At 68.6% G+C, this 43582-nt stretch carries 44 protein-coding genes; 19 read left to right on the forward strand and 25 right to left on the reverse strand.

From position 1 onward, the window contains the following. Positions 1 to 164: 164 nt before the first annotated feature. From AC5P9C_RS19040 to AC5P9C_RS19060, 5 genes are all read right to left on the reverse strand, one after another. Positions 165 to 992, reverse strand: coding sequence for a class I SAM-dependent methyltransferase (locus AC5P9C_RS19040; protein ID WP_495205243.1), 828 nt, complete (start codon positions 990 to 992; stop codon positions 165 to 167). 85 nt (positions 993 to 1077) lie between these two features. Then, complete coding sequence (dusB, locus tag AC5P9C_RS19045; protein ID WP_064239609.1) at positions 1078 to 2073, reverse strand: tRNA dihydrouridine synthase DusB; 996 nt, start codon at positions 2071 to 2073, stop codon at positions 1078 to 1080. Between the two features lie 147 nt (positions 2074 to 2220). After that, on the reverse strand, positions 2221 to 2652 hold the full coding sequence (locus AC5P9C_RS19050) for a hypothetical protein (RefSeq protein WP_343543335.1): 432 nt from the start codon (positions 2650 to 2652) through the stop codon (positions 2221 to 2223). A gap of 148 nt (positions 2653 to 2800) precedes the next feature. Further along, a complete protein-coding gene (locus AC5P9C_RS19055; protein WP_049466532.1) occupies positions 2801 to 3766 on the reverse strand; it encodes a ribokinase in 966 nt (321 codons plus the stop codon). 25 nt (positions 3767 to 3791) lie between these two features. After that, entirely contained in the window at positions 3792 to 5090 is a 1299-nt protein-coding gene (locus AC5P9C_RS19060; protein ID WP_049466534.1) for a NupC/NupG family nucleoside CNT transporter, read from the reverse strand. Between the two features lie 193 nt (positions 5091 to 5283). On the opposite strand from AC5P9C_RS19060, the gene AC5P9C_RS19065 reads away from it, so the two are divergent. From AC5P9C_RS19065 to AC5P9C_RS19085, 5 genes are all read left to right on the forward strand, one after another. Further along, a complete protein-coding gene (locus tag AC5P9C_RS19065; RefSeq protein WP_414615325.1) occupies positions 5284 to 6255 on the forward strand; it encodes an aldo/keto reductase in 972 nt (323 codons plus the stop codon). Between the two features lie 283 nt (positions 6256 to 6538). Further along, a complete protein-coding gene (gene hemP / locus AC5P9C_RS19070) occupies positions 6539 to 6733 on the forward strand; it encodes a hemin uptake protein HemP (protein ID WP_005412278.1) in 195 nt (64 codons plus the stop codon). A gap of 154 nt (positions 6734 to 6887) precedes the next feature. After that, positions 6888 to 9080, forward strand: a complete 2193-nt coding sequence (locus AC5P9C_RS19075) for a TonB-dependent hemoglobin/transferrin/lactoferrin family receptor (protein WP_277818811.1) — start codon at positions 6888 to 6890, stop codon at positions 9078 to 9080. A 4-nt stretch (positions 9081 to 9084) separates the two neighbouring features. Then, entirely contained in the window at positions 9085 to 9684 is a 600-nt protein-coding gene (locus AC5P9C_RS19080) for a ChuX/HutX family heme-like substrate-binding protein (RefSeq protein WP_057494311.1), read from the forward strand. A gap of 73 nt (positions 9685 to 9757) precedes the next feature. Further along, entirely contained in the window at positions 9758 to 10693 is a 936-nt protein-coding gene (locus tag AC5P9C_RS19085) for a DUF6607 family protein (protein WP_343541939.1), read from the forward strand. A 102-nt stretch (positions 10694 to 10795) separates the two neighbouring features. Here AC5P9C_RS19085 and AC5P9C_RS19090 read toward each other — a convergent pair whose 3' ends face one another. Further along, positions 10796 to 13306, reverse strand: coding sequence for an ABC transporter permease (locus AC5P9C_RS19090; RefSeq protein WP_343541937.1), 2511 nt, complete (start codon positions 13304 to 13306; stop codon positions 10796 to 10798). Next, positions 13303 to 13950: an ABC transporter ATP-binding protein gene (locus AC5P9C_RS19095; protein WP_343541935.1), complete on the reverse strand. Its 648-nt coding sequence runs from the start codon at positions 13948 to 13950 to the stop codon at positions 13303 to 13305. The genes AC5P9C_RS19090 and AC5P9C_RS19095 overlap by 4 nt, the downstream gene beginning before the upstream one ends. Positions 13951 to 14025: 75 nt before the next feature. Between AC5P9C_RS19095 and AC5P9C_RS19100 the strand changes: the two genes are divergently transcribed. From AC5P9C_RS19100 to AC5P9C_RS19110, 3 genes are all read left to right on the forward strand, one after another. Continuing rightward, entirely contained in the window at positions 14026 to 14667 is a 642-nt protein-coding gene (locus AC5P9C_RS19100; RefSeq protein ID WP_343541933.1) for an arylesterase, read from the forward strand. Positions 14668 to 14754: 87 nt separating this feature from the next. Next, positions 14755 to 15468 carry a response regulator transcription factor gene (locus AC5P9C_RS19105; protein WP_002811889.1) on the forward strand — a complete coding sequence of 238 codons (714 nt, stop codon included), beginning with the start codon at positions 14755 to 14757 and terminating at the stop codon, positions 15466 to 15468. A gap of 153 nt (positions 15469 to 15621) precedes the next feature. Next, positions 15622 to 16893 carry a sensor histidine kinase gene (locus AC5P9C_RS19110; protein WP_053462197.1) on the forward strand — a complete coding sequence of 424 codons (1272 nt, stop codon included), beginning with the start codon at positions 15622 to 15624 and terminating at the stop codon, positions 16891 to 16893. A 93-nt stretch (positions 16894 to 16986) separates the two neighbouring features. Here AC5P9C_RS19110 and AC5P9C_RS19115 read toward each other — a convergent pair whose 3' ends face one another. Continuing rightward, the gene (locus AC5P9C_RS19115) at positions 16987 to 17688 is read right to left on the reverse strand and encodes an SGNH/GDSL hydrolase family protein (protein ID WP_049466550.1); all 702 of its coding nucleotides are present in this window, start codon (positions 17686 to 17688) and stop codon (positions 16987 to 16989) included. A 213-nt stretch (positions 17689 to 17901) separates the two neighbouring features. Between AC5P9C_RS19115 and AC5P9C_RS19120 the strand changes: the two genes are divergently transcribed. The 9 genes from AC5P9C_RS19120 to AC5P9C_RS19160 all read left to right on the forward strand — a co-directional run bounded on the left by AC5P9C_RS19120 (position 17902) and on the right by AC5P9C_RS19160 (position 25265). After that, the gene (locus AC5P9C_RS19120) at positions 17902 to 18297 is read left to right on the forward strand and encodes a diacylglycerol kinase (RefSeq protein WP_064237688.1); all 396 of its coding nucleotides are present in this window, start codon (positions 17902 to 17904) and stop codon (positions 18295 to 18297) included. 33 nt (positions 18298 to 18330) lie between these two features. Next, positions 18331 to 19080, forward strand: coding sequence for a TerC family protein (locus AC5P9C_RS19125; protein ID WP_005408127.1), 750 nt, complete (start codon positions 18331 to 18333; stop codon positions 19078 to 19080). 229 nt (positions 19081 to 19309) lie between these two features. Next, positions 19310 to 20470: an MFS transporter gene (locus AC5P9C_RS19130; protein WP_053462198.1), complete on the forward strand. Its 1161-nt coding sequence runs from the start codon at positions 19310 to 19312 to the stop codon at positions 20468 to 20470. A 565-nt stretch (positions 20471 to 21035) separates the two neighbouring features. Beyond that, complete coding sequence (locus AC5P9C_RS19135; protein WP_088475953.1) at positions 21036 to 21653, forward strand: LemA family protein; 618 nt, start codon at positions 21036 to 21038, stop codon at positions 21651 to 21653. Between the two features lie 3 nt (positions 21654 to 21656). After that, the gene (locus tag AC5P9C_RS19140; protein ID WP_495205244.1) at positions 21657 to 22544 is read left to right on the forward strand and encodes a TPM domain-containing protein; all 888 of its coding nucleotides are present in this window, start codon (positions 21657 to 21659) and stop codon (positions 22542 to 22544) included. After that, positions 22544 to 23038, forward strand: coding sequence for a TPM domain-containing protein (locus AC5P9C_RS19145; protein WP_049470590.1), 495 nt, complete (start codon positions 22544 to 22546; stop codon positions 23036 to 23038). Before AC5P9C_RS19140 ends, AC5P9C_RS19145 begins: the two co-directional genes overlap by 1 nt. Before the next feature lie 51 nt (positions 23039 to 23089). Then, complete coding sequence (gene lgt / locus AC5P9C_RS19150; RefSeq protein WP_053506405.1) at positions 23090 to 23977, forward strand: prolipoprotein diacylglyceryl transferase; 888 nt, start codon at positions 23090 to 23092, stop codon at positions 23975 to 23977. Then, positions 23974 to 24768 carry a thymidylate synthase gene (locus AC5P9C_RS19155; RefSeq protein WP_064237690.1) on the forward strand — a complete coding sequence of 265 codons (795 nt, stop codon included), beginning with the start codon at positions 23974 to 23976 and terminating at the stop codon, positions 24766 to 24768. The genes lgt and AC5P9C_RS19155 overlap by 4 nt, the downstream gene beginning before the upstream one ends. A 5-nt stretch (positions 24769 to 24773) precedes the next feature. Beyond that, the gene (locus AC5P9C_RS19160; RefSeq protein WP_065428197.1) at positions 24774 to 25265 is read left to right on the forward strand and encodes a dihydrofolate reductase; all 492 of its coding nucleotides are present in this window, start codon (positions 24774 to 24776) and stop codon (positions 25263 to 25265) included. A 112-nt stretch (positions 25266 to 25377) separates the two neighbouring features. On the opposite strand, the gene AC5P9C_RS19165 is transcribed toward AC5P9C_RS19160, so the two are convergent. From AC5P9C_RS19165 to AC5P9C_RS19210, 10 genes are all read right to left on the reverse strand, one after another. After that, entirely contained in the window at positions 25378 to 26037 is a 660-nt protein-coding gene (locus tag AC5P9C_RS19165) for a DUF1287 domain-containing protein (protein WP_074725599.1), read from the reverse strand. Next, positions 26034 to 27050, reverse strand: a complete 1017-nt coding sequence (locus AC5P9C_RS19170) for a symmetrical bis(5'-nucleosyl)-tetraphosphatase (RefSeq protein ID WP_074725600.1) — start codon at positions 27048 to 27050, stop codon at positions 26034 to 26036. The genes AC5P9C_RS19165 and AC5P9C_RS19170 overlap by 4 nt, the downstream gene beginning before the upstream one ends. Positions 27051 to 27065: 15 nt before the next feature. After that, on the reverse strand, positions 27066 to 27449 hold the full coding sequence (gene apaG / locus AC5P9C_RS19175; protein ID WP_008268668.1) for a Co2+/Mg2+ efflux facilitator ApaG/CorD: 384 nt from the start codon (positions 27447 to 27449) through the stop codon (positions 27066 to 27068). Between the two features lie 13 nt (positions 27450 to 27462). Next, positions 27463 to 28266 (reverse strand): 16S rRNA (adenine(1518)-N(6)/adenine(1519)-N(6))-dimethyltransferase RsmA, encoded by an 804-nt coding sequence (gene rsmA / locus AC5P9C_RS19180; RefSeq protein ID WP_049470573.1) that lies wholly within the window; start codon positions 28264 to 28266, stop codon positions 27463 to 27465. Further along, positions 28263 to 29243, reverse strand: a complete 981-nt coding sequence (gene pdxA / locus AC5P9C_RS19185) for a 4-hydroxythreonine-4-phosphate dehydrogenase PdxA (RefSeq protein ID WP_103282781.1) — start codon at positions 29241 to 29243, stop codon at positions 28263 to 28265. Before pdxA ends, rsmA begins: the two co-directional genes overlap by 4 nt. Before the next feature lie 3 nt (positions 29244 to 29246). Continuing rightward, the gene (locus tag AC5P9C_RS19190) at positions 29247 to 30590 is read right to left on the reverse strand and encodes a peptidylprolyl isomerase (RefSeq protein ID WP_182068355.1); all 1344 of its coding nucleotides are present in this window, start codon (positions 30588 to 30590) and stop codon (positions 29247 to 29249) included. After that, positions 30587 to 33067, reverse strand: a complete 2481-nt coding sequence (gene lptD / locus AC5P9C_RS19195; protein ID WP_080355593.1) for an LPS-assembly protein LptD — start codon at positions 33065 to 33067, stop codon at positions 30587 to 30589. Before lptD ends, AC5P9C_RS19190 begins: the two co-directional genes overlap by 4 nt. 89 nt (positions 33068 to 33156) lie before the next feature. Continuing rightward, positions 33157 to 34095 (reverse strand): histone deacetylase family protein, encoded by a 939-nt coding sequence (locus AC5P9C_RS19200; protein ID WP_049470560.1) that lies wholly within the window; start codon positions 34093 to 34095, stop codon positions 33157 to 33159. Between the two features lie 9 nt (positions 34096 to 34104). Then, positions 34105 to 34659, reverse strand: a complete 555-nt coding sequence (locus AC5P9C_RS19205) for a cob(I)yrinic acid a,c-diamide adenosyltransferase (RefSeq protein ID WP_343543504.1) — start codon at positions 34657 to 34659, stop codon at positions 34105 to 34107. 8 nt (positions 34660 to 34667) lie between these two features. Beyond that, positions 34668 to 35252, reverse strand: coding sequence for a hypothetical protein (locus AC5P9C_RS19210; protein WP_049470553.1), 585 nt, complete (start codon positions 35250 to 35252; stop codon positions 34668 to 34670). A gap of 109 nt (positions 35253 to 35361) precedes the next feature. On the opposite strand from AC5P9C_RS19210, the gene ubiH reads away from it, so the two are divergent. Both ubiH and AC5P9C_RS19220 read left to right on the forward strand, forming a co-directional pair. Then, positions 35362 to 36570 carry a 2-octaprenyl-6-methoxyphenyl hydroxylase gene (gene ubiH, locus AC5P9C_RS19215; protein ID WP_414615343.1) on the forward strand — a complete coding sequence of 403 codons (1209 nt, stop codon included), beginning with the start codon at positions 35362 to 35364 and terminating at the stop codon, positions 36568 to 36570. After that, positions 36567 to 37748: a UbiH/UbiF family hydroxylase gene (locus tag AC5P9C_RS19220; RefSeq protein ID WP_053462213.1), complete on the forward strand. Its 1182-nt coding sequence runs from the start codon at positions 36567 to 36569 to the stop codon at positions 37746 to 37748. The genes ubiH and AC5P9C_RS19220 overlap by 4 nt, the downstream gene beginning before the upstream one ends. Before the next feature lie 69 nt (positions 37749 to 37817). Here the strand turns inward: AC5P9C_RS19220 and AC5P9C_RS19225 are convergent, their stop codons facing one another. The 7 genes from AC5P9C_RS19225 to AC5P9C_RS19255 form a co-directional block, all read right to left on the reverse strand. After that, on the reverse strand, positions 37818 to 38216 hold the full coding sequence (locus AC5P9C_RS19225; RefSeq protein WP_343543550.1) for an EF-hand domain-containing protein: 399 nt from the start codon (positions 38214 to 38216) through the stop codon (positions 37818 to 37820). 65 nt (positions 38217 to 38281) lie between these two features. Further along, positions 38282 to 39349: a 23S rRNA (cytidine(2498)-2'-O)-methyltransferase RlmM gene (gene rlmM, locus AC5P9C_RS19230; RefSeq protein ID WP_262231832.1), complete on the reverse strand. Its 1068-nt coding sequence runs from the start codon at positions 39347 to 39349 to the stop codon at positions 38282 to 38284. Beyond that, the gene (locus AC5P9C_RS19235) at positions 39333 to 39893 is read right to left on the reverse strand and encodes a nucleoside deaminase (RefSeq protein ID WP_019661129.1); all 561 of its coding nucleotides are present in this window, start codon (positions 39891 to 39893) and stop codon (positions 39333 to 39335) included. Before AC5P9C_RS19235 ends, rlmM begins: the two co-directional genes overlap by 17 nt. A 96-nt stretch (positions 39894 to 39989) precedes the next feature. Next, the gene (locus tag AC5P9C_RS19240; protein WP_343543776.1) at positions 39990 to 40709 is read right to left on the reverse strand and encodes a DUF6348 family protein; all 720 of its coding nucleotides are present in this window, start codon (positions 40707 to 40709) and stop codon (positions 39990 to 39992) included. A gap of 50 nt (positions 40710 to 40759) precedes the next feature. Further along, on the reverse strand, positions 40760 to 41413 hold the full coding sequence (locus tag AC5P9C_RS19245) for a hypothetical protein (protein WP_103282776.1): 654 nt from the start codon (positions 41411 to 41413) through the stop codon (positions 40760 to 40762). A 43-nt stretch (positions 41414 to 41456) separates the two neighbouring features. Then, positions 41457 to 43205, reverse strand: a complete 1749-nt coding sequence (locus AC5P9C_RS19250) for a glutamine--tRNA ligase/YqeY domain fusion protein (RefSeq protein WP_414615359.1) — start codon at positions 43203 to 43205, stop codon at positions 41457 to 41459. A 95-nt stretch (positions 43206 to 43300) separates the two neighbouring features. Beyond that, a partial coding sequence (locus AC5P9C_RS19255; RefSeq protein ID WP_495205245.1) for a hypothetical protein occupies positions 43301 to 43582 on the reverse strand: 282 nt, incomplete at its 5' end.

A 43582-nucleotide genomic window follows, 5' to 3' on the forward strand; every position in this document is an offset into this window, starting at 1 on the left:
GCGGTTCAGGGAGAATCCGGCGTGGGGACCCAAGCTACTTCTCGGTCGCAAGACCTGGATCCACACGGTCGCCCACGCCGGGCTCTCGGCACCCAAGGTGCCAGATCGGCAAGAGATAAGATCCACGCCATGCGTGGATGCGGGAGCATTAGTGCCGCGTCGGCTCAATACACCGTGGCGCGGCCCTGCACGAACGAATAGAAGAACACCGCATTGGGGTCGTTCTGCACCAGGCGGAACTCGCGGCGCATGCCTTCCACGGTTTCCTCGTCCACCGAGCCGGCCTGCAGCAGCTGGTCGGCCGCCGACAGCAGCAGTTGTTCCCAGAACGCGATCATCGTCTTGCGACGGGCCGGTTCGCGGTTGTCCAGGTGGATGGTCTTGATCTCGGTGTGCACGTCGCGGAAGCCACCGGCCAGCAGCAGGTTGCCCAGCTTGGCACCGACGAACGGGTCGCCGCCGCGGTCGTACTGGAAGTCGTTGAAGGCCATCCAGTAGCGCCAGATGTGCGGCGAGTACGGGTCGAGCAGGAACGAGGCATTCATCACCTCGGTGATGTAGACCGGCGAACCCGGTGCCAGCACGCGGCGCACTTCGCTCAGCACCCGCGCTGGTGAAGGCACGTGTTCCAGCACCCAGCACAGGAACGCCGCGTCGAAGCTGCGTGCCTCGAACGGCAGCTCGCCGGCGTCGGCCTGCTGCAGGGTGTAGCGGTCGCTGCACCACGGCGTGCGCGCCAGGTTCTCGCGCGCGGTGGCCAGCTGCGTTTCGCTCAGGTCCACGCCGGTCACGTGCAGCTCGGGGAAGCGGCGCAGCAGGATCTCGGTCTGCGCACCGACGCCACTGCCGACTTCCAGCAGGCGCCGCGCGCCGCCGTAGTCGATCTGGCCGAAGATGCTCGATTCCAGCAGCCGGGCCTGGGTCATCAGGCGCTGCTGTTCGGTGCCGGAAAAGCCGTGCAGGTAAGTCGGGGAGGAAATCGGCGGGGTCATGGGGCGGGCTCTTGTAGCGTCGAGCATGCTCGACGGCTCTGGAAATTCAGTCGGGCAAGCTCGACTCGACGGCGTGGCAGTACGCTCAGGCAGCAGATGACAACGCCGGTTCCCCGGCGATCAGGCGGTCGAAGTATTCGGTGGTCAGCGCGATCTGGCTCTGCGGGTCTTCGGCGCGGTTGACCACTGCGCGGAAGGCGGCATTCTCCGGCCGGTCCTTGGCATACCAGCCCAGGTGCTTGCGTGCGATGCGCACGCCCTGCGGCTCGCCGTAGAACGCGTGCAGGGCATGCAGGTGGCCGAGCAGGATGTCGCGCACTTCCGCCAACGACGGCGGTGGCAGTTCCTCGCCGGTGGCCAGGTAGTGCGCAACTTCGCGGAAGATCCATGGCCGGCCCTGCGCGGAGCGGCCGATCATCACGGCATCCACCCCGGTCTGCTGCAGCACGTAGGCCGCCTTCTGCGGCGAATCGATATCGCCGTTGGCGATCACCGGAATGCGCAGCGCGGCCTTGATCTCGCCGATGGTGCCGTACTCGGCCTGGCCGGTGTAATGCTGGTCGCGGGTGCGGCCATGCACGGCCAGCGCGGCGATGCCGCTGTCCTCGGCGATGCGCGCGATCAGCGGGCCATTGCGATGGTCGCAGTCCCAGCCGGTGCGGATCTTCAGCGTGACCGGCACGTCCACCGCATTGACTACGGCGTCGAGGATGCGCGCCACCAGCTGCTCGTCGCGCATCAGCGCCGAACCGGCCCAGGCGTTGCACACCTTCTTCGCCGGGCAGCCCATGTTGATGTCGATGATCTGCGCGCCATGGTCCACGTTGTAGCGCGCGGCGTCGGCCAGCTGCTGCGGCTCGGTGCCGGCGATCTGCACGCTGATCGGCGCCGGCTCGCCGTCATGGTCCATGCGGTGGATCGACTTGCGCGTGGTCCAGAAGCGCGGGTCGCTGATGGTCATTTCCGAGGCGGCCAGCCCCGCGCCCAGCCGTTTGCACAGCAGGCGGAAGGGCTTGTCGGTGACGCCGGCCATGGGCGCCAGCACGACGTTGGGGGCGATGGTGTACGGGCCGATCTGCATGCGCCCATTGTAGGGCGCAAGCGGCGGCCCGACCGTGCCGGGCGCGGTCCGGTTCAGGCCGATCGGCACCGACCTCATGCCGTACCGGCATCAGCAGATGCTTGACGGTTGCTTCCGTCGCCCCAAGGGCCGCGCGATGGTGGGCGGCTAACCCAGGCGCTGCCAGGCCTGGTGGGCGCCCAGGGCGAAGGCCAGGCCCAGGCCCAGGCAGGCCAGCGAGCTGACCACCCAGAAGCGCACGCCGTTGTAGCCGGGGCGGAACAGTGCCAGGCCGAAGCCCATCGTGGCGCGCAGCAGCAGCAAGGCACCGATGGCGGGCAGAACCCAGCGGCTGGCCGGCAGCGGCGAATGCCAGCCCGCGGCGGCCAGTGCGTACAGCGTCCAGGCCACCAGCATGGCAGTAATGCCGGCGGTCATCAGCGGCGGCCACCAGTGCCCGGCGTGTGCCAGCCGGACCACGCGCGGGCCGGCGCCGAAGTACCTGTACCACGCGGCGCCGAAGGCGATGCAGCCGATGTGCAGCAGGGCCGCGATGGCACTGCCGGCGGCCGCGACCAGCAACCAGGGGAATCCGTCCATGTCCTGCCCGTGCAAGGAAGCTGCGCCGATGGTGGGCGCAGGCCAGGGGGCCGGCAATGCGACCGGCGGTCGCAGGAGCGGGGGATGGGCAAAAGAAAGGCCCGGGTGCCTGCGCCCCCGGGCCGTCACATCCACGCGTGGGGTGGATCTACTTGGCTTCGGAATCGGCCGGGGTGAAGCGCGGCATCGCTGCAGCGGCGCCTTCCTTCTCGGTCGAACGACCGGCGAACTGGTTGGCGAAGCGTACGTGGCGGGCGAACGGTGCATCGGCCACCTGTGCCAGCGACGCAGCCAGCGCACCGTTGAAGGCATCACCGGCACCGGTGGTGTCGATGGCCTGCACCTGTTCGGCACCGACGCGGTAGTACGGCTGGGTGTCGCCGCGCAGGTTCTCGTCGGCGTGCGAGACGAACACGCCCACCGAACCCAGCGTCACCACCACGGTACCGTTGCCGACCAGCTTGCGGCACAGCGCGTGCAGGCTGGCGCCATCCAGCGCGGCGACGTCGTTGGCATCCACGCGCTCACCGACATGGCGGCCGAGCAGGGCGGCGAACTCGGTCTCGTTCGGGGTGATCACATCGGCCAGCTTGAGCAGGCCGATGGTCGAGGGCGCATCGGCCGGCGCGGTGTTGAGCACGGTGGTGACACCGGCCTCGCGGGCCGTGGCCAGCGCCGCTTCGATGGTCTGCACCGGCGATTCCAGCTGCACCAGCACCACCTTGGCACCGGTCAGCAGGGCCTGCTGCTGTTGCAGGAAATCGGTGCCCAGCGCGGCGTTGGCGCCCGGTCCGATCACGATCGTGTTGCGGCCACGCGCATCCACGTAGATGCCGGCGGTGCCGGTCGGCTCGCTGCTGGCCTCGGCGATCAGCGCGAAGCCATCCTGCGCAGCCAGTTCACGCGCAGTGGCGCCACCGGCGTCATCGCCCAAGGCGCACACGAAGTGCGTCTGGGCACCGGCGCGGCAGGCCGCCACGGCCTGGTTGAAGCCCTTGCCCCCGGGGCCGGTGCTGTAGCGGCCGGCAATGGTCGCACCCGGTGCCGGCAGCGACTCGCACCGCCACACGTGATCGACATTGAAGGAACCGACGACAACGACACTGCTGCTCATAGGAAATCTTTTCTCAACCAGGGGTTCAACTGAAGTGCGTGAGCACGCCGGCGATGGTCGCCGTCATGAAGGTGGCAATGGTACCGCCCAGCACCGCGCGCAGGCCGAACTTGGCCAGGTCGTGGCGACGTTCCGGGGCCAGGCCGCCGATGCCGCCGATCTGGATCGCGATCGAGCTGAAGTTGGCAAAGCCGCACAGTGCATAGGTGGCAATCAGGCGACCTTCGGCGGACAGGCTCACGCCGGGGATCTGGCCGTTCACGATCTGCGACAGCTCGGTGTAGGCGACGAACTCGTTGATCACGACCTTCTGGCCGATCAGCGAGCCGACGGTGGTGGCGTCGGCCCACGGCGTGCCGATCACCCAGGCGATCGGGGCCAGCACGTAGCCGAAGATGGTCGACAGGTTGGTCGGCTTGCCGATGGCAGCGGCCAGGCCGGTCACTTCGCCGAACCAGGTCAGCGGGGCATTCAGCAGCGCGATCAGGGCGATGAAGGCCAGCAGCATCGCGCCGATGTTCAGCGCCAGCTTCAGGCCGTCGCCGGCACCGGCAGCGGCCGCATCGATGATGTTGCTGGAGGTCTTTTCGACTTCCATCTTCACCGTGCCGCGGGTCAGCGGGGTGCCGGTTTCCGGAATCAGCAGCTTGGCCACGACCAGGGTGGCCGGTGCGGCCATGATACTCGCTGCCAGCAGGTGCTTGGCGTAGAAGGCCTGCTGCGCCGGGTCGCCACCGCCGAGCATGCCCACGTAGGCCGCCAGCACGCCGCCGGCGATGTGCGCCATGCCGCCGATCATCATGGTCAGCAGCTCGGACTGGGTCATCCTGGCGATGTACGGGCGCACGGTCAGCGGCGCCTCGGTCTGGCCGATGAAGACGCTGGCGCAGACGCTGGTGGTTTCCGCGCCGGACACGCGCATCACCTTGGTGATCGACCAGGCCATCACGCGCACGATCGCCTGCATGACGTTGAGGTGGTACATCACCCCCATCAGCGCCGAGAAGAAGATGATGGTCGGCAGCACCTGGAAGGCGAAGATGAAGCCGTAGTTCTTGGTGTCCATCAACGAGCCGAAGATGAAGCCCGAGCCCTCGTTGACGAAGCTGAGGATCTTGACGAAGCCCTTGCCCAGCGCATCGAACACGTCGCGCCCGCCCGGCACCAGGATCACCAGCGCCGCAAAGGCGATCTGCAGGGTGATACCGGTGGCAACCAGCTTCCAGTCAACTGCACGCTTGTTGTTGGAAAACAACCAGGTGATGCCGATCAGCACCGCCAACCCGAACAGGCCGAAGCCGATCCTGCCCAAACCTTCGACCATGTGAGTGACTCCCCTGGGGCGTCGCGAAAAACGGGAAGCCTAGTGCAGGGCAGGGGCCGGGGCAAGAAAAAGCAGCGTGCGCGCACCCAACGGTACCGATCGGGCCAGCAACGGCAAGGGCTTGCGGCCGGCGACGGCAGGTAGAATGGGGTTCGATCCCGGCCCGGATGCGGGCCCGCAGCAGGAGATTCGCATGCAATACCGTCGCCTGGGCTCTACCGGCCTGCCGATTTCCGCCCTGTCCTTCGGCGCCTGGGTGACCTTCGGTGACCAGATCCCGCGCGACGAGGCCCGCAACCTCGTGGCGGCCGCCTGGGACCACGGCGTCAACTTCTTCGACAACGCCGAGGGCTATGCCAACGGCCGCGCCGAACAGGTGATGGGCGATGTGATCGCCGACCTGCGCCTGCCGCGCGACGGCATCTGCGTCTCCAGCAAGGTGTTCTTCGGCAGCGCCAAGGACCCACGGCCGACCCAGCGCGGCCTGTCGCGCAAGCATGTGACCGATGCCTGCCACGCCGCGCTCAAGCGCCTGCGGGTGGAGTACCTGGACCTCTACTACTGCCACCGGCCGGATCCGGCCGCGCCGATCGCCGAGACCGTGCACGCCATGGACACCCTGGTGCGGCAGGGCAAGATCCTCTACTGGGGCACCTCGGAGTGGTCGGCGGCGCAGATCCAGCAGGCGCTGGACATCGCCGAAGCGCACAACCTGCAGGGCCCGTCGATGGAACAGCCGCAGTACAACCTGCTGCACCGCGAGCGGGTCGAGGTCGAGTACGCGCCGCTGTATGCCGGTGCCGGACTGGGCACCACCATCTTCTCGCCGCTGGCCTCGGGCCTGCTGACCGGCAAGTACGACCAGGGCATCCCGGCCGATGCGCGGCTGGGCCGCGAGGGCATGGAATGGCTGCAGTCGCTGGTGCTGGGTGACGACACCGAGGCCCGCCTGGCCCAGGTGCGCCGCTTCAGTGCGGTCGCGCGCGCACTGGGGCAGGCGCCGGCCACGCTGGCCATCGCCTGGTGCCTGCGCAACCCGAACGTCTCCAGCGTGATCCTCGGCGCCAGCCGGGTCAGCCAGCTGCTGCAGAACCTGCAGGCACTGGACGTGCTGGAGCAGGTCGACGCGGCCGGCTGGGCCGACGTCGAAGCCGCTTTCGCCTGAACCCCGGGCCGACCGGGCCCGGGGCTCGGTCGGGCCGGCTCGGCCGAGGGAACGGGAACGGTAGAGTCGACTGTCAGTCGACTGCTTCGAATGACCGACCGCTTCGAGCAACCGCAGTCGACTGACAGTCGACTCTACACGGCTGCGTCGCCCTTTGATTGACATGATCTATCGAATTTCAGAACTCGATCATTATTCTCATCAATCAAATTGAGAATGGTTGTTGATTGTCAACTGAGAATCATTATCATTTAACTCGTCCCTCGCACGAGTCCAGATGCTCATGAATGCTCAACCTGTACTGCTGCGCCCCGAAACGCTGACCCTCCGCGATCGCCCGGTCCGTGTCGTTCCGCCGGAAGAGGTCATCGACAGCGAAGCCCTGCTCAAGGGTCGTCGTGAAATCCTGATCCAGCACGGCGACCGCTTCTATCGCCTGCGGCACACCAGCAACGACAAGCTGATCCTGACCAAGTAATCGCGGCCTGGTCGCCCGCCCGCCCTCCCTCCTGCCGGCCGCGCCGGCAGGGTGGGCGATCCGTCCGCTCCCGCTCTCTCCCCCCCGGTCTACCGCGTGCACCTTCCGGGTGTGCCGGTAACCGGGGGTTCCCCTGCCTGACCGAACGAACCCGATGACCCGCCCTACCGCCCTTTGCGTTGCCGTCTGGATGGCCCTGCCGCTGTCCGCCCATGCTGCTGACGCGGCCACCGCCGCGCCCGATGCGCGCGAATTCGACCGCGTGCAGGTCACCGCCACCCGCACCGAGCGGGCGGTCAGTGACGTGGCGGCCACCGTCGATGTCATCGACCGCGAGCAGATGGACCGGCACCTGGTGCAGGACATCAAGGACCTGCTGCGCTACGAGCCGGGCCTGTCGGTCAGCCGCAGTGCCGCGCGCTTCGGCCTTGGCAGCATCCGCATCCGCGGCCTGGACGGCAACCGCGTGCGCGTGCAGACCGACGGCATCGCCATGCCCACCAGCTTCGCGATCGGTTCGTTCTCCAACGCCAACCGCAACTTCACCGATCTGGACACGCTCAAGCGCGTGGAGATCGTGCGCGGTCCGGCCAGCTCGCTGTACGGCTCCGATGCGCTCGGGGGCGTGGTCGCCTTCGTCACCAAGGATCCGGCCGATTACCTGAAGGATGGCAAGGACAGCTACGTCGGCCTGAAGTTTGGCTACGACGGCGAGTGGAAGGGCCTGCTCGGCGGCGTGACCGGCGCGTTTGGTGGCGAGCACTGGAGCGGCATGGTCAACCTCAACCATCGCCAGGGCCAGGAAACCGGCAACAAGGGCGATGTGCGCAGCCTCGACAACACCCGCACTGCGCCCAACCCGCAGGACCGCGACGGTCGCAGTGGCCTGGCCAAGCTGGTCTATGCGCCCAGTGAAGACCAGCGTTTTCGCCTGACCGTGGAAGGCAACGAAGACACCACCGATACCCACGTGCTGTCCTCGATCGACCGCACCACCACCACCGGCATGAAGGCACGCGACACCCAGAACCGCACCCGCGTGTCGTTCGCACATGAAATGGATGCGCTGGACAAGGGCTTCGCCGACAGCCTGCACTGGCAGCTGTATACCCAGCACAGCGAGACCAACCAGGTCACCGACGAAGACCGTGCCAACCGCAGCCGCCGCCACCGCGCGTTCAATTTCGACCAGCGCGTCTACGGCCTGCAGGCACAGTTCAACAAGGCGTTCAGCACCGGCAGTGTCGAACACGCGCTGACCTACGGATTCGAGGGCGCGCGTACCGAGATCCGCCAGAAGCGCGACGGCTACCAGGTGCTGGCCAATGGCCAGACCAGCACCACCATCCTGCCCGACGCCTTCCCGGTACGCGATTTCCCGATCAGCAAGACCACCGAGCTGGGCCTGTACGCGCAGGATGAAATGCGCATGGCCGGCGGCAAGCTGTCGCTGGTGCCGGGCGTGCGCGTGGACCGCTACGAACTGAAGCCGGAAGTGGACAGCATCTTCGCCGAGGACAATCCCGGCGTTGCGGTGGCCAGGCTGACCAAGACCAGCGTCTCGCCGAAGCTCGGCATGGTCTACCGCTTCACCGACGAATGGTCGCTGTTCGCCGGCTATTCGCGTGGCTTCCGCTCGCCGCCGTACAACGACGTCAACCTCGGTTTCACCAACTTCGCCTTCGGCTACACCGCCATTCCCAATCCGGACCTGAAGCCGGAAACCAGCGACGGCCTGGAGCTGGGCCTGCGCTTCCTGTCGCCGGCGGCCTACGTCAGCGTCAGCGGCTACTACAACGAGTACAAGGACTTCATCGAGTCGCAGTCGCTGGTCGGCACCAACGCGCAGGGCCTGATGGTGTTCCAGTCGCGCAACATCGCCGATGCGCGCATCTACGGTGCTGAACTGAAGGCCGGCGTCGACTTCGGCCAGATCAGCCCGGGCCTGCAGGGCTGGGCACTGCGCAGTGCGGTGGCCTGGTCGCGCGGCGACAACAAGACCGAAGACACGCCGCTGGATTCGGTCGACCCGCTGCGCGGTACCGTCGGCCTGATGTACGACACCGATACCTGGGGCGTCGAACTGGCCGGTACCTTCGTCAAGCGCAAGGACCGCGTCACCGCAGCGACGGTGTACCGCCCGGCCGGCTACGGTGTGGCCGACCTGATGGCGCACTGGAACTTCGCGCCGGGCGCCACTTTCAACGTCGGTGTGTTCAACCTGGGCGACAAGCGCTACATCGACTGGTCCAACGTGGGCTCGACACTGTCGCCGACCAGCCGCGTGCTGGATCGCTACACCAGCCCGGGCCGCACCTTCTCCGCCAGCCTTGCCGTTTCCTGGTGACCCCATGAGCCGAGCACTGTCCGCACGCAGGAATGACACCATCGCCGCGCTGCACAGCGCGGCCTGGCCGACCCCGGCACAGCTGGCCACGCTCGGCACCGTGCTGTGCCTGTACCACGCCGATGGCAACGAGCTGGGGGGCTGGCGGCAGGCCGTACGCGTGCACGCCTGCCAGGGCGTGGACAGCGAAGGCCTGCGCGAAAGCCTGTGCTTCCTCGATGGCCGCGGCCGCTGCGTGTGGCGCCTGTACCTGCTGCCCGACAGCGATTTCCTGGCCTGGGACCGGCTGGTCGCGGCGCTGCCGCCGGGCCCGGCGCACGACAGCGAGGGCAGTGTCGGCGAGCGCCTGTGGCGGCGCCTGGCCGGCCATCTCGGTGGCCAGCGCTGGCGGCTGTGTGCGCTGCGCCTGCATGCCGCCGACGACGGCCGCACGCTGGCGGCCAGCCTGTCGACGCTGTCGTCGCTGGGCGCGACCGCCGCGCGACGTATTGCGCGCCTGGAAGGCGCCGAAGGCGAGCTGGTCGTCGACGATTGCTGCTGTGCCGGTGCCGCACGTCGACCTGCGGCGCGCCTACCCGGCGAGCCGCCACTGATCCGCCTGTGATCGGCGGCGGGCCGAATGTCCGTTGGCCACCGATGGCCTCTCATTACATCTGCAACCCCGAAGGAAGACCCCGATGAAGCTCCAGACAGCCAGCGTCCTGCTGCTGCTCGCCACCGGCGGCGTGGCCAGCGCGCAGCCCTCCGACGTCGCCCGCGACCACGACAGCATCCTTGCCCTGCAGGGCGAGTACACCGTCGATTTCGCATTCGACGAGACCGTGCTGCTGAAGCCCGGCTACGAGCGCGCCCCGGCGATGCGCAGCGGCGGCAACGAGCTGGTGATCGTGGTCGAGGACACGCCGAAGCGCATCGTGCTGCAGCACCTGCTGCTGGATGAGAAGAGCGGCCACATCACCAAGCACTGGCGCCAGGACTGGGTCTACGAAGCACCCAACCGCTTCGAGTTCAGCGCCGACCAGACCTGGCAGGTGCGCCGCATTCCCGCAGCGGTGAACCAGGGCGCCTGGACCCAGTGCGTGTACGAAGTGAGCGATGCACCGCGCTACTGCGGCACCGGCAAATGGACCTATACCAACAACGTGCCGAGCTGGACCAGCGACCTGAGCTGGCGCCCGTTGCCGCGCCGCGAGTACACCAAGCGCAGCGACTACAACGCGCTGGCCGTGGTCAACCGCCACACGCTCACGCCCAATGGCTGGACCCACGAGCAGTTCAACACCAAGGTGCAGCGCAACGCCGACGGCAGCCAGGTGGAGATCGCCCGCGAGTTCGGCTTCAACGACTACGTGAAGACCACCGAGGTCGACTTCACCCCGGCGCGTGACTACTGGAAGGCCACTGCCGGTTACTGGGCCAAGGTGCGCCAGCGTTGGGACGGTTTTCTCGGCCAGGCCCCGGGCGTGCACCTGAAGACCAGGATCGATGGCATGGCGATGATCATTCCGCTGTTCACCCAGGCCGAAGCGATCCAGTCTGGCAAGAAGGTGAAGGACAAGCAGATCGACGAAGTGTTTGCCAAGTACGTGGAAAAGGCGCCGAACGAAGGCTGATCGCCGCGGTGGAGAGGGGTGCCGGGCGTACCCGGCACCGCATCCACCTGCTTCCGGTGGGTGCCGAGCCTGCTCGGCACGCCGTCCGGAGCCGCAACCGATTCAGGCCTCGCGCAGCGCCAACGCCGGCGGCGTATGCAGGATCGCCCGCGTACCCCACCAGCCCGCCAGCAGGCTCAACCCGATGCCGACCACGCCGCCGATCAGCAGGCCCGGCCACGGCGGCAGCAACGGCAGCTCGAACACCTTCTGCGACACCGCCACACCGATCGCTGCGGCCGCGCCCACCGCCAGCATCGCCGCCAGCGTGCCCAACGCGCCGAACTCCACCAGCACGGCACCGCGCAGCTGGCGCCGGGTCGCACCCAGCGTGCGCAGCACCGCGCTGTCGTAGCGGCGCTCGCCGGCGGTGGCCTGCAGCGCCGCCAGCAGCACCAGCACGCCGGCCAGCAGGCTGAACACCATCACCAGTTGCACTGCCTGCGCCACGCGCTCCATCACGTCGCGCACCTGCGAGATCACCGCGTCCACGTCCAGCAGCGACAGGTTCGGCTGCGCGCGCACCAGCTCGCCCAGCCCGGCCGCGTTGCCGGACGGCAGATGGAAGGCCGACAGCAGGTTGTGCGGCGTATCGCCCACCGCGTTGGGGTTCAACAGCACGAAGAAGTTCGGCCGGAACGTGTTCCAGTCGGCCTTGCGGATGCTGGTGACGGTGAACTCGCGCTGCTGCTCGCCTACGGAAATCGTAATGCGATCGCCCAGGTGCGCGCCGTAGCGCCGCGCCCAGCCGGTTTCCACCGAGGCTTCCGCCGCGGTGCTGCCGGCCTGCCAGAAGCGGCCTTCCAGCAGCGCATTGGCGGGCGGGAACGTGCTGCGCCAGCTGAAGTTCAACGGCCGGTTCTCGTCGTCGTCCTCGCGGGGGCCGTTGCTCGTGCCGTTCCCTTCGGTGGCGGCCGGGTCCACGCGCAGCGGCGGCTTGCCGTCGATCGCGATCAGGCGGCCGGTCGCCATCGGCTCGATGCTGGCGTCGCCGGCGCCCAGTCCACGCAATGCGGCCAGCACACTGTCGCGTTGCTCGGGCTGGATGTTGATCAGGAAGTAGTTCGGCGTATCCGCAGGCAGGCGCTCGCGCCACTGCTGCAGCAGGCCGGGACCGGTCACCGCCAGCAGCAACAGCGCGCACAACGACAGCGACAGCCCGACCAGCTGCATCACTGCCAGCATCCGGCGCCGGGTCAGCGCGGCCAGGCCGAGCCGCCAGTGGCCATGCAGGCGGTGCTGCAGGCCGCGCAGCAGCTGCAGCAGCACGAAGCCGACCGCACCGGCCGCCAGCGCCAGCGCGGCCAGGCCGCCGAGCACCCACAGCGCCAGTTTCAGATCGCCGGTGACCTGTACCGCCAGCAGCAGGCTGGCCGCCAGCGCTGCCACATAGGCCAGCAACGACGCCGGCGGCAGGGCGGCGAAGGAACGGTTGAGCACGCGCATCGGCGGTACCCCGCGCAGGCGCAGCAGCGGCGGCAGGCCGAAGCCGAACAGCAGCAACAGGCCAATGCCCGCGCCGGTCAGTGCCGGCATCGCTTCCGGCAGCGGAAGGCGCTGCGGCACCAGGCTGCCCAGCACCTGCACCAGGCCTTCCTGCGCGGCCATGCCCAGGCCGATGCCGAGCGCGCAGGCCGGCACCGCCAGCATCAGCAGCTGCAGCGCCAGGCCCAGCAGGATCTCGCGCTGGCGCGCGCCCAGGCAGCGCAGGATCGCGACCTGGTCGATGCGGCGCAGCGCGAAGCGGTTGGCCGCCAGCGCGGTGGCCACACCGGCCAGCAGCACCGCCAGCAGCGCGCTCAGGCCGAGGAAGCGCCCGGCCAGATCGAACGCCTGGCGCACGCCGCGCTGGGTGTCGTCCACGCTCAGCAGGCGCAGGCCCTTGACCTGCGGCATCAGCCACTGGCGCAGGGCGGCAACCTGATCGGCCGGTCCGGCAAACATCAGCCGGTAATTGATGCGGCTGCCGGGGCCGAGGAGGCCGGTGCCCTCCACATCGGCGCGGTTGACCAGCAGGGTGGGCGACAGTGTCAGCAGGTCGCCACCGGCATCCGGCTCGGCCTCGATGATGCCGGCGATGCGCAGCGTGCCGGCGCCGAATTCGAGGTCATCGCCGGCCTTCAGGCCCAGCCCCTGCAGCAGGCGCGGGTCGGCATAGGCCTGGCCCTTGGGCGGCATGCCGGCATCTGCGATCAGCGCCCCGCCGGGCGTGGCCCGAACCCGCAGCGTGCCGCGCAGCGGATAACCCGCCTGTACCGCCTTGATGCTGGCCATCTGGCTGGCATCGCCGTTGAACAGCACGCTGCCGAAGCTGGCGATGCGGGTATGCGCCAGGCCACGCCGTTGCGCTTCGTCGGCGAATGCCGGCGGCGGATCATCGCGCCCGGCGATGCCGAGGTCGCCGCCGAGCATTTCCGCCGCGCTGCCGGTCAGCGCCAGGTTGACCCGGTTCACCAGCGTGCCCACGGCGGTCATCACCGCCACGCCCAGCACCAGCGCGGCGAACACGGTCAGCAGATCGCCGGCCAGCGCTTCGCGGCGCAGCGCGCGCCACGCGTGACGCAGCAGCTTCATGCCTGCGCCCCGCGCTCGACCGGCAGCAGGCGGCCGTCATCGATGCGGTGGATGTACTGGCACCGCTGGGCCAGGCGCAGGTCGTGGGTGACCAGGACGAGGGTGGTGCCGCTGCCAGCGTTGAGTTCGAACAGCAGGTCGCTGATGTGCTGGCCGGTGGCATGGTCGAGCGAGCCGGTCGGTTCGTCGGCGAACAGGATGCGCGGGCGGGTGACGAAGGCACGTGCCAGCGCCACGCGCTGCTGCTCGCCACCGGACAGCTGGCGCGGGTAGTGGCGGGCGCGATGGGCCAGGCCGACCTGGGCCAGCACCTGGTCCACCCGTGCGCGGTCCTCGCGTCCGGCCAGTTCCAACGGCAGCGCGACGTTCTCGGCGGCAGTCAGCGCCGGCAGCAGGTGGAAGCTCTGGAACACGAAGCCGACCTCGCGCGCGCGCAGCTGGGCCCGAGCTTCCTCATCCAGGCCGCCCAGGTTCTGGCCCGCCAGCGCGATGTGACCGCGGCTGGGCAGGTCCAGTCCGGCCAGCAGGCCGAGCAGGGTGGTCTTGCCGGACCCCGAGGCACCGACGATGGCCACACTGGTGCCTTCATGGACGGTCAGGGTGATGTTGTCCAGTATGTGGACTTCACCCTCCGGGCCCTGCACGGACTTGCCGACCTGGTCGACGGCGATGGCGACGGGCGCGCTGCGGGGGGACAGGCTGTCGATGAGGAGACTCCAATGCGCAAGACGGGATGGAGCCGGCGAGCCGGCGCGATGATGGTGCTGCTGCTGGGATTGCTGCTGCCCGGGCTGGCCGGAGCCAAAGGCCCGGCGGGCACGGTGCTGGTCCTCGGCGACAGCCTCAGTGCTGCCCACAATATCCCCGCCGACGCCGGCTGGGTCAGCCTGCTGCAGCAGCGGGTCAGGCAACAGTCGAAAACGCCGCCGCGCATCGTCAATGCCAGCATGAGCGGAGAGACCACTGCCGGCGCGCTGACCCGCCTGCCGGGCCTGCTGGCGAAGGAAAAGCCGACGGTGGTGGTGATCGCGCTGGGCGGCAACGACGCGCTGCGCGGGCTGACCCCGGCACAGGTGCAGGGCAACCTGGAAAAGATGGTGCAGGCCAGCCAGAAGGCCAGCGCCAAGGTGCTGCTGCTGGGCATCGACGTGCCGCCCAACTACGGGCCTGCTTACCGCCAGCGCCTGGCTGCGGCCTACAAGGCGCTGTCCACGCAGTACAAGGTGCCGCTGCTGCCGTTCCTGCTGGAAGGCGTGGCCCTGCAGCCGGGCATGATGCAGGCCGATGGCCTGCACCCCACGGCGCAGGCGCAACCGAGGGTGCTGGACAACGTCTGGCCGCTCCTGCGGCCCCTGCTCTGAACGATTTACAACCCTCTTGACGGAACTTCACATCGCGTCCACCGTCGATCCGGCATGTTTCACAAAGCTGAAGTTAGAGGGAATCACATGCGTCAGACGAAGGAGACCTCCGGCTTGGTGCTGGTGGTCGAAGACAACCGCAACATCTCCGAGATGATCGGGGAATACCTGGAAGGTCGCGGCTTCGAAGTCGACTATGCACAGGACGGCCTGGATGGCTACCGCCTTGCGGCGGAGAACAGCTATGACGTCGTGGTGCTCGATCTCATGTTGCCGCGCCTGGATGGCATCGAAGTATGCCGTCGCCTGCGCAACGATGCGCGCAAGTCCACACCGGTGCTGATGCTCACGGCACGCGACACACTGGACGACAAGCTCACCGGCCTCGGTTTCGGCGCCGATGACTACCTGACCAAGCCCTTCGCGATCCAGGAGCTGGAAGCCCGCCTGCGCGCGCTGATCCGTCGCGAACGCCGCCAGGTCGGTTCGGAGGTGCTGAAGGTCGCCGATCTGGTGCTCGACCCGGTCAGCATGCGTGCCACCCGCGCCGGCACCGAGCTGCAGCTGTCGCCGATCGGCCTGCGCCTGCTGACCATCCTGATGCGCGAATCGCCGCGCGTGGTCACCCGCCAGGAGATCGAACGCGAGATCTGGGGCAATGGCCTGCCGGATTCGGACACCCTGCGCAGCCATCTGTACAACCTGCGCAAGATCATCGACAAGCCGTTCGACCGTCCGCTGCTGCACACCGTGCAGAGCGCCGGTTACCGCATTGCCGATATCGCCCAGCCGATGGCCTGATCGGGGCCAGGCCGGTGCAGCATCAGGCCCGGCCGGGCAACGACCCCGCACCGGGCACGGATGACCGGCCGGCGCTGCCGCCGGTCATCCTCCGTGCACGACTACGGCGCAGCGCGCTGCCTATAATCGCAGCGCTCTGACCGGGACCCCGCAATGCCGCACGGCCTGCCGCGCAAGATCCGTATCGCCTTCATCCTGCAGGCAGTTCTGGCCAGCCTGGGCATCCTGCTCGGTGCCTGGCTGGTTTCGCTGGTGATCAAGCACAGCCTGGTCGGCGCCGCCCTGCGCGAGGAAGCGGCCTATTACTGGACGCTGCACGAAGCCTCGCCGGTACAGCCACCGCCCAACACCCAGAACATCCGCGGCTACCTGCTGGAAAGCGGGCAGTCGGCGCTGTCGTTGCCGGCCAACCTGCGCAACCTGGAGCCGGGGTTCCACGAGCTGCGCGGGGACGACCAGCTGGTACTGGTCGATGTACGTCCGGCCGGCCGCCTGTACCTGGTGTTCCTGCGTTCGCGTGCGGAGATGCTGGCGTTCTGGTTCGGCATCGTGCCGGTGCTGCTGACCCTGTTGGCGGTGTATGGCGCCAGCTGGGTCACCTACCGTGCCTCCAAGCGCCTGGTGTCGCCGGTGAACTGGCTGGCACGGCGCGTCTCGCGCTGGGACCCGGGCCACCCCGAAGCGGCCGATCTGGAGCCGAACAAGCTGCCGGCGGACATGCAGGGCGAGACCCGGCAGCTGGCGGCCGCCCTGCATTCGCTGGCCAACCGGGTCAGCGCGCACGTGGCCCGCGAGCGCAACTTCACCCGCGATGCCAGCCACGAGCTGCGCACGCCGTTGACCGTCATCCGCGTGGCCAGCGACATGGCGTTGGGCGATGAGACCCTGCAGCCGCGCCTGCGCCGCAGCCTGCAGCGCATCCAGCGTGCCGGCCGTGACATGGAAGCGGTGATCGATGCGTTCCTGATCCTGGCGCGCGAGGCCGATGTCGAACCGCAGATCGAGCTGTTCGATGTCAACGACATCGTCCGCTACGAGGTGGACAACGCCAACGAACTGCTGGGCAACCGGCCGGTGTCGGTGCACCTGCACAGCGAAGGCCCGGTGCAGCTGCACGCACCGCCACGGGTGCTGCAGGTGGTGGTCAGCAACCTGGTGCGCAACGCCTGCAGCTACACCGACGAAGGGCGCATCGACGTGCACGTGCTCAACGATCGCGTGGTGGTGCGCGACAGCGGCATCGGCATGTCCGCCGAGGCGCTGTCGCGCGCGTTCGAGCCGTTCTACCGCGCCGAGCCGAGCCGCCCGCAGGGAACCGGCCTGGGCCTGTCGATCGTACGCAGGCTGTGTGATCGCTTCGGCTGGAAGGTCAGCCTGGCCAGCGAGCCAGGGCAGGGCACCGAGGCTACGGTGATCTTCCGCTGATCCCCCGACCCCATTGCCCGTGATTCGGTAGATCCACGCCATGCGTGGATGGGGTTGCGGTAGCGCCGGGCCATGCCCGGCGTCCGCAGTCCCTCAGTTGCAGTGGACCTTCGGCGCCAGCGCCTTGGTCCAGATCGCGTAGCCGGCCGGGGTCATGTGCAGCATGTCTTCGCGGAACAGTGTCGCATCCGGCTGGCCGTCGGCGCCGAGCATCGGCGTGTAGATGTCGGTGAAGCCGGTGTTGGGCAGCCTGGCCAGCGCAGCCTTGATCAGCGCGTTGGCTTCCTTGATCGCCGGCAGCAGGTGCGCGCGCGACGGGCTCGGCTTGATGGACAGGTATTCCACCCGGGTCTTCGGCAGGTCGCGGTGCACGCGCTGCACGAAGGCGACCACATCGTCGCGCACCTGCACGGCGCTGCGGCCGCTGTTGAGGTCGTTGTCACCGGCGTAGAAGAACACCTTGCACGGCGCATACGGCACCACGATGCGGTCGGCATACCAGGTGCTGTCGCGCACTTCCGAACCGCCGAAGCCGCGGTTGAACACCGGCTGGCCGGGGAAATCGGTGGCCAGGCTCTCCCAGAAGCGGATGGAGGAGCTGCCGATGAACTCGATGCCACCGCGCGGCGGCGGGTTCGCCTGGTCCGCGCTGGCGAAGTGGGCCATGTCGCCGGCCCAGGCCACGTTGGAGACCTGTTCGGGCACCTGCGGCGGCCTGGCCGGGCCCAAGGCCTGGGCAAGCGGTGCGGCAGTCAGCAGGCCCAGCATCAGCAGGCAGGTGTGGCGACGGGACATCAGGCGCTCCAGCAGGCAAGGGAAGACCCATCATAGGAGCACGGCGCGGCCCGGTGCTTGCCCCTGGCAGGCCATTCGCCCGGGCCGCCGGGGGTAGGGCTGGCGGCCTTGTGGCAAAATGGCGGCCGTCTGCCTATTCCTGTGCACCCATGATTCCCTGCCGTGCGTCTGAGCGGTTGCTGCGCCGCGCCCCTGTTGCTGGACGTTCCACCCGTGGCTGATCAGTTCGGTCATCTGCCGCGCGGCCCTCGCCGCATCTTCCAGGCCGCCCGCTGGTCCTGGCAGGGCCTGCGGGCCGCCTGGCTGCACGAGTCGTCGTTCCGGCTGGAGGTGTACCTGCTGATCCTGCTGACGCCAGCCGCGGTCTGGCTGGGCCAGACCCCGGTCGAACGCGCGCTGCTGATCGGCTCGATGCTGCTGGTACTGGCCATGGAGCTGGCCAACTCGGCCATCGAAGCGGTCATCGAACGCTACGGCAGCGAGATCCACGAACTGGCCGGCCGTGCCAAGGACATGGGCTCGGCGGCGGTGTTCGTGCTGATGATGAACGTGCTGCTGTGCTGGGCGCTGGTCGTGGTTCCGCACGCGCTGGCCGGCAGCTACGGCTGAAACCCCATTCCCCCACTGCCTTGAAGAGTTTCCATGTCCTTTGAGTTCCTCGCCGACCCCAATGCCTGGGTGACCCTGTTCACGCTCAGCGCGCTGGAAATCGTGCTCGGCATCGACAACCTGGTGTTCATTTCCATCGCGGTCAGCAAGCTGCCGGAAGAGCGTCGTCCGTTCGCACGCAAGCTGGGCATCGCGGTGGCCTGCATCACCCGCATCGGCCTGCTGGTCTCGCTGGCCTACCTGGCGCACATGGCGGCCAACCTGTTCACCGTGGCCGGCATGGGCATCTCCATCCGCGACCTGGTGCTGATCGTCGGCGGCCTGTTCCTGATCATCAAGGGCTGCATGGAGATCAAGGAGCTGATCAGCGGCGGCGAGGATGAAGACCCCAGCACCACCAAGGCCTCGGCCGTGTTCGGTTACGTGATCGCGCAGATCGCGGTGATCGACATCGTGTTCTCGCTGGACTCGGTGATCACTGCCGTCGGCATCGCCGACCACATCCCGGTGATGGTGGCCGCCATCCTGCTGTCGGTGCTGGTGATGCTGCTGGCCGCCAACCCGCTGGGCCGCTTCATCGACGCCAACCCCACCGTGAAGATGCTGGCGCTGGCCTTCATCCTGATGATCGGCGCGGTGCTGATCCTGGACGGCCTGGACGTGCACGTGCCCAAGCCCTACATCTACGCTGCGATGGGCTTCTCGGTGCTGGTCGAGTGGCTGAACCTGCTGATGCGCCGCCGCGCCCGCGAGCACAACGTGCCGGGTGCCGGCAACTGGTAAGCACGCCACCGGCGTACACGTTTCCCCCAGAACCCCCGGCCCCGGCCGGGGGTTCTGCGTTGTGGGGCCCCCGGCTCTGCAGCGGCCCTGCGGTTTTTGCACGGATGGCGGATTTCCGGGGTCCACTTGTGAATCAGGATCAACAGTGTTTTCCCGGGCCGAGGCTTAATCCGGCGCAGCAAAGCGCGCAGGCTACGCACTCCCGATTCCCGCCCCCCAGGAAACCCCCATGAATTCCAGAGCCGCCTTGCTGGCGCTTGCCGTTGGCGCCTTCGCCATCGGAACCACCGAGTTTGCCCCGATGGGCCTGCTGCCGGTCATCGCCGACGGCGTAGGGGTCTCGATCCCCACCGCCGGCATGCTGATCACCGCCTACGCCGTGGGCGTGATGCTGGGCGCGCCGGTGATGACCCTGCTGATGGGCCGTTTCGGCAAGCGCACCGCGCTGATGCTGCTGATGTCGATCTTCGTGGTCGGCAACCTGCTGTCCGCGCTGGCCCCCAACTACGGACTGCTGCTGCTGTCCCGCCTGGTCACCAGCCTTAACCACGGCGCGTTCTTCGGCATCGGTGCGGTGGTCGCCGCCAGCCTGGTGCCGAAGGAAAAGCAGGCTGCGGCCGTGGCCACCATGTTCATGGGCCTGACCATCGCCAACATCGGCGGCGTGCCGCTGGCGACCTGGGTAGGCCAGCAGCTGGGCTGGCGCCTGTCCTTCGCGGGCACTGCGGCGCTGGGCCTGATCGCGATCACCGCACTGGGCTTCGCGCTGCCGGCGTCCGCGCCGGGACCGCGCCCGGACGTGCGCCGCGAACTGAAGGCGATCCTGCAGCCGCAGGTGCTGCTGGCGATGGCCACCACCGTGCTCGGCGCCGGTGCGATGTTCACCCTCTATACCTACGTCGCACCGGTGCTGACCGAATTGACCGGCGCCTCCAATGCCTTCATCGCGATGTCGCTGGCACTGATCGGCATCGGCTTCACCTTCGGCAACGGCATCGGCGGGCGCATGGCCGACTGGTCGCTGGATGGCGCCACCCGCATCCTGCTGGCCGTACTGGCGGTGCTGATGTTCGTGCTGCCGCTGGCCTTCATGAGCCACGCCACTGCGGCACTGGGCGTACTGCTGTTCGGTGCGGCGACCTTCGCCCTCGTGCCGCCGCTGCAGATCCGGGTGATGCAGGTGGCCAGCGAGGCGCCGGGCCTGGCGTCGTCGATCAACGTGGGGGCGTTCAACCTGGGCAATGCGGTGGGTGCGGCGCTGGGCGGTGCGGTGATCAGCTCGGGCCTGGGCTACGCCGCGATCCCGGTGGCCGGTGGCCTGCTGGCGGCATCGGGCCTGCTGTTGGCATGGCTGGGGCGTCCGCGCACTGCGGTGGCCGAGGCCTGCTGAGGGGTGGGGGGCCGGCAGGGCTTGCAGCCCTGCACCCGCTACAGGCCAAGGCAACGGCCGAAGCAACAGCAACCGCAACAGCCGGCGCTGGTTTTCTGAGGGTTGGGCGGGGCGGTGTGGGTTGGCAGGACACGCCGTGAACCCATCCATGGGGGCTCGATGGCGCCATCCATGGCGCCAACGGTCCTGCCAACCCACACCGCCCCACCTCCGACAGATTGCCGCGATCGGTCGGAACGGCGTTCCGCTCTGGCAGGTGTCGACCTTGATCGACTCGAATGCCTGAAAAACCGGCTTTTGCTTTTGATTTTTTCTTTTGATCTTCCCGCGGTGTGCAGGAAATTGTCCGTGGCCGGGAGGGTGGGTTGGCTGGGGGCGTGAGCGCCATGGATGGCGCGACCGAGCCTACATGGACGTATTCACGGCGTCCCCCAGCTAACCCACCCTCCCGGCCGATCCCGATAGCGCTTCCTTGCCAACCACCGCGGAGGGGGCGGCGCCCGATGGCCGGTCTTTCACCCGGACCATGGCATGCTCGGCGCCAAGCCCACCCGGAACCTCCGCCATGCGCCTGTTCACCCGTGTCCTGCCCCTGATGCTGCTGGCCTCCCTGCTGTCCGGCTGCGGCTACAACGCCATCCAGCAGAAGGATGAGGCGGTCAAGGCCAGCTGGTCCGAAGTGCTCAACCAGTACAAGCGCCGCGCCGATCTGGTGCCCAACCTGGTGCAGACGGTGAAGGGCTTTGCCAGCCAGGAAGAGCGTGTCCTGACCGAAGTCACCAACGCCCGTTCGCGCGTCGGCCAGATCAACGTCAACGCCGACGACGAAGCCTCGCTCAAGCAGTTCCAGCAGGCCCAGGGTGAACTCGGCAGCGCGCTGTCGCGGCTGCTGGTGGTCACCGAGAACTACCCGGTGCTGAAGTCCGACCAGAACTTCCGCGACCTGCAGGCCCAGCTGGAAGGCACCGAAAACCGCATCACGGTTGCGCGCGGCCGCTACATCCAGCAGGTGCAGGACTACAACACCTACATCCGTTCGTTCCCGCAGGTGGTCACCGCCAAGATCTTCGGCTACAAGACCAAGCCGAACTTCACGGTGGACAACGAAGCGCAGATTTCCAACGCGCCAGCGGTCGATTTCGGCAACGCGCCGCAGCAGCCGGCACCGCAGCCGGGCCACTGACCGATGCGCCTGGCCACCGCGCTGCTGGCCCTGCTGCTGTGGCTGCCGCTGGCAGCGCAGGCACAGCCGCTGGCGCCGATCCCTGCGCTGGACTCGCCGGTGGTCGATACCACCGGCACGCTGGACGCCACGCAGAAGCAGGCGCTGGTGCAGCAGGCGATCGAGCTGCAGCAGCGCAAGGGCAGCCAGTTGCAGGTGCTGGTGGTGCCCACGACCCAGCCGGAGGACATCGCGCAGTACACCACGCGGGTCTTCGACCAATGGCAGATTGGCCGCAAGGGCGTGGATGACGGCGTGCTGCTGGTGATGGCCAAGGATGACCGGCGCGTGCGCATCGAGCCGGGCTACGGTCTTGAAGGCGCCATCCCCGATGCCATCGCCAACCGGGTCATCCAGGAATACCTGGTCCCGCGCTTCCGCAGCGGCGACTATGCCGGCGGCATCACCGATGCCACGGCGGTGCTGGTCAAGCTGATCGACGGCGAACCGCTGCCGGCACCGGTCAGCGGCCATCGCGGGCGCGAGCCCGGCGCTGGCGGCGACACCTGGTTCCTGGCGCTGTTCATCGGCGTGTTCGCCGGCAGCATCCTGCGCGGCGTCTTCTCGCGCGTGCCGCGTCCGCTGCGCGGCCTGCTCGGCGGCGCGGGTGCGGCGCTGGCGGCGTTCCTGTTCACTTCCACGCTGATGGCCAGTGGCCTGGCCGGCGTGGTCGGCCTGATCGTGGCGATGCTGTCCGGGCACCCGGGCCGCTTTGCCGGCGGTGGCGGTTGGGGCGGTGGCAGCTGGGGCGGGGGAGGCGGTTTCGGCGGAGGCGGTGGATTCGGCGGCGGTGGCGGCTGGGGCGGCGGCGGTGGCCGTTCCGGTGGCGGTGGCGCTTCGGGAGGCTGGTGATGATCCAACGTCTGTTCCGCCATGCATTCTCGCCCTCGGTGCGGCGCGCGTTCCCGCCGGCCACATTGCAGGCGATCACCGAGGCCATCGCGGCCGGCGAGCAGCGCCACGGCGGGCAGGTGATGTTCGCGGTGGAAGCGGATCTGCCGCTGGCAGCGCTGTGGCACAAGGTCACCCCGCGCCAGGCCGCCGAGCAGGCGTTCGCCCGGCTGCGCACCTGGGACACCGCCCACAACAACGGGGTGCTGATCTACCTGCTGCTGGCCGACCACGCGATCGAGATCGTCGCCGATCGTGGCCTGCACGGCCGGGTCAGCCCGGCGCAGTGGCAGCGGGTCTGCACCCACCTGCGCGAGGGCCTGCGCGGCGCCCATCCGGTCGAGGCATTGCAGGATGCGATCGACGAGGTCTCCAGCCTGATCGAAGGGCACTTTCCCGCTTCGACGCGGTCAGACGATGACGGCCTGCCCAACACGCCCCAGCTCCTTGGTTGAGCCGGGGCGGCACTGGCCCGAGAATAGGCGTTCAACCGCAAGGCACCTTCCATGATCTATTTCCACGACATCGACCCCATCGCCCTTTCGCTGGGGCCGATCAAGGTGCATTGGTACGGCATCATGTACCTGCTTGGCTTCACCGCGGCCTGGCTGCTGGGCCGCACGCGCATCGCCGCGGGGCGCCTGCCGGGCGTCGATGCCAACGGATTCTCCGACCTGCTGTTCTACGCCATGCTCGGCGTGGTGCTGGGCGGCCGCATCGGCTACATGCTGTTCTACGCGCTGGGTGATTTCCTGCACAACCCGCTGCTGCTGTTCAAGGTCTGGGATGGCGGCATGAGCTTCCACGGCGGCCTGCTCGGCGTGCTGGGTGCCTGCTGGTGGTGGTCGCGCAAGCACCGTCTGCACTTCTTCGACACCATGGATTTCATGGCGCCGCTGGTGCCGCTGGGCCTGGGCTTCGGCCGCATCGGCAACTTCATCGGTGCCGAGCTGTGGGGCAAGTACACCGACGGGACCTGGGGCGTGGTGTTCCCGTCGGGCCTGCCGGCCCCGCTGAACCAGCTCGACACTGCCACCCTGCAGGCGCAGTTCGCCACCGGCGCATTGAACCCGTACGCCCGCCATCCGTCGCAGTTGTATGAAGCGTTCCTGGAAGGCCTGGTGATGTTCGTGGTGCTGTGGACGGTGTCGGCCAAGCCGCGCCACCGCTATCTGGTCGGCGGCCTGTTCGCGCTGATGTACGGCCTGTTCCGCTTCGCCGTCGAATTCGTGCGCATGCCCGACAACGGTGTCTACGTGGCCTTCGGCTGGCTGACCCGCGGCCAGATCCTGAGCCTGCCGTTGATCGCCTTCGGCCTGGTGCTGCTGGTGATGTCGCGCCGCGCGCCGGTGCTGCAGCCGCAGCCGCCGGTGGCCGCCGGGGGCAAGGCATGAAGGCCTACCTGGACCTGCTGGCGCACGTGCTCGAGCACGGCGCCGAGAAGAGTGATCGCACCGGTACCGGCACCCGCAGCGTGTTCGGCTGGCAGATGCGCTTCGACCTCAACGATGGTTTCCCGCTGGTCACCACCAAGAAACTGCACCTGCGCTCGATCATCCACGAGCTGCTGTGGTTCCTGAAGGGCGACACCAACATCGGCTACCTGAAGGACAACCAGGTGCGCATCTGGGACGAGTGGGCCGACGCGAACGGCGACCTCGGCCCGGTCTACGGCAAGCAGTGGCGCAGCTGGGCCACTGCCGACGGTCGCGAGATCGACCAGATGCAGTGGCTGGTGGACGAGATCAAGCGCAATCCGGATTCGCGCCGGCTGGTGGTCAGCGCCTGGAACGTGGGCGAGCTTTCGCAGATGGCGCTGATGCCGTGCCACAACCTGTTCCAGTTCTACGTGGTGGACGGCAAGCTCAGCTGCCAGCTGTACCAGCGCAGCGGCGACATCTTCCTCGGCGTGCCGTTCAACATCGCCAGCTACGCGCTGCTGACCCACATGGTGGCGCAGGCCACCGGCCTGGGCGTGGGCGACTTCGTGCACACCCTGGGCGATGCCCACCTGTATTCGAACCACTTCGAGCAGGCGCGCGAGCAGTTGTCGCGTGAACCGCGCGCGCTGCCGACGCTGTGGTTGAACCCGGAGGTGACCGACCTGTTCGGCTTCCAGTTCGACGACATCCGCATCGACGGCTACGACCCGCACCCGGCCATCAAGGCGCCGGTGGCGGTATGAGTGCCCTGAAGCTGTCGATGATCGTGGCGCTGGACCGCAACCGTGGCATCGGCCAGGGCAATGCCATGCCCTGGCACCTGCCGGATGACTTCAAGCACTTCAAGGCGCTCACCCTGGGCAAGCCGATCCTGATGGGGCGCAAGACGGCCGAGTCGATCGGCCGCGCGCTGCCGGGGCGGACCAACCTGGTGCTGACCCGCAGCGGCCAGGTGCCGTTCGAGGGCATGCGCGCGGTGGCGTCGCTGGACGAGGCCAGGGCCATTGCCGAAGCCGAGGGCGCCCGCGAGCTGTGCATCATCGGTGGCGGCGAGATCTTCCGTCAGCTGCTGGACCAGGCCAGTGACCTGTACCTGACCTGGGTCGATGCCGAAGTCCCCGCCGATACCCATTTCCCCGAAGTGGACGTGCAGGACTGGCAGGAAGTGAGCAGCGAGCCGCACCCGGCCGACGCGCGGCACGCCCATGCGTTCCGCTTCGTGCACTACGTGCGCCGCTGATCGCGGAAGTATCAACGAAAACACCGGCGGGGTAGAGTCGACTGTTAGTCGACTATCGCGCGCAGCGCGGGGTTTTCAGGGGGCGTCAGGAGCAGTCGACTAACAGTCGATTCTACCGGGACTGTCGCTGCGGCATCCGGTAATGCCCGATGATCGCGTGCTGGAACAGCAGGTTCTCTTCGCGCGTGCCGCGCGCGATGTTGTGCAGCACCAGCGGTGTGCCATTGGCCAGGCGCCGGTCAGAAACGATGCCCACGTGCAGCAGGCCGTTGCCATTGAGCTTCCAGGCAACGATGTCGCCGGCCGCGTAGTCGGCGGCGAGGGCCGTGACCGGTTGCTGCCAGCCCTGGCGCTCGAACCAGCGCATCAGGTTCGGTACACGACGATGATCGATGTTGCGGTCCGGCCGTGACAGGCCCCAGATCGCCGGATAGGCACTGAAGCTGCCGCGCATGTCCTCATGCACGCGTGCCTGCAGGTCCAGGCCCAGATCGCGCAGGGCGCGCACCACCACGTCCGTGCACACGCCGCGATCCAGTGGCACGTCGCCGCCGGGATAGGCCAGTACCTGGTAAGCAGGATCGTAACGGGTGGTGACGCCGATCTGCGCGCGGGCTGCGGCCACCAGTGGCGGCGAAGGGGCCTGCGGCTGCGTCGGCGCATGTGCAGCACCATCCGCAGCCGTGGGAGCAGGCGGCGAGCCGGGCTGGCAGCCGCTGGCCAGGGCCAGCGTCAGCAGCACCGTCCCTGGTGCCCAGCCGCGCCGCGTCACGCCTGCGGCGGGGGACTGTTGTTGGTGGCGCCACCCGCGCCGCCCCCTCCGCCACCACGACGGCGACGGCGGCGTGGGCCACGGTTGCCCGGGGTGGCAGCGGCGTTGCCGCCCTGTTCCTTGCCCTGCGTCGCAGCGGCGGGGCGCTCGTGCGCCGGTCGCGCGGGTGGGCGGGCGTTGGGCACTGGTGCCGGTACATCGCGGCCCGGGACCTGCACCACGCGCAGCTCGTCGGTATCCAGCTGGAGCGCGGTCAGCTTGCCGCCCCAGACCGCACCAGTGTCGATGGCGTGCACGCCCTGGGTGATGGTCAGGCCCAGCGCCGACCAGTGGCCGCAGACCACCTTGAGGTCGCGCTCGACCCGGCCCGGCACCTCGAACCAAGGATACAGCCCCTGTTCCTGTGTGCCCGGTGTGCCCTTGTCCTCGATGCCGATGCGCCCGCGCGGGGTGCAGTAGCGCATGCGGGTGAGCACGTTGATGATCGCGCGCGAGCGGTCGTAGCCGGACAGGTTCGGGGCCCAGCTCGGCTTGTCGCCGTACATGTTGCGGAACAGCTTGCGGTAGCCGGCGCCATGCAGCTGCACCTCGACCTCGGCGGCATGCTTCTCGGCCATCTGCGTGGTCCACTTCGGCGCCAGGCCGGCGTGCACCATCATCCAGCCCAGCTCGCGGTCCACGTGCACCAGCTTCTGCAGGCGCAGCCAGTCCAGCAGTTCGTCGCGGTCCTCGGCCTGCACGATGCGCAGCAGGTCCGGGTTGACCTTGCGCTGTTCCTCTTCGGTACGCGAACCGACGGCCAGCAGCGAAAGATCATGGTTGCCCAGCACCACCACGCTGTGCTCGCGCAGCGAGTGCACCAGCCGCAGCGTTTCCAGCGACTGCCCGCCCCGGTTGACCAGGTCGCCGCAGAACCACAGGGTGTCCTGCGCCGGGTCGAAGCGGATCTTCTCCAGCAACCGCTGGGTGACGTCATAGCAGCCCTGCAGGTCGCCGATCGCCCACACACTCATCGTTCGGCCTCCGTGTCAGTGCAGGGTGCGCGGGACGGCCAGCACGAACGGTGCGACCGGCGCGGCGAATTCGGTGCCATCGTCGGCGACCATGTCGTAGTGCCCCTGCATGGTCCCGTGATCGGTCCCCAGCATGACACCGGACGTGTAACGGAAGTCTTCACCGGGGCGCAGCCGTGGCTGCTCGCCGATCACCCCGTCGCCGTCAACGTGCTCGACACGGCCATTGGCATCGGTGATGCGCCAGTGGCGTGCGACCAGGCGTGCAGCGACCCGCCCCTGGTTGTGGATGCGGATCGTGTAGGCGAACGCGAAGCGACCGTCTTCCGGGGCGGATTGATCGTCGAGGAAGCGCGGCGCGACTTCGACGGAGATGGCATATACGTCAGCGTCTTCCATACCGGCAGTGTAATCAGGAGGCATTGGCCAAAGCGATGAATTCAGCCACGTCCAGCTGTTCGGCGCGGGCATCGGGACGCACGCCGGCGGCGATGAACTGCTCGGCGGACACCACGTTGTTCAGGGCATTGCGCAGGGTCTTGCGGCGCTGCCCGAAGGCGGCCTTGACCACCTCGGCGAAACGCTTGTGGTCGTTGATGTTGATCGTGGCCGGGTCGCGCGGCACCAGCCGCACCACGGCCGAATCGACCTTCGGCGGCGGCCGGAACGCGCCCGGCGGCACCACGAACAGCGAGGTGACCTGGCAGTAGGCCTGCAGCATCACGCTGAGGCGGCCATACACCTTGCTGCCGGGGCCAGCGGCCATGCGGTCGACCACTTCCTTCTGCAGCATGAAGTGCATGTCGCGGATCACCGCGGCATGCTCCAGCGCATGGAACAGGATGGGCGAGGAGATGTTGTAGGGCAGGTTGCCGACCAGGCGGATCGGCTGGCCGCCGGCCAGTTCGGTGAAGTCCACGCGCAGCACGTCGCGGTGGACGATGGTCAGCTCGCCCAGCGGCTCGGCGGCGGCGGTCAGTGGCGCGATCAGGTCGCGGTCGAACTCGATCACCGTCAGCTTCGGGTGCACGCGCAGCAGCGGCAGGGTGATCGCGCCCTGGCCGGGACCAATTTCAACCAGGCGGTCGCCATCTTTCGGGTTGACCGCCATCACGATCTTGTCGATGTAGTGGCGATCGGCCAGGAAATGCTGGCCAAGCTGCTTCTTGGCCGGGGCGGTGAACACCGGGCCGGAGGGGGAATGCGGGGAATTCATGCGCTCAGTGTACGTTGCCGCGCAAGCTGCGCACACAGCGTCGCTGCCGCCTGCAGGCTGGAAGGATCGGCGATGCCACGCCCGGCCAGGTCCAGCGCGGTGCCATGGTCCACCGCCACGCGAGGGTAGGGCAGGCCCAGGGTCAGGTTCACGGCCTGTTCGAACCCTGAGTACTTCAACACCGGCAGGCCCTGGTCGTGGTACATCGCCAGCACGGTGTCGAAACCGGCCAGCTTGGCCGGCAGGAAGGCGGTGTCGGCCGGCAGCGGCCCGACCAGGTCCAGGCCCTCGGCGCGCAGCCGCTGCAGCAGGGGAATGATCAGGTCCAGTTCCTCGCGGCCCAGATGGCCGTCTTCGCCGGCGTGCGGGTTCAGGCCGAGCACGGCGATGCGCGGCGCGGGCAGGCCGAACTCGCGGCGCAGTGCCGCATGCACGGTGCGCAGGGTGTGCTCCAGGCCGGGGGCGGTGATCGCATCGGCCACCTCGCGCAGCGGCAGGTGGGTGGTGGCCAGCGCCACGCGCACGATGTGGTTGGCCAGCATCATCACCACCTTCACCCCGGCCTGGTCGGCCAGCAGTTCGGTGGTACCGCTGTAGGCGATGCCGCCTTCGTTGATGACTGCCTTGTGCACCGGGCCGGTCACCACACCGTGCAGTTCGCCGGACAGGCAGGCCTGGCCGGCGCCGAGCAGGGCGTCGATGACCGCGCCGGCATTGGCCGGATCGGCCTGGCCGAAGTGGCTGGGCGCAGCGTTGCGGACGGCGCGCAGGCGCAGATCGCCGGGCACGCGTGCTTCGGCGTCCTCGGGCAGCAGTTGCAGCGGCAGGTTCAGCGCGGCCGCGGCCGCGCGCAGGGTGTCCGGGTCGGCAAAGGCCAGCAGCCGGCAATCCTCACGCGGCTGCTGGACGAGGCGGACACACAGTTCCGGGCCGATCCCGGCGGGCTCGCCCGGTACCAGCGCGAGCTCGGGGCGCATCGGTCAGGACTGCGGCGGGGTGGCGGTGTTTTCCGCGCGGTCGCCGCTGCGGAAGCTGACGTAGGCTTCGCCACGCAGTTCCTGCAGGAAGCGGTTGTACTCGTCTTCCAGCTTGCGGCGGCCGATGGTCTCGCGGACCTGGGCACGCTGGTTGTCGGTGGTCACGTCGGTCTGGCGGGTCGCCACGCGCTGCACGATGTGCCAACCGGCGTCGGTGCGGAACGGCTGGCTGACGCCACCGTCCTGCAGGCCTTCGACCTGCTGGCCGAACGCCGGACCGAACGCGTCGGCCGGGAACCAGCCCAGATCACCGCCCTGGCCCTTGCTGTTGTTGTCCTCGGAGGACTCCCGGGCCACGGCCTGGAAGTCGGCACCGCCGGCAATGCGGGCACGCAGGGTGTCGATCTTGGCCTTGGCGGCGGCGTCGTTCTGGTGGTCGTCCACGCGCACCAGGATGTGGCGGCCGTGGAACTCGGTGACCGTATGCTCACCGGCGGCGGCGCTGGCATCGCGCACTTCCACCAGCTTCAGCAGCTGGAAGCCGCTCGGGCCGCGGATCGGGCCGACCACTTCGCCGGGCTTCATCTTTTCCATCAGCTGGGCGAACGCGGTGGGGATCTCGTCCAGGCTGCGCCAGCCCAGGTCGCCGCCTTCCAGTGCGTTCGGGCTGTCCGAATAGCGCACGGCTGCGGCGTTGAAGTCCAGCTCGCCCTTGTCCAGCAGGGTCTTCACGCCATCGGCCTTCTTCTGGCCGGTGGCGATCTGGTCGGCGTTGGCGCCGTCGGGCAGGGCGATCAGGATGTGCGCCAGGTGGTACTGGTTGCCCACCGTGGCCTGCTGCTTCAGGGCGGCGTCGACTTCACCCTCGCTGACGCTGATGCGGCTCTGCGCGAAGCTCTGGCGCAGGCGCTGCACGGTGATCTCGTCACGCACCGAAGCGCGGAAGTCGTTGAAGTCGATGCCGTCATGGGCCAGGCGCTGGCGCAGGGCGTCCAGGTTCGACCCGTTCTGCTGGGCGATGGAATTCATCGCCTGGTTCAGCTCCTGGTCGCTGACCCGGATGCCGCTGCCCTGGGCGCGGGCCACCTGCAGCTTGACCAGCACCAGGCGCTCGAGCACCTGGCGGCTGAGCACGTCTTCCGGCGGCAGCTGGTTTTCACGGCCGGCGTACTGCGCCTTGATGTTGGCGATCGCACGCTGGAGCTCGCTCTGCAGGATCACGTCCTCATCGACGACGGCGGCGATGCGGTCAAGCGGCTGCGCCTCCTGGGCAAGCACCTGCAGGGGGGCGGACACGCTGGACACCGCCAGCAGCGAGGCGAGAAGAACGGGGAAGCGCTTGGTCATGGGATCAGGTTCGGATCGTAGTCATCCCGGGTCGCCCCGGTGTTGCTCGGCGGCACGAGATAGAGGTCGTCGCGGTTGTAGCCGAGGATAGCACGGCGCAGGGTACGGTCCGTGTCCTGGCCCAGGGAGCTCAGACCCTTGAGCACGAACTCCAGCTGGATGGCGTTGTTCATCTCGCCTTCGCGGTTGCGGACGTAGCGGCGGGCGACCGCACGCACGGCCAGGCAGCAGCTGTCCCACTGGACGCCGGCGATGATTTCCAGCGGTTCCTTGTCCTGCAGCGAGTAGTAGTAGCGGCCGACCAGGCTCCAGCGCGCATTCAGCGGGTACAGGAACGACAGGTCGGCCTGTTCCAGCAGCGTGCGGTCATGCTTGTTGGCGGTGGCCGGGGCGCCGGAGTTGATGCGGTAACGGTAGCTGAGGTTGATCACGCCATCGTTGGGCATCAGGTAGCGGGCGCGGACGCTGGCCAGATCCTCGCGCTTGTACTTGGGGTCCCACTGGTAGGTGGCACCCAGGGTCCAGCGGTCGTTGATCATGTAGTTGCCGTCGGCGATCCACGCCGACTTGCCCTTCTCCACCGGCGCGCCGCCTGGGGTCACGGTCACCCGCGACTCGTCGAAGTACTGGATCTGGCCGATGGCGGCCGAGAACCGTTCCTTGCCGGTGGTCTGGTCGATGAAGCGGGTGCCCAGTGCCAGGGTCAGCTGGTTGGCATCGTTCTGGCGGTCGGCGCCGGTATAGCGCGAGTCGCGGAACAGCTGGCCCCAGCTGAAGGTGAAGTCACGGGTGTCGAAGATCGGCAGGTCGTCCTGGTTGCGGTACGGCGTGCGCAGGTAGAACAGGCGCGGTTCCAGGGTGTGCAGGAACGACTTGCCGCCGATGGTGGTCTCGCGATCGAAGAACAGGCCGGCGTCGATGCTGCCGATCGGCAGGCTGCGGCTGGGCGATTTGTTGCCGCGCAGCTGCTCCGGCGTGGCGGTGTTCGGGTCGATGCCCTGCGAGACCAGCACGTTGCGGCGGACGCTGTCGGCCAGGCCCTGGTCCAGGTCGTAGCCGGTGTAGCGGTAGGCCAGGGTCGGGGTGACGTACCAGGCCGCGCCGCTGATCGGGAACGACACGTACGGCTTCACGTCCAGGCGCGAGCCGCCGTACATGCGCTGGGTCTGGCCGTTGCGCGTGTACTGCAGGTCCGGGCCGGCGCTGGCGTCGTACTTGAAGTTGATGTCGTCGTGGGTGAAGCGCACCGCTTCGGCGTAGACGCCGGTTTCCAGCCACGGCAGGACCGGCTTGTCCCAGTTGAAGTACAGGCGCGGCTGGCGGTTGTAGGGCAGCGCGCTTTCGTTGAGGGTGTAGTCGGTCAGCTGCCAGCGGTCGGCCATGATGCCGGCCGTCCAGTTCTTGCCGGTGCCGTACAGGCCCACGGTGCTCTGCAGGTTCGAGGCGGTCACCCCGACCAGGCGGTTGGCGAAATCCTCGACGTAGCGTTCGTCGCTGACCCAGGCCAGGTTGGCGCGCGCCTGCCAGTGGTCATCCACGTTGTGGTAGCCGCTGAACATGACGCGGCCGCGGTCGCGGTCGCGCAGCTTGTCGTTGGGGATGTAGGCGGTCAGCAGCTCGCCGCGGCCGCCGTTGTAGAGGTAGCGGAACTCGTTGTCGAGCATCAGGCCACGCCGGCTCATGTAGCGCGGCATCAGCGTGTCGTCGTAGTTCGGCGCCAGGTTCAGGTAGATCGGCTGGGTGTAGTCGAAACCGTTGCGGCCGGACATGCCCAGCTGCGGGAACAGCAGGCCGGTCTTGCGGCGGTCATCGATCGGGAACTTGAAGTACGGCGCCCACAGCACCGGCACCTTGCCGATGCGCAGCACGGCATTGCGCGCGGTGCCGAAGCCCTCGTCGTTGTCCACTTCGATCTGCGGCGCCGACAGCTTCCACACCGGCTGCGACGGGTCGCAGGTGGTGTAGGTGGAGCGGTGCATCTGGCCGACCGCACCCTGCAGGTCGACCGACTCGGCATCGCCGTTGCCGCGGCGCGACACCAGCTGGTACTTGATGTCGGTGATCTTGTGGGTGTCGCTTTCCTGGTTGCCCTCGGCGCGCTTGGCGACCATGCGGATCGAGGAGTCCTGGTAGCGGACATTGCCGTCGGCGATGTAGTTGCCGCTCTCGGTATCGAAGCTCAGCTTGTCGGTGCCGACGAACTGGTCGCCCCGGCGCAGCGCCACGTTGCCTTCGTACTGCGGCACGGTGGTGGTGCCCAGCAGCTGGTCGCCCTCGATGTCGGTCGGCTGCTGCTCGCGCGCGGCGCTGGCGGCGGCCTTGTCCTGCCCGGGGACCGGGGTGGGAGCATCGGTGAACGCGGGAATCACGTCGGTAGCCGGGCACAGGCCCCAGTTGAGCGGCTTTTCATCGGCCATTGCCGGCAGGCAGATGGCGATGCTCAGAGGCAGGGGAAGCAGGCGGAGGGCTCGGCGCACGCGGTTCGGATTCGGGCGAAAACGGACGGTAGCTTGCCCCATCCCTTGCATAGGGGCAATGAAGGCGGACGGATCCCGCCGGTTCGGGTTCATCCGGCGGCGGTCCCGGCAGGGTCCGGCATCAGGGCCCGGACATGGGCCACGCTGCATTCGGCAAGGGCCTGCAGGTCGTAGCCGCCTTCCAGCATCGAGACCACCCGGCCGGCCGCATGGCGGCGCGCCAGCGCATGCAGTTCGCGGGTGATCCAGGCGAAATCGTCGGTTTCCAGCATCAGGTCGGCCTGCGGGTCGCGCAGGTGGGCATCGAAGCCGGCCGAGATCAGCAGCAGCTGCGGGCGGAAGTCGTCGATGGCCGGCAGCATCTCGTCGGCCCACACATTGCGGAAGCGGAAACCGCCGCTGCCCGGGGGCAGCAGGATGTTCATCAGGTTGCCCGCACCGCGGTCGCGGCGCAGGCCGGAATTGGGGAACAGCCCGGCCTGGTGGGTGCTGTAGTAGGACACCCGGGCGTCGTGCTGGAAGATGTCCTGGGTGCCATTGCCATGGTGGACATCGAAATCGACCACGGCGATCCGCTCCAGGCCGTGGCGGTCACGGGCGTGGGCGGCGGCGATGGCGATGTTGTTGAGCAGGCAGAAGCCCATCGCCGTGCTGCTGGTGGCGTGGTGGCCCGGTGGCCGCACCGCGCAGAATGCCAGCGGGTCCCCGCCCAGCATCACCGCGTCGACCGCCGCCACGCCGGCGCCGGCGGCATGCACGGCGGCACTGGCCGAGCCGGGCGAGGTCCAGGTGTCCATGTCCAGCTGGCGCAGCGGCGCGGTCTGCGGCTGCAGCACGAAGTCGAGCAGGGCGCTGTCGTGGACGCGGGTCAGATCGCCGAACTTGGCCGGCGGCGCCTCGCGCCAGTCCAGCTGGCCGGGGAACGCGGCGTGCAGGGCGTCCAGCACATGCTGCAGGCGTTGCGGGCATTCCGGATGACCGGCGCCGGGGTCATGCAGCAGGCAGGACGGATGGGTGAAGACCAGCATCGTGCCGACTCAGCGCTGGCGCTGCTGCGGCTGCCACAGCGCTTCGCCGTGGCCATCGGCGCGGGCCAGCACCCGGGCCAGCACGAACAGCAGGTCCGACAGCCGGTTGAGGTACTGCAGCGCCTCGCTGCGCACGGCCTCGTGGCGGACCAGGGTGACCGTCTCGCGCTCGGCGCGGCGGACGATGGTGCGGGCCAGGTGGCAGCGGGCGGCGGCCTCGCCGCCGGCCGGCAGGATGAATTCCTTCAGCATCGGCAGGCCGGCGTTGTAATGGTCCAGCTGCTGCTCCAGGGCGGACACGTCGGCGGCGTGGATCGCGGCGTGGCCGGGAATGCACAGCTCGGCGCCCAGGTCGAACAGCTGGTGCTGCAGATGCACCACCAGCGCGCGCACGTCGTCGGGCAGCGCCGTGGCCAGCAGCAGGCCGAGCGCGGCATTGGCTTCGTCGACGGTGCCGTAGGACGCCACGCGGGCGTCATCCTTGGCCACGCGCTGGCCGTCGCCAAGGCCGGTACTGCCGTCGTCGCCGGTGCGGGTGTAGATGCGCGAGAGGCGATGGCCCATGGCGTGGCTCAGTGACGGATGTCGCGGCGGGCCTGCTGGAGCTTCAGTACCTGCTCCACGGCCAGCTGCAGGGCGGCGGCCAGCGCCACGTAGATCGCCGTCGTACGCAGGTACGGGCCGAACCACTGCGCGTAGTTCTGTGCCCAGCCGGCCAGCGTCGGTTCGGCCACGTTGCGGCTGGTCCAGTAGAAGCCACCCTGTGCCAGCAGGTGACAGACCGCCACCGAGGCCACCAGCAGCAACGTGCCCTTGGCCAGCACCGGCCAGCGTGCGCCCTGGTAGTTGCGGCCCAGCAGCATGCCGCCGGCCCACAGCGAGAAATACGCCGGCAGCAGCAGCCAGTAGCCCGGCGACACGCAGTAGTGCTGCCAGAAATCCAGGCCGCTGCTGCGGATCACAATCCAGTCCACCAGCACGGCGAACACCATCAGCAGCGGGAACGCCCAGCGCGTCCAGGTGGCCAGGTAGAAGCCACCGATGAAGAACACGGCCCAGGAGGCATCGGGGATCGCCGCGAAGTGGTTGACCCGGGTCGCCGCCAGCACCAGCACGAGCACGGACAGGACGAAGGCACGGTTGGCGGTGGCGGACATGGCAGCGGGCCCGGAGCGGATTCAGGTTTCATTCTAGCCCGCCGCGCCGGTTGGCGCAGGTCGGGCGCCGTTGGGTGTTCGGGCGGGGCGAGCGCGTATCATGAACACCATGAGTGAACGACATGACGTGCTGATCGTCGGTGGTGGCCTGGTCGGTGCCAGCCTGGCCATCGCCCTGGACCGGCTGGGCCGCGACGTGGGCCTGCTCGAAGCCAGCCCGGCCGGCGAGCTGCCGGCGGTGTTCGACCAGCGCAACCTCAGTTTCGCCGCTGCCACGGTCAACGCACTGACCGCCTTGGGAGTCATGCAGAAGCTGGCGATGGCACCGGGTCCGATCCGCCGCATCCATGTCAGCCGTGCCGGCGATTTCGGCCGCGTGCAGCTGGAGGCAGGCGACTACGACCGGCCGTGGTTCGGCCAGGTGGTGGTGGCGCGGGACTTCGGCCAGGCGCTGGAAGCGCGCCTGCAGGAGCTGCCGCGGCTACGGCGCTACCGGCCGATGCGGTTCCTGGGCCTGGGCGAGGTGGTCGACGGTTACCGCCAGGTGCGGGTGGCCGACGAGGCCGGCGAGCGCGTGCTGCTGGCGCGGCTGGTGGTGGGAGCCGATGGCACGACCAGTGGCGTGCGCGACGCGCTGGGCATCGAGGTCGATCGCCATGATTTCCAGCAGACCCTGTTCGTGGCCCGGGTGCGCAGCCAGCGCGCGCCGGACGGCACCGCCTGGGAGCGCTTCACCGATACCGGCCCGACCGCGTTGCTGCCGCGGGGTGACCGTCATTTCGGCTGCGTGCACGGCGTGGCACGCGAGCAGGCCGATGCGGTGATGGCGCTGGACGATGCCGCCTGGCTGCAGCGCCTGCAGAACGCGATCGGCTGGCGTGCCGGTCGCTTGCTCGAATCCGGCCCGCGCAGCGCGTATCCGCTCATCCAGGTGCTGGCGCGCGCGCTGGCCGGTGAGCGCACGGTGCTGCTCGGCAATGCTGCGCAGACCATCCATCCGCTGGGCGCGCAGGGCTTCAACCTGGGCCTGCGCGATGCACTGACCCTGGCCGAACTGCTGGAGGATGCGCATGACGATGCCGGCAGCGATGCTCTGCTGCAGGCCTACGTCGCGCGCCGCGAGGACGACCGCCGGCAGACGGTGGCGTTCTCCGGCGGACTGGCGCGCCTGACCAGCAACCCGGCGCCGTTGATGCGGCCGTTGCGCAGCCTCGGCCTGGTGGCCGCGCAGCGCGCGTCGGTGCAATCGATGCTGGTCGGTGGCGCGATGGGCTTCCGCGGCGAAGTGCCACGCCTGTGCCGCGGAGAAGCCGCATGAGCCGGCGCGCGCGTCTTGATGTGGCCATCGTCGGCGGTGGCGTGGTCGGTGCCGCGTGTGCGCTGGCGCTGGCCGATGCCGGACTGTCGGTGGCGCTGGTCGAGGGCCGCGAACCGGCGCCGTGGCAGGCTGCACAGCCGGACCTGCGCGTGTTCGCCTTCGCCGCTGACAATGTTCAGCTGTTGAACCGCCTCGGCGTGTGGCCGGCCATTGCCCAGGCCCGTGCCTGGCCCTACCGGCGCATGCAGGTGTGGGACGCGGCCGGTGGCGAGGATCTGCTGTTCGATGCCGATCGCTTCGGTCGACGCGAGCTGGGCTACATCGTCGAGAACGGCCTGCTGCAGGATCGCCTGTGGTCGGCATTGCCGGCGGCGGGCGTGCAGCTGCACTGCCCGGCACGGGTGGACGCGCTGGAGCAGGACGAGGACGGCGTGCGCCTGCGCTTGGATGACGGGCGTCGCCTGGAAGCGGCGTTGGCGGTGGCCGCTGACGGCGCCGAATCGACCCTGCGCCAGCTGGCCGGCATCGAGGTCGAGCGCCACGACTACCACCAGCGAGGCGTGGTGGCCTACGTGGACAGCGATCTCCCCAACCAGGCCACGGCCTGGCAGCGCTTCCTGCCGAGCGGGCCGCTGGCGCTGCTGCCGGTGGCCGAGCGCCGCAGCTCGATCGTCTGGACCCTGCCCGAGGACGAGGCGGCGCGCGTGCTGGCGCTGGACGAGGACAGCTTCAACCGCGAACTGACCCGCGCCTTTGCGGCACGCCTGGGTGAGCTGCGCTTGGCATCGCCACGTGCGGCATTCCCGCTGCGCCGCCAGTTGGCCCGTCACTACGTGGCCGGTCGTGTGCTGGCATTGGGAGACGCCGCCCATGTGGTGCATCCGCTGGCCGGGCAGGGCGTGAACCTGGGGCTGCGCGATGTCGCCGCCCTGCAGCAGTGGCTGGCGCCCTCGGCAGAGCGCCGCGGCCAGCCGCGGCTGTCACCGCAGCGCCTGCAACGCTGGGCACGCGAACGCCGCAGCGACAACCACGTCGCTGCCTACAGCTTCGATGCGATCAACCGCCTGTTCTCCAACGACGAAATGCACCTGACCCTGGCGCGCGGCCGCGCGCTGGGCTGCGTCGGCAAGTGGCCGCCGCTGGTGCAGGCGTTCTGGAAGCGCGCCGCCGGCGTCTGAAGCAAAAAGGGGACGGAGGGGATTAAGTCGTATGTGCACATGCGACTTAATCCCCTCCGTCCCCTTTTTTCAGTCAACCAGCCATCCGGCCAGGTCGGTGCGGTCCAGCTTGCCGCGATGCCTGCGGTCCAGCGAGTTGAATTCGTCGGCCAGCGCTGGGTTGGCCTGTGCTTCCTCGCGGCTGATGAAACCATCGCCATTCACGTCGAGGTCGCTGAAGCGGACGCGGTACTGGCCGACCACGCTGCTGGGCTCCAGCGAGCGCACGGTCACCTGGGCCTCGCCGGCCGGCTGTGCAATCTCGACGCTGCCGGTCACCCGCCCGGCATCCAGCGGTTGCTGGCGGATGGCACCGCCGGTCGGGCCCAGCGGCTGGCTCTGCGCAGGGGTCGATGGCCTGTGCTGGGCCATGGCCGGTACCGCGGCCAGCAGGATGGTCAACAGCAGGGCAGCACGTGGAAGGTTCATGACAGGCTCCTTGCCAAAGGGGTACCGGGAGCGTACTCCCGGCACCCTGTGCCGCCGATGACGGATCAGCGCAGCGGCGAGGCCAGCACGGTGATCTCTTCACGATCGTGATAGAGCTGCTTGGCGCGCACCACCAGCGGCTTGCCGGCCTGGTCCTGGAACAGGTCCAGGCACAGCCGGGTTTCGTCCCAGCGCTTTTTCATCGGCAGCTTCAGGTTGAAGATCGCGTGCCGGCACCAGCCTTCGCGGAACCAGGTGGCCATGCGTTCGGCGACGCGACGCGGCTGCTCGACCATGTCGCAGACCATCCAGTCCAGCGGTTGTTCCGGGTGCCAGTGGAAGCCGTCGGCGCGCAGGTGCTCGACCAGGCCGGTGTCCAGCACGTGCTGGCGCAGCGGGCCGTTGTCGATGCTCAGTACGTGCATGTGCTGGCGGGTCAGCACCCAGGTCCAGCCGCCGGGGGCGGCGCCCAGGTCGGCCGCGCGCATGCCGGGCTTGGCCAGTGCTTCGCGTTCTTCCGGCGTCAGCAGGGTCAGCAGTGCTTCGTCCAGCTTCAGCGCCGAACGCGAGGGCGCTTCGGGCAGCAGTTTCAGGCGCGGAATGCCCAGCGCCCACGGCGCGCTGTCGGCCGGGTCGGCCACGCAGACGAACGCATGGGTGCCGTCGACGAAGACGACGTGCAGGCGCGGCAGGCGGTTGTTCGGCTTGTCGCTGAGCTTGCCGGCCTTGCGCAGCGCCGGGCGCAGTGCATTGCCGAAGGCTCGCGCCAGCCCGGACAGCGGCTTGCCAGCGTCCGAATCGGGGTGCTCCACCCACAGGTCGCCGAAGCGCGGCGCATCGGCCAGCACTTCCAGCATCGGGGTGATGCGATCGCTCGGGTCCAGCTGCGGCAGCTCGGCCAGCACGACCAGCTTCTGCCGCGCGAAGATCAGTTCACGCCAGCGCAGGCGTGGCGCCAGTGCTGCAGCATCGTCGCACATGAAAAGCACATAGCCGTCATTGCGCTGGGTGCGCGCATAGCCAGCGAAACCGGCTTCACCGGCGCGGAACTGCAGCTCGCCGGCCAGCTCGGGTTCGAAGCCCTGCCGGCACAGGCACAGCAGGCCGATGCCGGTCTCAGTAACGGGCGCCATCGCTTTCCCCATAGGTTCGCAGCACGCTGCGCGCGGCGTCGCGGTCCAGGCCCTGCACCACTTCGATGCCGCGCTTGTTGAGTTCGCCCACCCAGTCGGCCGGCAGCGGGCCTTCGTCGAACGGCGTCAGTTCCTCGACGTCGGCCGCACTGGCACCGATCAGCAGCCGGTCGATGCCGGCCCAGACGGTGGCGCCGTAGCACTGGCAGCAGGGCTGCGAGCTGGTGGCCAGGGTGACCGGCGACAGCACCGCGTTCAGGCGCGGGGTCTGCAGGCGTTGCTGGGCCAGCATGTAGGCCATGTTCTCGGCGTGCGCCAGCGAGGTCGCGTGCGGCATCACCCGGTTCACGCCCGCGGCGATCACCTTGTCATCCGGACCGAACACCACGGCGCCGAACGGGCCGCCGCTGGCGTGCTCGACGTTCAGCCGCGACAGCTCGATCGCCAGCGCGACCTTGGCCTCGTCGCCCGGATATCGACGATCCAGGTCGATCTGGTCGTGGATCCAGGCGGGAAGGGTCAGGTGGACTTGCGCGTACAGCATCGCGGGGGTGCCTCGTAGGGATGGAAGAAGGTGCGGTTGCTTGGGAAACCGGCGCGCAGTGTAGCCGCACCGGCCTGTGTCGGGTGTGGCGGTGGGTCAGCCCGGCGAGCCGGTGCGGATCACCACGTACTGCTTGCGGAACTCCAGCCCGGCCTGCGGCCAGCTGGCCGCGTAGGCGCGCAGCAGGGGCAGGGCGGGAGCGAAGTCGTGGCCGTTGACCCGGCAATCGGCCTCGCACAGGCCATCGGCATCGCGCGAGGCGAACAGGCGGATGGCCAGGAAAGAGCGCGTCTTCAGCAGCGCATCGAATGCATCGATGCTGCGGGTGAACAGGCAGCAGGGGCAGGAGCCATGATCGTCTTCGCTGCGGGGGCCGGTGTCCATCTCATGCTCGCGGTAATGCGCCAGTGGACCGAGCACCACGGTGCGTTCGAGTTCCTGGCCGTCATCGCCGGCCGGATAGGTCAGGCCCATCATCGGCAGCCCCTGCGCGTCTTCGGCGCCGATCGCGGTCTGCAGGGTCGCAAGGTCTACCCGTACCCAGGCCTGGAAGCCGGACAGCAGCGATGCCTGCTCATCGGTACCGTTGGCATGCTGGTACTCGAACAGGCCATCGGCGAACAGCACGGGATGCTGGCTCTCGATGACGGTGGAGGTCTGCCAGCCGCCGTTGTCCCGCGCGTGCGCGGCCACCGCATGCGGGGTCAGGCGCAGGCCGCTGTCCAGCAGCAGCGCGCCGCCGTCGACGCGGCTGGCGGTGCCGGCGTCCTGCATGACCTGCTGCAGCAGCGGGAGGAGGGCGGAGGTCGTGGTCATGTCAGGCCTGTGGGTGGATGGGGTGGAGCATCCAGGCAGGGCCTGGGGATCTAGCGGTCGAGCGCGTCGAGTTCGGCGCGATATCGCTGCGCGTCGGGTTGCTGCTGCGGATCGTTGCCGTGGTCGCGCAGCCAGCTTTCCAGCTCGCGGCGATAGTCGGCGCGGAACTCGGCATTGCCCGGGCTGAAATGCAGCTTGCGTGCCGCCACCTCCACCCGCTCGCGCGCGCTGGCCCGGGCCTGGGCCAGCCCGTGCGGGGATTCGTTGGTGAGGATGACGAAGTTGCGCGGGAAACCCGGCGTGTACTTGACCACGAACGGCTGCTCGCGCGCCGGGATGCGGATGGCGTTTTCCAGCGGCCACAGCGAGGCGGTGTTGGTGTGGAACACCACGTCCACATCGCGGCCCTCGGCGGTACGCAGCACCCCTTCGTAGCGCCAGATGTACTGTTCGTTGAGCGTGGAGCTGGTCCGCTCGGCCTTGACGATCACCGCTTCACCGCGCTCGCCCACCCTGTTGAGGAAGGTGGCGTTGAGGAAGTGGCCGAGGAACATGTTGAGCATCGCCAGCGGGAACACCACGATGGCGTAGCCCGGAAAGCGCCGCCACCACGAGACCAGCCCGGCCAGCACCATCGCTGCAAAGAACGTCAGCAGCGGATGCTGCGAGATGAACCAGAGCAGGACGGAAAGGGCGGTGATCATCGTCGCGGTCGTGCGGGCGCCATCCAGGCGCCCGCGCAGGTCCTCAGGCCGACCAGGTGTCGCGCAGGGTCACGCTGCGGTTGAACACCGGCTTGGCCTCGCTGTGATCGCGGCGGTCGGCAACGAAGTAGCCGGTACGTTCGAACTGGAACGACTGCTCCGGCGCGGCGCTGGCCGCGGCCGGCTCGACATAGCCGGTGACGGTACGGCGCGATTCCGGATTGAGGTAGTCGCGGTAGGTCTTGCCTTCCGATTCGTCGTCCGGGTTCGGGACCGAGAACAGGCGGTCGTACAGGCGGATCTCGGCCGGCACGCCATGCACGGCGCTGACCCAGTGGATGGTGCCCTTGACCTTGCGGTTGGCGCCTTCCATGCCCGGGCGCGATTCCGGATCCAGCCAGCCGCGCAGCTCGGTGATGGTGCCATCGGCATCCTTGATCACTTCGTCGCAGCGGATGATGCCGGCGCCGCGCAGGCGCACTTCGCCACCCGGCACCAGGCGCTTCCAGCCCTTCGGCGGCACTTCGGCGAAGTCCTCGCGGTCGATCCACACCTCGCGTGCGAACGGCACTTCGCGGCTGCCGAAGCTCTCGTCCTTCGGGTGGTTGCTGAAGGTCAGCAGCTCTTCATGGCCTTCCGGCAGGTTGGTCAGCACCAGCTTGACCGGATCGACCACCGCCATGCGGCGCGGCGCGGCGCTGTCCAGGTCTTCGCGCAGCGCGCCTTCCAGCACGCTGAAGTCGATCAGCGAATTCTGCTTGCTGATGCCCACGCGCTCGGCGAACAGGCGCATCGCGGCCGGGGTGTAGCCGCGTCGGCGCAGGCCCTGCAGGGTGGGCATGCGCGGGTCTTCCCAGCCGTCCACCAGCTGTTCGGTGACCAGCGCCATCAGCTTGCGCTTGCTCATCACCGTGTAGTTGATGTTCAGGCGCGAGAACTCGATCTGGCGCGGCTTGGCGGCTTCGCGCGGCAGGCCGGCATCGACCAGCGGCTGGGTCAGCGCGTCGTCATGGGCGAAATCGACGTTGTCCACGCACCAGTCATACAGCGGGCGGTGGTCTTCGAACTCCAGCGTGCACAGCGAGTGGGTGATGCCCTCGATCGAATCACCCAGCGCGTGGGCGAAGTCGTACATCGGGTAGATCGGCCACGCATTGCCGGTGTTCTGGTGCTCGACGTGCTTGATGCGGTACAGCGCCGGGTCGCGCAGGTTGATGTTGCCGCTGGCCATGTCGATCTTGGCGCGCAGGGTGCGCGCGCCATCCGGGAATTCACCGTCGCGCATGCGGCGGAACAGGTCGAGGTTCTCCTCGACGCTGCGGTCGCGCCACGGCGACGGACGGCCCGGCTCGGTCAGGGTGCCGCGGTAGGCGCGCACTTCCTCGGCCGACAGGTCGCAGACATAGGCCTTGCCCTGCTCGATCAGCTTTTCGGCGGCCAGGTAATAGGCCTGGAAGTAGTCCGAGGCGTGGCGCAGCTCGTTCCACTCGAAGCCCAGCCAGCGCACGTCGTCCTGGATCGCAGCCACGTATTCCGGATCTTCCTTGGCCGGGTTGGTGTCGTCGAAGCGCAGGTTGCAGACGCCGCTGAACTCACCGGCGATGCCGAAGTTCAGGCAGATCGACTTGGCGTGGCCGATGTGCAGGTAGCCGTTCGGCTCGGGCGGGAAGCGGGTCTTGATCGCCTGGTGCTTTCCACTGGCCAGGTCCTCGCGCACGATCTGGCGGATGAAATCGCGCTTCTCGTGGCTGTCGGCGGGGGTCTCGGGGCTGGCGGGGGTGTGCTCGGACATGAGTCGGCGAAAAGAAAGGCAGAAAGACCAACAGTCTAGCGCGTACGGGGCAGGGCTGCCCGGTGGCGTATGGGGATGCCGGCCAGCGGCCGGCACTACCCGCCCATCTTCCGGTAGTGCCGGCCGCTGGCCGGCGGAACGCGGATCGACGCGCAGGTCGGTAGCGCCGGCCGCTGGCCGGCGGAATGCGGATCGACGCGCAGGTCGGTAGTGCCGGCCGCTGGCCGGCGGAACGCGGATCGACGCGCAGGTCGGTAGTGCCGGCCGCTGGCCGGCGGAACGCGGATCGACGCGCAGGTCGGTAGCGCCGGCCGCTGGCCGGCGGAACGCGGATCGACGCGCAGGTCGGTAGCGCCGGCCGCTGGCCGGCGGAACGC

Source organism: Stenotrophomonas sp. YJH_SMC_10, from assembly GCF_059371555.1.

Coding starts and splice junctions, on each gene's coding strand:
- AC5P9C_RS19040 (WP_495205243.1), bottom strand. CDS start 992: ATGACCCCGCCGATTTCCTCCCCGACTTACCTGCACGGCTTTTCCGGC.
- dusB (WP_064239609.1), bottom strand. CDS start 2,073: ATGCAGATCGGCCCGTACACCATCGCCCCCAACGTCGTGCTGGCGCCC.
- AC5P9C_RS19050 (WP_343543335.1), bottom strand. CDS start 2,652: ATGGACGGATTCCCCTGGTTGCTGGTCGCGGCCGCCGGCAGTGCCATC.
- AC5P9C_RS19055 (WP_049466532.1), bottom strand. CDS start 3,766: ATGAGCAGCAGTGTCGTTGTCGTCGGTTCCTTCAATGTCGATCACGTG.
- AC5P9C_RS19060 (WP_049466534.1), bottom strand. CDS start 5,090: ATGGTCGAAGGTTTGGGCAGGATCGGCTTCGGCCTGTTCGGGTTGGCG.
- AC5P9C_RS19065 (WP_414615325.1), top strand. CDS start 5,284: ATGCAATACCGTCGCCTGGGCTCTACCGGCCTGCCGATTTCCGCCCTG.
- hemP (WP_005412278.1), top strand. CDS start 6,539: ATGAATGCTCAACCTGTACTGCTGCGCCCCGAAACGCTGACCCTCCGC.
- AC5P9C_RS19075 (WP_277818811.1), top strand. CDS start 6,888: ATGACCCGCCCTACCGCCCTTTGCGTTGCCGTCTGGATGGCCCTGCCG.
- AC5P9C_RS19080 (WP_057494311.1), top strand. CDS start 9,085: ATGAGCCGAGCACTGTCCGCACGCAGGAATGACACCATCGCCGCGCTG.
- AC5P9C_RS19085 (WP_343541939.1), top strand. CDS start 9,758: ATGAAGCTCCAGACAGCCAGCGTCCTGCTGCTGCTCGCCACCGGCGGC.
- AC5P9C_RS19090 (WP_343541937.1), bottom strand. CDS start 13,306: ATGAAGCTGCTGCGTCACGCGTGGCGCGCGCTGCGCCGCGAAGCGCTG.
- AC5P9C_RS19100 (WP_343541933.1), top strand. CDS start 14,026: ATGCGCAAGACGGGATGGAGCCGGCGAGCCGGCGCGATGATGGTGCTG.
- AC5P9C_RS19105 (WP_002811889.1), top strand. CDS start 14,755: ATGCGTCAGACGAAGGAGACCTCCGGCTTGGTGCTGGTGGTCGAAGAC.
- AC5P9C_RS19110 (WP_053462197.1), top strand. CDS start 15,622: ATGCCGCACGGCCTGCCGCGCAAGATCCGTATCGCCTTCATCCTGCAG.
- AC5P9C_RS19115 (WP_049466550.1), bottom strand. CDS start 17,688: ATGTCCCGTCGCCACACCTGCCTGCTGATGCTGGGCCTGCTGACTGCC.
- AC5P9C_RS19125 (WP_005408127.1), top strand. CDS start 18,331: ATGTCCTTTGAGTTCCTCGCCGACCCCAATGCCTGGGTGACCCTGTTC.
- AC5P9C_RS19130 (WP_053462198.1), top strand. CDS start 19,310: ATGAATTCCAGAGCCGCCTTGCTGGCGCTTGCCGTTGGCGCCTTCGCC.
- AC5P9C_RS19135 (WP_088475953.1), top strand. CDS start 21,036: ATGCGCCTGTTCACCCGTGTCCTGCCCCTGATGCTGCTGGCCTCCCTG.
- AC5P9C_RS19140 (WP_495205244.1), top strand. CDS start 21,657: ATGCGCCTGGCCACCGCGCTGCTGGCCCTGCTGCTGTGGCTGCCGCTG.
- AC5P9C_RS19145 (WP_049470590.1), top strand. CDS start 22,544: ATGATCCAACGTCTGTTCCGCCATGCATTCTCGCCCTCGGTGCGGCGC.
- lgt (WP_053506405.1), top strand. CDS start 23,090: ATGATCTATTTCCACGACATCGACCCCATCGCCCTTTCGCTGGGGCCG.
- AC5P9C_RS19155 (WP_064237690.1), top strand. CDS start 23,974: ATGAAGGCCTACCTGGACCTGCTGGCGCACGTGCTCGAGCACGGCGCC.
- AC5P9C_RS19170 (WP_074725600.1), bottom strand. CDS start 27,050: ATGAGTGTGTGGGCGATCGGCGACCTGCAGGGCTGCTATGACGTCACC.
- apaG (WP_008268668.1), bottom strand. CDS start 27,449: ATGGAAGACGCTGACGTATATGCCATCTCCGTCGAAGTCGCGCCGCGC.
- rsmA (WP_049470573.1), bottom strand. CDS start 28,266: ATGAATTCCCCGCATTCCCCCTCCGGCCCGGTGTTCACCGCCCCGGCC.
- pdxA (WP_103282781.1), bottom strand. CDS start 29,243: ATGCGCCCCGAGCTCGCGCTGGTACCGGGCGAGCCCGCCGGGATCGGC.
- AC5P9C_RS19190 (WP_182068355.1), bottom strand. CDS start 30,590: ATGACCAAGCGCTTCCCCGTTCTTCTCGCCTCGCTGCTGGCGGTGTCC.
- AC5P9C_RS19200 (WP_049470560.1), bottom strand. CDS start 34,095: ATGCTGGTCTTCACCCATCCGTCCTGCCTGCTGCATGACCCCGGCGCC.
- AC5P9C_RS19205 (WP_343543504.1), bottom strand. CDS start 34,659: ATGGGCCATCGCCTCTCGCGCATCTACACCCGCACCGGCGACGACGGC.
- AC5P9C_RS19210 (WP_049470553.1), bottom strand. CDS start 35,252: ATGTCCGCCACCGCCAACCGTGCCTTCGTCCTGTCCGTGCTCGTGCTG.
- ubiH (WP_414615343.1), top strand. CDS start 35,362: ATGAGTGAACGACATGACGTGCTGATCGTCGGTGGTGGCCTGGTCGGT.
- AC5P9C_RS19220 (WP_053462213.1), top strand. CDS start 36,567: ATGAGCCGGCGCGCGCGTCTTGATGTGGCCATCGTCGGCGGTGGCGTG.
- AC5P9C_RS19225 (WP_343543550.1), bottom strand. CDS start 38,216: ATGAACCTTCCACGTGCTGCCCTGCTGTTGACCATCCTGCTGGCCGCG.
- rlmM (WP_262231832.1), bottom strand. CDS start 39,349: ATGGCGCCCGTTACTGAGACCGGCATCGGCCTGCTGTGCCTGTGCCGG.
- AC5P9C_RS19235 (WP_019661129.1), bottom strand. CDS start 39,893: ATGCTGTACGCGCAAGTCCACCTGACCCTTCCCGCCTGGATCCACGAC.
- AC5P9C_RS19240 (WP_343543776.1), bottom strand. CDS start 40,709: ATGACCACGACCTCCGCCCTCCTCCCGCTGCTGCAGCAGGTCATGCAG.
- AC5P9C_RS19245 (WP_103282776.1), bottom strand. CDS start 41,413: ATGATCACCGCCCTTTCCGTCCTGCTCTGGTTCATCTCGCAGCATCCG.
- AC5P9C_RS19250 (WP_414615359.1), bottom strand. CDS start 43,205: ATGTCCGAGCACACCCCCGCCAGCCCCGAGACCCCCGCCGACAGCCAC.